General features: G+C 58.1%; 54 protein-coding genes and 1 pseudogene (1 of these 55 cut by a window edge). 26 read left to right on the forward strand and 29 right to left on the reverse strand.

Going from position 1 to position 47,187, the window contains the following annotated elements; translation table 11 throughout:
• The 6 genes in view from RSK20926_RS17975 to RSK20926_RS18000 are tightly spaced (at most 21 nt apart) and all read left to right on the forward strand, a layout consistent with a single transcriptional unit that may run on beyond the window.
• Positions 1–595, forward strand: partial view of an aspartate carbamoyltransferase catalytic subunit gene (locus RSK20926_RS17975; RefSeq protein ID WP_008208903.1) — the 3' portion only. 356 nt of this gene lie to the left of the window's left edge; only the last 595 of its 951 coding nucleotides appear in the window; its start codon lies off the left edge, out of view; it ends in the stop codon at positions 593–595.
• 4 nt (positions 596–599) lie between these two features.
• A complete protein-coding gene (locus RSK20926_RS17980) occupies positions 600–1,136 on the forward strand; it encodes a hypothetical protein (RefSeq protein ID WP_008208904.1) in 537 nt (178 codons plus the stop codon).
• A 21-nt stretch (positions 1,137–1,157) separates the two neighbouring features.
• A complete protein-coding gene (locus RSK20926_RS17985) occupies positions 1,158–1,568 on the forward strand; it encodes a hypothetical protein (RefSeq protein ID WP_008208905.1) in 411 nt (136 codons plus the stop codon).
• Positions 1,565–2,875, forward strand: a complete 1,311-nt coding sequence (gene pyrC, locus RSK20926_RS17990) for a dihydroorotase (protein ID WP_008208907.1) — start codon at positions 1,565–1,567, stop codon at positions 2,873–2,875. Before RSK20926_RS17985 ends, pyrC begins: the two co-directional genes overlap by 4 nt.
• Positions 2,875–3,480: a glycerol-3-phosphate 1-O-acyltransferase PlsY gene (gene plsY / locus RSK20926_RS17995; RefSeq protein ID WP_008208908.1), complete on the forward strand. Its 606-nt coding sequence runs from the start codon at positions 2,875–2,877 to the stop codon at positions 3,478–3,480. The genes pyrC and plsY overlap by 1 nt, the downstream gene beginning before the upstream one ends.
• The gene (locus tag RSK20926_RS18000) at positions 3,477–3,749 is read left to right on the forward strand and encodes a hypothetical protein (RefSeq protein WP_008208910.1); all 273 of its coding nucleotides are present in this window, start codon (positions 3,477–3,479) and stop codon (positions 3,747–3,749) included. The genes plsY and RSK20926_RS18000 overlap by 4 nt, the downstream gene beginning before the upstream one ends.
• A 30-nt stretch (positions 3,750–3,779) precedes the next feature.
• On the opposite strand, the gene lfb1 is transcribed toward RSK20926_RS18000, so the two are convergent.
• Positions 3,780–4,130 (reverse strand): LIC10280 family protein, encoded by a 351-nt coding sequence (lfb1, locus tag RSK20926_RS18005; RefSeq protein ID WP_008208911.1) that lies wholly within the window; start codon positions 4,128–4,130, stop codon positions 3,780–3,782.
• 288 nt (positions 4,131–4,418) lie between these two features.
• Here lfb1 and RSK20926_RS18010 point away from each other — a divergent pair, with 288 nt between their 5' ends.
• Positions 4,419–4,892: a YHS domain-containing (seleno)protein gene (locus RSK20926_RS18010; protein WP_008208913.1), complete on the forward strand. Its 474-nt coding sequence runs from the start codon at positions 4,419–4,421 to the stop codon at positions 4,890–4,892.
• A gap of 95 nt (positions 4,893–4,987) precedes the next feature.
• Here RSK20926_RS18010 and RSK20926_RS18015 read toward each other — a convergent pair whose 3' ends face one another.
• Entirely contained in the window at positions 4,988–5,245 is a 258-nt protein-coding gene (locus tag RSK20926_RS18015; RefSeq protein ID WP_008208914.1) for a hypothetical protein, read from the reverse strand.
• Positions 5,246–5,371: 126 nt separating this feature from the next.
• On the opposite strand from RSK20926_RS18015, the gene RSK20926_RS18020 reads away from it, so the two are divergent.
• The 3 genes from RSK20926_RS18020 (at position 5,372) to RSK20926_RS18035 (ending at position 7,688) form a co-directional block, all read left to right on the forward strand.
• Positions 5,372–5,905, forward strand: coding sequence for a GbsR/MarR family transcriptional regulator (locus tag RSK20926_RS18020; RefSeq protein WP_037255711.1), 534 nt, complete (start codon positions 5,372–5,374; stop codon positions 5,903–5,905).
• Between the two features lie 602 nt (positions 5,906–6,507).
• Positions 6,508–6,846: a hypothetical protein gene (locus tag RSK20926_RS18030; RefSeq protein ID WP_232281925.1), complete on the forward strand. Its 339-nt coding sequence runs from the start codon at positions 6,508–6,510 to the stop codon at positions 6,844–6,846.
• A 23-nt stretch (positions 6,847–6,869) separates the two neighbouring features.
• Complete coding sequence (locus RSK20926_RS18035; RefSeq protein WP_008208924.1) at positions 6,870–7,688, forward strand: fatty acid desaturase; 819 nt, start codon at positions 6,870–6,872, stop codon at positions 7,686–7,688.
• A gap of 110 nt (positions 7,689–7,798) precedes the next feature.
• On the opposite strand, the gene RSK20926_RS18040 is transcribed toward RSK20926_RS18035, so the two are convergent.
• The 4 genes from RSK20926_RS18040 to RSK20926_RS18055 all read right to left on the reverse strand — a co-directional run bounded on the left by RSK20926_RS18040 (position 7,799) and on the right by RSK20926_RS18055 (position 11,418).
• Positions 7,799–9,169, reverse strand: a complete 1,371-nt coding sequence (locus RSK20926_RS18040; protein ID WP_008208925.1) for a glutamate--cysteine ligase — start codon at positions 9,167–9,169, stop codon at positions 7,799–7,801.
• A 64-nt stretch (positions 9,170–9,233) separates the two neighbouring features.
• The gene (locus RSK20926_RS18045; protein WP_008208926.1) at positions 9,234–9,761 is read right to left on the reverse strand and encodes a hypothetical protein; all 528 of its coding nucleotides are present in this window, start codon (positions 9,759–9,761) and stop codon (positions 9,234–9,236) included.
• Complete coding sequence (locus RSK20926_RS18050; RefSeq protein WP_008208928.1) at positions 9,758–10,645, reverse strand: GNAT family N-acetyltransferase; 888 nt, start codon at positions 10,643–10,645, stop codon at positions 9,758–9,760. The genes RSK20926_RS18045 and RSK20926_RS18050 overlap by 4 nt, the downstream gene beginning before the upstream one ends.
• Positions 10,645–11,418, reverse strand: coding sequence for a 16S rRNA (uracil(1498)-N(3))-methyltransferase (locus tag RSK20926_RS18055; RefSeq protein ID WP_037255715.1), 774 nt, complete (start codon positions 11,416–11,418; stop codon positions 10,645–10,647). The genes RSK20926_RS18050 and RSK20926_RS18055 overlap by 1 nt, the downstream gene beginning before the upstream one ends.
• 12 nt (positions 11,419–11,430) lie before the next feature.
• Here RSK20926_RS18055 and ubiA point away from each other — a divergent pair, with 12 nt between their 5' ends.
• From ubiA to RSK20926_RS18070, 3 genes are all read left to right on the forward strand, one after another.
• The gene (ubiA, locus tag RSK20926_RS18060) at positions 11,431–12,393 is read left to right on the forward strand and encodes a 4-hydroxybenzoate octaprenyltransferase (protein ID WP_008208933.1); all 963 of its coding nucleotides are present in this window, start codon (positions 11,431–11,433) and stop codon (positions 12,391–12,393) included.
• A gap of 61 nt (positions 12,394–12,454) precedes the next feature.
• Positions 12,455–14,389: an OmpA family protein gene (locus tag RSK20926_RS18065; RefSeq protein WP_008208935.1), complete on the forward strand. Its 1,935-nt coding sequence runs from the start codon at positions 12,455–12,457 to the stop codon at positions 14,387–14,389.
• Positions 14,386–14,703: a hypothetical protein gene (locus RSK20926_RS18070; protein ID WP_008208936.1), complete on the forward strand. Its 318-nt coding sequence runs from the start codon at positions 14,386–14,388 to the stop codon at positions 14,701–14,703. Before RSK20926_RS18065 ends, RSK20926_RS18070 begins: the two co-directional genes overlap by 4 nt.
• Positions 14,704–14,937: 234 nt before the next feature.
• Here the strand turns inward: RSK20926_RS18070 and RSK20926_RS18075 are convergent, their stop codons facing one another.
• The 11 genes and pseudogenes from RSK20926_RS18075 to RSK20926_RS18130 form a co-directional block, all read right to left on the reverse strand.
• Positions 14,938–15,384, reverse strand: coding sequence for a molybdenum cofactor biosynthesis protein MoaE (locus RSK20926_RS18075; RefSeq protein ID WP_008208939.1), 447 nt, complete (start codon positions 15,382–15,384; stop codon positions 14,938–14,940).
• 5 nt (positions 15,385–15,389) lie between these two features.
• Positions 15,390–15,635: a molybdopterin converting factor subunit 1 gene (moaD, locus tag RSK20926_RS18080; protein WP_037255670.1), complete on the reverse strand. Its 246-nt coding sequence runs from the start codon at positions 15,633–15,635 to the stop codon at positions 15,390–15,392.
• Positions 15,635–16,306, reverse strand: coding sequence for a CDP-diacylglycerol--glycerol-3-phosphate 3-phosphatidyltransferase (pgsA, locus tag RSK20926_RS18085; protein WP_008208944.1), 672 nt, complete (start codon positions 16,304–16,306; stop codon positions 15,635–15,637). The genes moaD and pgsA overlap by 1 nt, the downstream gene beginning before the upstream one ends.
• Positions 16,307–16,554: 248 nt before the next feature.
• Positions 16,555–18,423, reverse strand: coding sequence for an excinuclease ABC subunit UvrC (gene uvrC / locus RSK20926_RS18090; RefSeq protein WP_008208948.1), 1,869 nt, complete (start codon positions 18,421–18,423; stop codon positions 16,555–16,557).
• A 315-nt stretch (positions 18,424–18,738) separates the two neighbouring features.
• Positions 18,739–19,509 (reverse strand): annotated as a pseudogene (locus RSK20926_RS18095) (SDR family oxidoreductase); the annotation flags it as partial.
• A gap of 21 nt (positions 19,510–19,530) precedes the next feature.
• Positions 19,531–20,496, reverse strand: coding sequence for a calcium/sodium antiporter (locus tag RSK20926_RS18100; RefSeq protein WP_008208951.1), 966 nt, complete (start codon positions 20,494–20,496; stop codon positions 19,531–19,533).
• Positions 20,497–20,667: 171 nt separating this feature from the next.
• Positions 20,668–21,465, reverse strand: coding sequence for a S49 family peptidase (locus tag RSK20926_RS18110; protein WP_008208955.1), 798 nt, complete (start codon positions 21,463–21,465; stop codon positions 20,668–20,670).
• Positions 21,466–21,681: 216 nt separating this feature from the next.
• Entirely contained in the window at positions 21,682–22,443 is a 762-nt protein-coding gene (locus tag RSK20926_RS18115; RefSeq protein WP_008208956.1) for an ABC transporter permease, read from the reverse strand.
• Positions 22,440–23,369 carry an ABC transporter ATP-binding protein gene (locus RSK20926_RS18120; RefSeq protein WP_008208958.1) on the reverse strand — a complete coding sequence of 310 codons (930 nt, stop codon included), beginning with the start codon at positions 23,367–23,369 and terminating at the stop codon, positions 22,440–22,442. The genes RSK20926_RS18115 and RSK20926_RS18120 overlap by 4 nt, the downstream gene beginning before the upstream one ends.
• 142 nt (positions 23,370–23,511) lie before the next feature.
• On the reverse strand, positions 23,512–24,024 hold the full coding sequence (locus RSK20926_RS18125) for a CoxG family protein (protein ID WP_037255673.1): 513 nt from the start codon (positions 24,022–24,024) through the stop codon (positions 23,512–23,514).
• 136 nt (positions 24,025–24,160) lie between these two features.
• Entirely contained in the window at positions 24,161–25,081 is a 921-nt protein-coding gene (locus RSK20926_RS18130; protein WP_008208962.1) for an alpha/beta hydrolase, read from the reverse strand.
• Positions 25,082–25,217: 136 nt separating this feature from the next.
• Between RSK20926_RS18130 and RSK20926_RS18135 the strand changes: the two genes are divergently transcribed.
• Positions 25,218–25,712, forward strand: a complete 495-nt coding sequence (locus RSK20926_RS18135) for a winged helix-turn-helix transcriptional regulator (protein WP_008208964.1) — start codon at positions 25,218–25,220, stop codon at positions 25,710–25,712.
• 47 nt (positions 25,713–25,759) lie between these two features.
• On the opposite strand, the gene RSK20926_RS18140 is transcribed toward RSK20926_RS18135, so the two are convergent.
• Together RSK20926_RS18140 and pobA are read right to left on the reverse strand one after the other, a co-directional pair.
• Positions 25,760–26,620, reverse strand: coding sequence for a crotonase/enoyl-CoA hydratase family protein (locus RSK20926_RS18140; RefSeq protein ID WP_037255719.1), 861 nt, complete (start codon positions 26,618–26,620; stop codon positions 25,760–25,762).
• A gap of 179 nt (positions 26,621–26,799) precedes the next feature.
• Positions 26,800–27,981 (reverse strand): 4-hydroxybenzoate 3-monooxygenase, encoded by a 1,182-nt coding sequence (gene pobA, locus RSK20926_RS18145; protein WP_008208969.1) that lies wholly within the window; start codon positions 27,979–27,981, stop codon positions 26,800–26,802.
• 118 nt (positions 27,982–28,099) lie between these two features.
• On the opposite strand from pobA, the gene RSK20926_RS18150 reads away from it, so the two are divergent.
• Entirely contained in the window at positions 28,100–28,972 is an 873-nt protein-coding gene (locus RSK20926_RS18150; protein WP_037255721.1) for a helix-turn-helix domain-containing protein, read from the forward strand.
• Between the two features lie 22 nt (positions 28,973–28,994).
• Here the strand turns inward: RSK20926_RS18150 and RSK20926_RS18155 are convergent, their stop codons facing one another.
• On the reverse strand, positions 28,995–29,624 hold the full coding sequence (locus tag RSK20926_RS18155; protein WP_157133173.1) for a TetR/AcrR family transcriptional regulator: 630 nt from the start codon (positions 29,622–29,624) through the stop codon (positions 28,995–28,997).
• A gap of 156 nt (positions 29,625–29,780) precedes the next feature.
• Here RSK20926_RS18155 and RSK20926_RS18160 point away from each other — a divergent pair, with 156 nt between their 5' ends.
• From RSK20926_RS18160 to RSK20926_RS18185, 6 genes are all read left to right on the forward strand, one after another.
• Entirely contained in the window at positions 29,781–30,965 is a 1,185-nt protein-coding gene (locus tag RSK20926_RS18160; protein WP_008208974.1) for a lipid-transfer protein, read from the forward strand.
• 11 nt (positions 30,966–30,976) lie between these two features.
• Positions 30,977–31,420: a MaoC family dehydratase N-terminal domain-containing protein gene (locus tag RSK20926_RS18165; RefSeq protein WP_008208976.1), complete on the forward strand. Its 444-nt coding sequence runs from the start codon at positions 30,977–30,979 to the stop codon at positions 31,418–31,420.
• Positions 31,420–31,830, forward strand: a complete 411-nt coding sequence (locus RSK20926_RS18170; RefSeq protein WP_037255723.1) for a MaoC family dehydratase — start codon at positions 31,420–31,422, stop codon at positions 31,828–31,830. The genes RSK20926_RS18165 and RSK20926_RS18170 overlap by 1 nt, the downstream gene beginning before the upstream one ends.
• A 116-nt stretch (positions 31,831–31,946) precedes the next feature.
• Positions 31,947–32,771 carry an SDR family NAD(P)-dependent oxidoreductase gene (locus RSK20926_RS18175; RefSeq protein WP_008208980.1) on the forward strand — a complete coding sequence of 275 codons (825 nt, stop codon included), beginning with the start codon at positions 31,947–31,949 and terminating at the stop codon, positions 32,769–32,771.
• Positions 32,772–32,885: 114 nt separating this feature from the next.
• Entirely contained in the window at positions 32,886–33,977 is a 1,092-nt protein-coding gene (locus RSK20926_RS18180; protein WP_008208981.1) for a CaiB/BaiF CoA transferase family protein, read from the forward strand.
• Between the two features lie 4 nt (positions 33,978–33,981).
• Positions 33,982–35,139, forward strand: coding sequence for an acyl-CoA dehydrogenase family protein (locus RSK20926_RS18185; protein WP_008208983.1), 1,158 nt, complete (start codon positions 33,982–33,984; stop codon positions 35,137–35,139).
• A 25-nt stretch (positions 35,140–35,164) separates the two neighbouring features.
• Here RSK20926_RS18185 and RSK20926_RS23060 read toward each other — a convergent pair whose 3' ends face one another.
• On the reverse strand, positions 35,165–35,326 hold the full coding sequence (locus tag RSK20926_RS23060) for a hypothetical protein (RefSeq protein ID WP_008208985.1): 162 nt from the start codon (positions 35,324–35,326) through the stop codon (positions 35,165–35,167).
• Positions 35,327–35,559: 233 nt separating this feature from the next.
• Positions 35,560–36,528 carry an alpha/beta hydrolase family protein gene (locus RSK20926_RS18195; protein WP_008208987.1) on the reverse strand — a complete coding sequence of 323 codons (969 nt, stop codon included), beginning with the start codon at positions 36,526–36,528 and terminating at the stop codon, positions 35,560–35,562.
• Between the two features lie 246 nt (positions 36,529–36,774).
• Here RSK20926_RS18195 and RSK20926_RS18200 point away from each other — a divergent pair, with 246 nt between their 5' ends.
• Entirely contained in the window at positions 36,775–37,722 is a 948-nt protein-coding gene (locus RSK20926_RS18200; RefSeq protein WP_232281926.1) for a helix-turn-helix domain-containing protein, read from the forward strand.
• A 53-nt stretch (positions 37,723–37,775) separates the two neighbouring features.
• Here the strand turns inward: RSK20926_RS18200 and RSK20926_RS18205 are convergent, their stop codons facing one another.
• Positions 37,776–38,318 carry a GNAT family N-acetyltransferase gene (locus RSK20926_RS18205; RefSeq protein WP_008208993.1) on the reverse strand — a complete coding sequence of 181 codons (543 nt, stop codon included), beginning with the start codon at positions 38,316–38,318 and terminating at the stop codon, positions 37,776–37,778.
• Positions 38,315–39,349: a uroporphyrinogen decarboxylase gene (gene hemE / locus RSK20926_RS18210; protein WP_008208994.1), complete on the reverse strand. Its 1,035-nt coding sequence runs from the start codon at positions 39,347–39,349 to the stop codon at positions 38,315–38,317. The genes RSK20926_RS18205 and hemE overlap by 4 nt, the downstream gene beginning before the upstream one ends.
• 110 nt (positions 39,350–39,459) lie before the next feature.
• On the opposite strand from hemE, the gene hemC reads away from it, so the two are divergent.
• Both hemC and RSK20926_RS18220 read left to right on the forward strand, forming a co-directional pair.
• Complete coding sequence (gene hemC, locus RSK20926_RS18215; protein WP_008208997.1) at positions 39,460–40,419, forward strand: hydroxymethylbilane synthase; 960 nt, start codon at positions 39,460–39,462, stop codon at positions 40,417–40,419.
• A gap of 109 nt (positions 40,420–40,528) precedes the next feature.
• A complete protein-coding gene (locus RSK20926_RS18220) occupies positions 40,529–41,473 on the forward strand; it encodes a fatty acid desaturase family protein (RefSeq protein WP_008208998.1) in 945 nt (314 codons plus the stop codon).
• Positions 41,474–41,525: 52 nt separating this feature from the next.
• On the opposite strand, the gene RSK20926_RS18225 is transcribed toward RSK20926_RS18220, so the two are convergent.
• The 5 genes from RSK20926_RS18225 to clpS all read right to left on the reverse strand — a co-directional run bounded on the left by RSK20926_RS18225 (position 41,526) and on the right by clpS (position 45,878).
• Positions 41,526–42,350, reverse strand: coding sequence for a glycoside hydrolase family 25 protein (locus RSK20926_RS18225; protein WP_008209001.1), 825 nt, complete (start codon positions 42,348–42,350; stop codon positions 41,526–41,528).
• 297 nt (positions 42,351–42,647) lie between these two features.
• Positions 42,648–43,529: an oxygen-dependent coproporphyrinogen oxidase gene (gene hemF / locus RSK20926_RS18230; RefSeq protein ID WP_442852527.1), complete on the reverse strand. Its 882-nt coding sequence runs from the start codon at positions 43,527–43,529 to the stop codon at positions 42,648–42,650.
• 38 nt (positions 43,530–43,567) lie between these two features.
• Complete coding sequence (locus RSK20926_RS18235; protein ID WP_008209005.1) at positions 43,568–44,371, reverse strand: SDR family NAD(P)-dependent oxidoreductase; 804 nt, start codon at positions 44,369–44,371, stop codon at positions 43,568–43,570.
• Between the two features lie 145 nt (positions 44,372–44,516).
• Positions 44,517–45,512 (reverse strand): class I SAM-dependent methyltransferase, encoded by a 996-nt coding sequence (locus RSK20926_RS18240; RefSeq protein ID WP_008209006.1) that lies wholly within the window; start codon positions 45,510–45,512, stop codon positions 44,517–44,519.
• A gap of 24 nt (positions 45,513–45,536) precedes the next feature.
• Positions 45,537–45,878: an ATP-dependent Clp protease adapter ClpS gene (clpS, locus tag RSK20926_RS18245; RefSeq protein WP_037255682.1), complete on the reverse strand. Its 342-nt coding sequence runs from the start codon at positions 45,876–45,878 to the stop codon at positions 45,537–45,539.
• Between the two features lie 87 nt (positions 45,879–45,965).
• On the opposite strand from clpS, the gene RSK20926_RS18250 reads away from it, so the two are divergent.
• Positions 45,966–46,679, forward strand: a complete 714-nt coding sequence (locus RSK20926_RS18250) for an HAD family hydrolase (protein WP_008209009.1) — start codon at positions 45,966–45,968, stop codon at positions 46,677–46,679.
• An 80-nt stretch (positions 46,680–46,759) separates the two neighbouring features.
• Entirely contained in the window at positions 46,760–47,092 is a 333-nt protein-coding gene (locus tag RSK20926_RS18255) for a hypothetical protein (protein WP_008209010.1), read from the forward strand.
• Positions 47,093–47,187 lie beyond the last annotated feature (95 nt).

Consider the following 47,187-nt stretch of genomic DNA (forward strand, 5'->3'; position numbering starts at 1 on the left):
GCAAAAGGTGAATTGCGCGGTGTTGAACGCGGGCGATGGTCGGCACGAACATCCAACACAGGCGCTGCTGGATGCCCTGACCATCCGCCGGGCCAAGGGGCGGCTACACCGCCTGAACATCGCGATTTGTGGCGATATCGCCCATTCCCGCGTCGCGCGCTCGAACCTAATCCTGCTGGGCAAGATGGAAAACCGCATCCGCCTGATAGGCCCACCAACCCTGGTGCCCGGACAGTTTGCCGAGTTTGGCGCCGAGATCTACGACGACATGCGCGAAGGCCTGAAAGACGTCGATGTGGTGATGATGCTGAGGCTGCAGAAAGAACGCATGGACGGCGGCTTTATCCCTTCCGAGCGCGAGTATTATCACCGCTTTGGCTTGGATGCTGAAAAGCTGGCCCAGGCCAAGCCCGATGCCATCGTCATGCACCCCGGTCCGATGAACCGCGGCGTGGAGATCGACGGCACCATCGCGGATGACATCAACCGCTCGGTCATCCAGGAGCAGGTTGAAATGGGTGTTGCCGTGCGCATGGCTGCGATGGATCTGCTTGCGCAGAACCTGCGTAAAAGCCGCATGGAAGCCACGGGTTAAGGCCATGTCGGGGGTGATCAGCATAGCTGCGGGAGAACGCGGTGTGATCCGGGTCTTCTCATTGGAGATGGGACCGGAACAGGTCAAGTTCCTGCAAGAGCCCGGCGCCCTTGATCAGGTTCTTGGAACCGAGGGGCTGGACCTGCAACATGTTGAGATCTTTGCCGTCAGCGACCTCGAAGAGATGGGCCTCCTTGGCTACCTGTCCGAGGGGTGCGGCGTGCCCATGTCAGAGCTTTTTCCCCATCGCCCCATGCTTGAGACCCTGCAGGGATATGTGATGCTGCTGCGCTCGCGCGCAACGGCCGGGCGCGCCATGCGCCTCACCCCGGCGGATGCCATCAAAATGGTGGTGACTGTCAAGGAAGACCCAACAGATTGGAGCGCCCCGCCGATGACCACCCCCGCCAGCAGCAAACCGCATTCCGCAGGCAAGCTCCCCCCCCGTGAGGCGCGCGCTGCCGCCCGCCGCATAGGTGCAACACTGTTTTCCATCGTGATGGCACTCATCGCTGTCGTGTTACTCGTTTTGATTTTCTAAGCCCAGGGACCCGTACCGCACATGTCCGGATCGCAAAATGAAGTGATAGAATTCAACCCCAGCCGCCAGGCCTATATCAGGGCCCATGCCTGGATGGCCGCCCTTGCCATGGCGGCGGGCATGGGCATTCTCTGGGCCATGGGAAATCCCCATGTCTGGACCGGGGCGATTGGAGGCCTGGCCGCTATCACCCTGCGGGGTTGGTACATGATGAGCGAAGAGATGGGCCATTGCTGGCGTGTTGAGGATGGCGTTCTGAACGGCCCTTTTGAACGTCACGTCCCGCTGGGCCAGATCGCGCAAGTCAAAACCATGGGCTCCTACGTGCAGGTGATCACCAAAGGTGGTGACAAGCACCTGATCAAGTATCAACCCAGCCCAGAATTCACCCAATCCGCGCTCAAATCCGTCGCTGAAAGGTCCCCTGAATGACCCTCCTTTTCACCAATGCCCGATTGATCAACCCCGAGGCCGGAACCGACCAGATGGGGGCCTTGCTGGTCAAGAACGGTCGGATTACCGAAGTCTTGTCAGAGGGGGCGCAGCCCGAGCAACTGTTTCGCGCGCGAAACATTGAGCCCGCAAGCGCCAGCGTGGTCGACTGCGGTGGTAAGTGCCTGGCGCCAGGTCTCATCGATATTGGCGTCAAGATCTGCGAACCTGGGGAGCGTCACAAGGAAAGCTATAAATCGGCTGGATTGGCGGCGGCGGCCGGGGGGGTTACCACCATCGTGACGCGGCCCGATACTACCCCGGCGATCGACAGTCCGGAGACGCTGGAATTTGTCACCCGTCGCGCCCAGGCGGATGCGCCCGTAAATGTCTTGCCCATGGCGGCCCTGACCAAGGGACGCGAGGGCCGTGAGATGACCGAGATCGGTTTCTTGCTGGATGCGGGTGCCGTGGCCTTTACCGATTGCGATCATGTCGTGACCAACACCAAGGTCTTCTCCCGCGCGCTCACCTATGCCAAGAGTTGTGGCGCACTGGTGATCGCGCATCCACAGGAACCCGGTCTCAGCGCCGGGGCAGCTGCAACCTCGGGCAAATTCGCAGCCCTGCGCGGCTTGCCTTCGGTTTCCCCGATGGCGGAGCGCATGGGATTGGACCGGGACATCGCCTTGCTGGAGATGACCGGGGCAAAGTATCACGCCGATCAAATCACCACCGCCCGTGCCCTGCCCGCGCTGGAACGCGCCAAGAACAATGGGCTCGACATCACTGCGGGCACCTCGATCCATCATTTGACCCTGAATGAACTTGACGTGGCGGACTACCGCACCTTCTTCAAGGTCAAACCGCCGCTGCGCTCGGAAGAGGATCGGCTGGCCGTTGTAGAGGCTGTGCGTACCGGCCTCATCGATATCATCAGCTCCATGCACACGCCCCAAGACGAAGAGAGCAAACGCCTGCCCTTTGAGGAGGCCGCCGCCGGGGCTGTTGCCCTGGAGACCCTGCTGCCAGCCGCATTGCGGCTCTATCATGCGGAGCTCCTGGATCTGCCCACCCTGTTTCGCGCCATGACATATAATCCGGCCCAACGATTGGGGCTGGCATCGGGACGCATTGCGGCAGGCGCGCCTGCGGATCTGGTGCTCTTTGATCCGGATGCGCCATTTGTGATGGATCGCTTCAAGCTGCATTCGAAATCGCAGAACACGCCCTTTGACACCCAGCGCATGCAGGGCAAGGTGCTGGCCACCTATGTCAGCGGCGAACCCGTATTTAGGAGAGACTGATGCCCCTGATCGAAAGCACCACCGCTGTTCTGCTCCTCTGGGCCGGGATTGGCTATCTCCTCGGCTCCATTCCCTTTGGTCTGGTGCTGACGCGTCTCATGGGGCTGGGCAACCTGCGCGAGATCGGTTCAGGCAATATCGGCACCACCAATGTGTTGCGCACAGGCAGCAAGGCAGCTGCGGCGCTGACCCTCCTTCTGGATGGCGGCAAGGGCGCAGCTGCAGTGTTGCTGGCGCGTTTTCTGGCCGCTGAAGACGCCGCGCAATTGGCTGGGCTCTTGGCCTTCTTGGGCCATTGTTTCCCGATCTGGCTAAAGTTCAAAGGCGGCAAGGGGGTAGCTACATTCCTGGGCCTGATGCTGGCGCTAGCCTGGCCCGTGGGCATCGCCTGCTGCCTGACCTGGCTGGCGGCTGCGGCGCTCAGCCGGATTTCCTCCATGGGAGCCCTCGTCTCCGCTCTGTCCGCTCCGCTTTGGTGCCTGCTTTTGGGCTTTTCCCAGAGCATAGCCCTCTCGGTCCTATTGGCTGCCGTCGTCTTCTGGCGCCATGGCGCCAATATCGCACGGCTGCGCACGGGCACCGAGCCACGGATTGGTCAAAAGTGAAGACAGGCGGCCTGACGCCTTTTCTGGCCGCCTTAGAAGCACTCCCACAGGGGAGTTTTACTGGCCATGCGCAGGGGCGCCGCTATCAGATCCTCCGTCAGAGCTTTGCGCGGGGAAAGGCCGAAAAACTAGTGGCCTATGAGTTAGGCGGGAGCGATTACATCAGCCTCAACCTCTATCACCTGGAGGCGGGCCCTATTCTGAAACCCTGCGAAATGCCCGTACAAAAGGTGATCGATTTCACTTGCGCTCTTACCCCTGACGGCTAGCCCAAAGCCGCACGGTCTCTATCCAAAAACTTAAGGAATGAGGCGTTCCAGCCCACGGCCATTGGCCCAGGTGCCGTGCAATTCACCACTGGGCATGCGCACATAGACCACCGGGTGAGTATCCCCCCAATTGACCCAGACAACATCGCCATTGCGGGTGCCGCTGCCTGCGTAGCTTTGGCTGCCAACCTGCCAATTCATGGAAATCTGTCCCTGGGCCTCGCGGATCTGAACCGTTCCACTATAGGCACTGCCATCGGGGTTACGCCCCTCAGCCCGGTAACTGCCAGAAACACTCTGTGCTGCGACAGGGGTCGATAGGCCAAGCAGCGCAACCGTAAGGCCAAGGGCCAGAGCACGTCGATTGAGGAGATTTTTCATCGGGAACACCTATCACTGCAAAAACTCGAACTCTTCCACCTTGCCCCTGCTGCACCTTCCTTGTCACCTGTTAATAGGCGCTCTCTTAAACGTGATTTCAGATCTCTGCGCATCTACGCACAGTCACTCTGATCCTCTGCTCAATCAAAAACAGTTTGATTGAACGTGAACGGGGGGCTCTCCACATCGGTGCTGTGACAGCCAAAGAGGCTTTTACGCATTACGGTGAAGCACCGGCCGACATGGGTCATTGATACACCCCGGCCGGTCATTGAAAGGAAGAGACCCATGAATAAATTCAAAACTCTGCTGGGCGGCGTGGCGCTTTCGGTTGCATTGGCAACCTCTGCAATGGCTGCGGGCGTTGAGCTCAACGCATCCTCCACCGGTCTGGCAATGCAGGGCTATGACCCTGTTGCATATTTCACCGACGGTGCCCCCACCAAGGGCAGCTATAAGATCACAAGTGTTTTTAATGACGCAACTTACCGCTTTGCCTCGGAAGAGCACAAAGCAGCATTCGAAAAGAACCCCGAAGCTTATCTGCCAGCCTATGGTGGCTACTGCGCCTTTGGCACCGCAATGGGCTTTAAGTTCGACGGCGATCCAAACCACTGGAAAATCGTCGACAACACACTGTACCTGAACCTCTCTGAGGATATTCAGCAGCGCTGGGAAGGTGACATCCCTGGCTTTATCCAGAACGCCAATGTGAACTGGACCGATATCGCCGACAAAGCACCAGCTGAGCTGCAGCAGTAAAACGAGGCAGGGATTACCCCATCTCGTTCAGCAGAACCGGAACCGGCGAAGGACATCCCTTCGCCGGTTTCATTTTGCCTATCTTTTGGGAATGCTCAGCGCTCTGCCAGCTTCTCGATCGCTTCAGCGGTGCGTTTTGTATTGTGATAGACGCCGAGGAACAGATACATCATCCCGCCCATCATCACCGCATAGATGGACCCAAGGACCAGTACCAGGATGGCTGGTATGATGCCGCCATTCGGGGCTGGGGCGACAAAGGCCCCAAAGGCTCCAGCGATGACACCAAGACACATCAGCACCACAAAAACAGTCACCAGTTTTTCAAATAGTCCGATGAATAGATCGCGCATTCTTTCAACTCCATTTTCGTAAACACTGACAGCATCTTATCCAGCAACGCGCCAGACAAGGGGAAAGTCTTGACATCGATGAGATTCCATGAATTTCTGTCTTTACAGAAATTTCAGGATTTAATGATGCAACTCACTCCCTCCATGCAGAACTTCATCCTCCACTGGGGCGAGATGGGCTCCAAATGGGGCGTCAATCGCTCGGTTGCCCAGATCCATGCGCTCTTGCATATCGTGCCGGACCCGATGACCGCGGATGAGATCTGTGAGGTTCTGAATCTGGCGCGTTCCAATGTTTCCAACGGGTTGAAAGAGCTGCAAGCCCAGGGCCTGGTCAAATCCTCGCGCCAGCTTGGTGATCGGCGTGATCACTTCACCTCGATCCGGGATATGTTTGATCTGGTCGATGCGGTGATTGCAGCCCGGCGCGAGCGCGAATTCGCACCCACCCTGCGCGCCTTGGATGAGGTGATGCGGGAAGCCGAACTGGATGAAACCCCCAAACGCATCAAGGACCGCATGGGAGAGACCCTGCGCGTGATGCGCATGTTTGACGACTGGTACATGGACTTCTCCCGCCTGCCCCGTTCGGTGCATCTGGCGGTACTGAAACTCGGCGCCAAAGTGGCGCGCTTCCTCCCTGGAAAATCAACTGACTAGATAGAGCCGCCTAGCGGGTGGCCCTGTAGCCCTAAAAATTTTGTGAGGCAATTTCTCTTATGACAGAAATAACTGACAAGACAGGCGGTTCTTCTCTTCATCCGTCAGGGCATGAACCTCCCAATGTGACCGACTTTCTTTTGGCTCTCTTTGGCACACCTTTTCTCTCCGTGGTTCTATTTGTATGGCTCCTTATGACCCCGCTTCTTTGGTTTATATTGATCCCGGTTTTTGCTGTTTGGTATGGGTACCTTCCCTGGCTCTTGTTCGGCGGTCCTGCCCTTTGGGTCACGCTCAAATACATGGGACCGAGTCCTTGGACTATTCTATCCAGCCTTGGCGCAAATGCCTTCGGGACGCCAATCTATTACACCGTCCATCACCATCTCGCTGACAAAAAGACGTTCCCATTCGGGAACTCAGCCAGCACCGTCGCGGACATAATGTTATGGGGCATTCCCTTCTCATTCATCTGGGGAACCATGTTCTGGCTTAGCTATCGCCACATGTCCCACCAACGGACCAACTGACCCGAAAAGGACATCCAAATTTTCCATGAAATCGCAATCTACCTTGGCCTGGGCGTGATGATGCTCCTGGCCATGACTGTGATGATCCTGCGCATCGGCTCCCTGCCCGGCGCTTGCCCGCAATCCGGGCGCGCTGCCAGGCCAGCGGCTGTCTCCATTGCCACCGGCTATACCATGGTTGGGTTAGGTGGCATCATCCTGATCGGCGCAGTCATTCCAATGCTAGAGGCAGGTTTTCTGCCCCTGCTGCCCGGGCTGGGACTGGTGGCGATTGGCCTCGGTCTTGGTTTCTCCCATGCGATTGCGACCCTACGCGCTGTGGTGCGCGAGGCTCTGCACGGCGAGCGCACCATTCAAAAGAAAGAGGCGGACAAAAGCCCTTCCTCTTCAGAGATCGCGCACCCCGCTTAACCCCAACTCAGACAGGAGAAAACATGTGCTTCCCAGCCCCTCGTGAACACGCGCCCCGCTATGTGCAGTGGCGAGATCTGCTGCCAGTCACCCGCCGCCAGCGTTGGGTCGAACTGACATTGCCACTGCCCTGGCTGGCGCTCTCTTGGGGGCTTTATGCATCTTCGCTTTGGCCCCAGGGCGCCGTGGCGAGTTTCATGTTCTTCCTCTGCGCTCTGCGCCTGAACCATGAGGCGATCCATGGCAATCTCGGCCTGGCGCGACGCTGGGATATCGCCCTTTTGCATCTGCTTAGCGCGCTGATGATGGGGTGCAATAGCTCTGTCGCCTGGAGCCACATGCAGCATCATCGCCATGCCATGGGTCCCGGAGACATCGAGGGGCATTGCGGCCATATGGGCGCTGGTGAAGTCCTGCTCTATGGTCCGCTCTTCCCCTTTGACCTGATCCGCGCCTGCTGGCGCCTAGGCCGGAACAAATGGCGCCACCGGATGCTACGGGACGGGATTTTTGTGGCCCTAACGGCTGGGCTCACTCTCTGGAGTGGCTCGGGCTTTCTCCAATTCCATATGGCGGCCATGCTGGTGGCGCAATGCCTGACCGCCTTCTTCGCGGTCTGGATCACCCATCAGGGCACGGAAGGCACAGGCCTGGCAGCGCGCAGCCAGCGCGGGGTGCTGGCCCGCATCGCCTATCTGATGTTCTACCACCGAGAGCATCACCTGTTTCCAAAAGTGCCGGTCAGCCGCCTGCCCGATCTTGCCGCCCGGCTCGATGCCCAGGTGCCGGGCTATGCCGCCTCCCGCCAGCCTGTGGTGCCTTGGCTGGATCCTACGCGCTAGTCGCAGGAGGCCTCTCCACCGGCACAGCGCCTGTAGGCGCCGCCAGTAGAACCGCGCCAGAAAAAGGGGCACCTCAGCGGCGCCCCCTTTCCGTCATTTCCACATGTAAATCAGTAGCTGTAATCGCCGTAGATTCGGGTCAGATCGCCGCCCCAATCCCCCTCAAAGCGCTCCAGCAGCTCATCAGCGGGCACTTTACCGCTGTCGATACTATCCTTCAGCGCGTTGAGGAAATGGGTCTCATCCGGGATCAGGCCATTGGCGCCTGGGCGGGCGCGATTTTTCAGGCCAGAGTGTGAAATCGCCACCACTTCACGGGCCAGGTCGTGCATCTTGATACCGTTCACTTCGGCCTGAAGCCCAGCGCGCGAGGCTTCCACACGCAGTGCTTCGCGGGTCTCCGCATCCCAGTTTTTGACCAGATCCCAGGCCGCATCCAAGGCGGATTGATCGTAGGTCAGACCAACCCAGAAGGCCGGCAGGGCACAAAGACGGCGCCAGGGGCCGCCATCGGCGCCGCGCATCTCCATGTACTTCTTGATCCGCGCCTCGGGGAAGGCGGTGGTCAGGTGATCTGCCCAATCCGACATGGTTGGGGTCTCACCGGGCAGTGCGGGCAGCTCACCCTTCAGGAAATCGCGAAAGGACATGCCCAGCGCATTGATGTATTCGCCATCGCGATAGACAAAATACATCGGCACATCGAGCGCATATTGCACGTAAGCCTCAAAGCCAAAGCCTTCGTCAAAGACAAAGGGCAGCATGCCTGTGCGCGCGTCATCCAGATGCCGCCAGATCTTGCTGCGCCAGCTTTTGTGGCCATTGGGTTTGCCCTCAAAGAAAGGCGAATTGGCAAACAGGGCTGTGGCCACGGGCTGCAATGCCAATGCCACGCGCAGTTTCTGCACCATATCGGCCTCGGAGGCGAAATCGATATTCACCTGCACGGTGGTGGTGCGGCGCATCATGGCGCGCCCCATGGTGCCAACCTTCTCCATGTAGTCGTTCATCAGCCGGTAACGCCCCTTGGGCATCAACGGCATTTCCTCATGTTCCCAGATCGGGGCCGCGCCAAGTCCGATGAAGCCAACGCCAATCTTGTCGGCAATCTCTTTGACTTCGCGCAGATGGGTGTTCACCTCATCACAGGTCTCATGGATGGTCTCCAATGGCGCGCCCGAGAGCTCCAGCGCCCCCCCTGGCTCCAGGCTGACATTGGCGCCATCTTTTTCCAGCCCGATCAGATTGCCGCCCTCGGTCACCGGGGACCAGCCAAACTTGTCGCGCAGCCCTTCCAGCACCGCCTGGATCGAGCGCTCCCCAGCATAGGGCAGCGGCTTCAGCGTATCCTTGCAATAGCCGAATTTCTCATGCTCGGTTCCGATGCGCCAGGCATCGCGGGGCTTGCAGCCGCTGGCGAGATATTCTGCCAGCTGTTCGTGGCGTTCGATGGGTCCGCCGCCGGACTGGGGAATGGACATGCCGGGCACTCCGTCCTGAAGGTTTGTCTTGGAGGATCAGTGGTGAGCGGAATCGCCACCAGTGTCAATGCAGCCTGTGCAGTGGCGGGCGCGAAGGAGTGCGCTCCCAGATCACGACCTGGTGAGCACCTCCGCGTCGCAACTCGGACAACATACGCTCGGTCTTTAGGCCCGGAAGGGCGGCAAAGACATCAAAGAGCACCTCATGGCCTTCGGCATTAACCGGAATTGCCAGGGGTGCCTGTCCGTCCTGCTCCAGAACCCAATGGGCAGGCTTAGCGGTGGGATCCAGGCGCAGCCGCTCCAACTCTGAGGTTGCAATGGCGCCACCTGTGAGCGGGCCGAAATAGGCGATTTGCCCCTCATCCACGCGCACCACCCCAGGGCCTCCGGCACCGAGGCGAAATCGCAGGCGTTGCGCGCCGATGACCGCAATGATCACGCCAATGACGATCAGCGCCCAGCCGGTCGCCTTGGTCACCCCAAAGGAGGTGAAGGCCCAATTCAGCCCGATCAACAGCATCAGCGCCGCTACGATCAGTTCCCGCCAGCGCCAAAGAGCAAGGCGGGCCTCAGGGCGAATGAAACTCATGACAGGTCTTCCTCCAGGATGGCAGGCAGGGTAACCGGCGGGTCAAAATTCACGATCCGGTAGTCCCCGATCCGGACAAAGCCGATCGCCTCATAGGCGCGGGCGGCAGCGGGGCTGGCAGCAAAGAGGATGGCCTCTTGCACGCCAGCCTCGCGGGCCTCCGCCAGATGCAGCGCGACCGCACGGCGCGCGTGCCCAATCCCGCGATACTCTGGCGGCGTGAAGACACCGCCCACCTGCACGATACTGGGTAGAGAGGCGTTGAAATTGGTCATGGCCACGGGTTGGCCTGCCTCTTCCAGGATGCGCAGTCGATCAGCCTTCAAAAGTTCTTGCAGGGTACTGCGGGCATAGGCGCGGTTGGCTTCGGCATCCTTGCCGCCCAAGATTTCAACCTCGGAGGCGATGCGCCAGTTGGTCAAAAGATCCAGATCCTCGACCAGAGCCGGACGCAGTTGAGTTGACCCGTCGGGCACCTCAAGATTTGCGGTTTTCAGCGCATAGTGGGGCTCCGCTTCGTCCATGACGGCACTTACCATGGGCAGATCCAGCGCTTCGACAATGGCCTTGGCCTGCGCATTGGAACCGTTGAGCCCGCGAAGCTCGCAACCTGATAAGGCCTGTCGCAGGGGCGCTATCAGTTCGGCGTTGAAATCTGGAGCCTCAAAGACAAAATACCCGGCATTTGCATAGCCAAAGACATTGCGTATCTCGCCAGCATCTTCGCTGAACCAGAGTGTCATGCTCTTGGGGTGATCGCCTGTGCTGCCCTTGCTAAGCCCGAAATCACTGAGGTTTCCTGAGAGAAACATAGAGGTCGCCACCCGAGGCGCGAGAAAGCCGCGCAGTCTTGGCAGATCTGCTTCACTTGCCCGCCACAGCATCACCAATCTCCCAGTGTCTGCTGCCAAACTGTCATGGCGGCCACAGCGGCGGTATCTGCCCGCAGGATGCGCGGGCCGAGGCTGACCACATGGGCCTGTTCCATGGCGTGCAGGCGCTTGCGCTCTTTGTCAGAAAAGCCGCCCTCGGGGCCGATCAGAATGGCCCAAGGTTGAGAAACCGCACCCGGAACCGGTTCGCTTGCGGACCGGTCAGCGCCCGTCCCACCCCCCTGGGTTAGGTCCAAGAACCGTTGCTGCCCCACCTCAGCCTCATCGCAGAACATCAACTGGCGTTTTGCGGGCCAATCATCCAACAAGCGAGAGAGTTTTTGCAGATCACAAACCTCAGGCACATAGGTGCCGCCGCATTGTTCCGCAGCCTCCACCGCATGGGCCTGCAAGCGGTCCTGCCTAATGCGTTCGGAATTGGTATATTCGGTGCCCACCGGCAGGATTTTCGCGGCGCCCATCTCCGCAGCTTTTTCAACAATGAAATCCGTGCGCGCCTTTTTGATTGGCGCAAAGATCAGCCACAGATCAGGCGGCATCTGCAACGGCTTGCTCTGTTCAATGCAGGTGAGCGTTCCGCCGCGCTTGCCCGCCTCAGAAATCTCTGCCTGCCATTCACCATCGCGCCCGTTGAACAGGGCCACATGCCCGCCCAGCGCCTGGCGCATAACCCCAAAGAGGTAATGCGCCTGGTCCTTCTCCAGAGGAATGGATTGCCCTACACCCAAAGGGTGCTCTACATACAGTCTGATTTTCGCACTCATGAGGCCATACATATGCAAGGTGACGCGCCAAAACCAGATGGTCAGGTCGCAGATGCGGTCAAAGGCAATTGGGTTGATGAAATCGCACCCGAATGGAGCCGCCCCTACCTGCGCCTCAGCCGTGCGGATCGTCCCATTGGCACCTGGCTTTTGCTAATCCCCTGCTGGTGGGGGTTGGCTCTGGCGATCCTCTGGGATGGGCAATGGGGCTGGCACGACGCCTGGATCGCCATTGCCTCTGGCCTCGGGGCCTGGCTGATGCGGGGCGCAGGATGCACCTGGAACGATATTACCGACCGCAAGTTTGACGGGGCCGTGGAACGCACGCGCTCACGTCCAATCCCTTCGGGTCAGGTCACCGTGCGCGGCGCGGTAATCTGGATGGTGCTACAGGCGCTGATTTCCTTTGGTATCCTTCTAACTTTCAATCGCATGGCCATATCGATGGGCATTCTGGCACTGCTGCCGGTTGCGATCTATCCCTTTGCCAAACGTTTCACCTGGTGGCCCCAGGTCTTTTTGGGGCTTGCCTTCAACTGGGGAGCGCTCTGGGCCTGGACCGCCCATACCGGCGCGCTGCATTGGCCTGCGGTCTTTCTCTACCTCGCTGGGATTTCCTGGACCCTGTTCTACGATACAATCTATGCACACCAGGACACAGAGGATGACGCCCTGATCGGGGTGAAATCCACCGCCCGCCTGTTTGGCGACAATACACCGGCCTGGCTTCGCCGCTTTATCGTGGGCACCGTTTCCCTGATGGCCTTTGCAGTCATCCTGGCCATGGATCTGGAAGGGAGCATGCTGGCGCTGGTGATTGCCCTAGCTGGCCCATGGGCCATGGGCTGGCATATGACCTGGCAATTGCGGGCCTTTGATGCCGAAAACAATCTGCGCCTGTTGCAACTCTTCCGACTCAACCGAGATACCGGCCTGATTCCGCTCATTTTCTTTGCGGCGGCCCTTTTCGCCTGATTGAAACAAGACGCGCTGACAGGTAGACAGAGGCAGAATTTTCTGGGGAATTGACTAAAGAATGCGCCTGTCATCGCTCTTGGTTCCGGTCCTTACCTTTTCAGCGGCCGCCGGTCTTAGCCTGGTTGCGGCCAGCTTTGCCGTGACAGCAGTTGAGCGCAACAGCGAAATCGCGCTGCGCCAGTCCCTGGATGTCAGCGGCATGCATTGGGCTGAGGTCACGGCCGATGGCCTGCAGGTCATCCTGCAGGGCACTGCCCCGGATGAGGCCTCTCGCTTTTCCGCGATCTCCCTCGCGGGTGGTGTGGTTGATGCGGCGCGGGTCATCGATGAAATGCATGTGCCGCCCTCCGAAGGTCTGGCCCCTCCGCGCTTCTCGGCTGAGATCCTGCGCAATAGCAGCGGCATTTCCATCATCGGGTTGGTCCCTGCAGCCTATTCGCGAGAGACCCTGGTTCAGGACCTGCGTCGTCTGACCCAAGCAGGTCCTGTTTCCGATCTCTTGGAGAGCGCCCGCTACCAGCCTCCCAAGGGTTGGGACACCGCGATGAGCTTTGCGGTAAAGGCCCTATCCGACCTGCCGCGGGCAAAGATCTCCGTAGACGCCACAAGCGTTGGCATTACAACCATGGCTGCGGATGATGCCGAGAGAGAGCTTCTATCTGCTCGGTTCAACAAGATGGCTCCTCCGGGGCTGCGCCTGGTCCTGGACATCAAGACAGCGCGCCCGGTCATCACGCCCTTTACCTTGCGGTTCCTCAAAAGCGCAGAGGGCGCCAGCTTTGACGCCTGCTCAGCAGATAGCGAAGAAAGCCGCGACCGCATCCTGGCCGCAGCGCATTCTGCGGGCCTGGAAGGAAAAGCAAGCTGCACCATCGGCATGGGGGTACCCTCTCCGAATTGGGCACGCGCGGCAGAGCTTTCCATTGCCAGCCTTGGCACTCTTGGCGCAGGTGCTGTCACCATTGCGAATGCAGATATCACTCTTATCGCCGCTGAAGGGACCGAACCGGCACTTTTTGACAAAGTCGTGGGAGAGCTGGAGAACACCCTGCCGGATGTCTTTGCCCTCCATGCCGTATTGCCCATCCCTGCCGAGGTGGGCGCCGAGGCAGTTCCAGAATTTACAGCCACGCTGAGCCCTGAAGGTCAGGTGCAACTGCGGGGCCGTATCAATGATGAACGCGCCCGCGATGCAACCTCTAGCTATGCGATGGCCCGTTTTGGCGCAGAAGCAGTTCACACCGCGACCCGCGTAGTTCCCGAACTGCCAGCGGATTGGCCCGTCCGCGTTCTGGCCGGGCTGGAGGCGCTGTCACACCTTGAACGTGGCTCTGTCTCCATCCAGCCAGACAACCTGCGTCTGCGCGGTATGAGCCACAGCAAAGAAACACCGGCCGAAGTATCCGGCTTTCTCTCCGCCCGCCTGGGCGAAGCTGAAAGCTATGATTTGAAAATCACCTATGAGGAACCTCCTGCCCCCAAGGATCAGCCGATGTCTTTGGAAGTCTGCGCGGAAAAACTCACCTCTCTACAGGACGTAACGGGCAAAATTCACTTTGAACCAGGCTCCGCCACGGTTGCCGCCGGAAGCAGCGCAACTTTGGACAAAGCGGCGGAAGTTCTGGAGCTCTGCGGACCTATTCGCCTTGAGATCCAGGGACACACCGATAGTCAGGGCCGCGAGGGGATGAACCAGTCTCTCAGCCAGGCCAGGGCCCAATCAATCCTGAATGAGCTACGCGCCCGCCGTATCCGCACCTCGACGATCTTGGCCAAAGGCTATGGCGAAAGCACCCCAATTGCGACCAATGACAGCGAAGAAGGGCGGGAGGCAAACCGGCGGATTGAATTCAAAGTGATCTTCCCAGAACAACCCGCTGAAACCCCCACCGCGCTCGAGGAGGCTGCTGCCGCTGACGCAGCAGCAGCGGCGACAGCTGAAACAGCAGGTGCAGGTGAAGGCACCAACGAACAGGAGACCGCCGGACAATGAATAGAGCCGAGTTTATTCTCACCACCGCGATCATTCTGTTTGTGGCCTTTGCCATGGGCTGGTTTGCGAACTGGCTGGTTCACCGTTTCACCCGCGTTCGGCAAAGTGATGTTGCCGATCTGGATCGGATGAGTCAGGAGTTGCACGAGGCAGAAGAGACGCGGGATCAGGCGATTACCTATCTGCAGCAACGTGAGGCCGAACTGACCAACCAGCTCACCCAGACAGAGGCCGAACTTCGTGCTGCCATGGACGGGCTGCGGGATGCGCGGCGCGAAACAGAAGAGCTGCGCGCCCATCTGCATCAGGGCTGAGCTCAGACCATGCAGAGCAGATCTGATACTAGCTTGGAAAACCCGGTCAGCTTGAAACGACACAGCGCCGCGCATTGCGCGGCGCCAGGCCCAACAGGCACAGCTCATCTTTGATGAGCGCAGGACTGGCGGGAGCATTTGCGCAATCTAAGGTCGTCCCCAACTCTATAGGCTCCAATCTGCAGTCAGATTGCATCTACAGCAGATGGGGACGGCAATTCTGCCCCCAAATGCTTACCAGCGGGTCAATGCCTCTTCATCAATCTCTTTTGCTTCAACCCAGGAAGCGCTGCCATTTTCCAGAATTTCCTTTTTCCAGAAAGGGGCGCGGGATTTGAGGTAGTCCATCAAAAACTCAGCCGCCTCAAAGGCCGCAACCCTATGGCGCGCCGCAGTCGCAACCATCATGATCTGCTCGCCAGGCTCCAGCCGCCCATGCCGGTGAATGACCAGAGCATCCGCCAGCGACCAGCGCGCCATGGCGTCTGCCGTGATCTTCTCCAGCGCCTTTTGCGTCATGCCCGGGTAGTGTTCGATCTCCATCGCGACCAACCCACCGGCATCCGCATCACGCACCACACCGGTAAAAGTGACAACCGCACCTGCCCCCGCGCATCCAGCCGCAAAGGCTTCGGCTTCGCGACCAAATTCAAAGCGCTCTTCCTGGACCTTCACATGCATGGATCTCAGCCTCCGGTCATTGGCGGGAAAAAAGCAACCTCTCGCACCCCCTCAAGTGACGCGTCGAAATCAGAGAGTTCCTGATCCAGCGCCACCCGCAGAGCAGACAGATCCGCAAAAGCAGCAGCATAGCGTTCTTCGCGCACGCTTAGTTCCGCCACAAGTTCCGACACCGTCGCAGCTGTGCTTTCTACCTTCTCCCGTGGCAGGCCGATACGCTCTCGCACCCATGCAAAATAAACCACATCCATCATCTGGTCTCCTTTAGATGGGGCAAAGCCTTGCGCATATAGTCTACGCCGGTGATCAGCGTCAGGGCAGCCGCGACCCAGAGCAGCACCAGCCCCAACAAGCCCGACCAACTGATTGCAGCCACTTTCCAGCGCAGGCCAACCTCATCGCTCACCAGCCCTTCCAGAACCTGCTGCCGCAGCAATTCGTCCATGCCAAGGGAAGACATCACCGCATGATGCTCAAAGATGCCCTGGGAAAACAACGTGGCGATTGCAATCATCTGCGTTGTGGTCTTCCACTTCGCCAGTTTCGTAACCTTAAGCGTTCCAGCCGTATCGCCGAGATATTCCCTTAGCCCTGAGACAAAGACTTCGCGGAAGAGGATCACGGTTGCAGGAAGCACCAACCAAGGTGTCCAATGCTCAGCAGCATAGCCAACCAGGATCATCAGCGCGATCACCACCATGGCCTTGTCGGCAATCGGGTCCAGCATCGCGCCGATTTTTGTCTCTTGCTTTAGGGTGCGCGCAAGATAGCCATCAAACCAATCCGTGACAGCAGCCCCGACAAAGAGGACCAACGCGAAATAGTCCGCCAAAGGGCGCGAAAAATAGAGGAACATGATGGCGAGACCAGGCGCAGCCAGCAGGCGAACCATGGTCAGAATATTGGGCAGTGTCCATTTCATGTCGCGGACCCTACAATGCAGCCCCGGAACATAAAAGAGACCCAAACCGTATTTTCCGCATTCTCAGATCAACCTCAGCATATTTTGAAGAATAGCCCTGCACATTCTCTTGCGCGTTCTATGCCTGGTAAAGACGCCAATGAGCTGGGTTTCCCCCCAATTCGAATGACCTTTGCCCCCGGCATAAGATCCATAGATCTGCTCATGGGCTTGGCCCATCCCGCAAAGCCGAAAACACTCCTGCTTTGTCAGCCCTTTTCGTGGAAAAAATCATAGATCGTTTCCGCCAGGGCGCTGGAAATTCCCTCAACCGCTTTCAGATCCGCCAGATCAGCCCTGCTCACGGCTTTGGCACTGCCAAAATGCGCCAGAAGCGCGCGTTTACGAGAGGCACCAACCCCAGGCACCTCATCCAGTGGCGTTGCACCAATCGCCTTGGCACGTTTGGCACGGTGGGTGCCGATCGCAAAACGGTGCGCTTCATCCCGCATGCGCTGGATAAAGTACAAAACCGGGTCATTGCGCTGCAGCGCAAAGGCATTTTCACCGGGCCGGTAGAATTCCTCCTTGCCGTGGTCCCGGTCGACACCCTTGGCAACGCCCACCATTGGAATGTCCTCAACCCCGTGCTCCTGCATGATTTCGGCCACGGCAGAGACCTGCCCTGCCCCACCATCAATCAACAAGAGATCAGGCCAATGGCCTTTGTCGCGATCCGGGTCTTCCTTTTTCAAACGTGAGAACCGGCGGTGCAGAACCTCTTTCATCATGCCAAAGTCATCCCCCGGCACCAGGTCATCCCCCTTGATATTGAACTTGCGATAGGCGTTTTTCATAAAGCCTTCGGGGCCTGCTACGATCATCGCACCAACGGCATTGGTGCCCTGAATATGAGAGTTGTCGTAGACTTCGATGCGCTGGGGAGAGGCTTCCAGCCCAAAGGCCTCGGCGATGCCGCGCAATAGCTTGGCCTGGGTAGCGCTCTCCGCCATGCGCCGTGCCAGGCTTTCTCGCGCATTGCGCACCGCACCGGCCACCAGCTCTGTCTTCTCCCCCCTGAGCGGCACCAGGATCTCCACCCGGCGTCCGGCCTTGCCCGACAGGGCCTCTGCCATCAGGTCGGCGTTCTCGATCGCATCGGAAAGGATCAACTGACGCGGGGGTTCCTTGTTGTCGTAGAACTGGCCCAGAAAGGCTTCCATCACCTCTGCCGGGTTCATATCCGCGTCAACTCGTGGGTAGAAATCCTGATTGCCCCAGTTCTGATTGGCGCGGATAAAGAAGACCTGCACGCAGGCCTGCCCCCGTTCCATGTGCAAACCGACGATATCCGCCTCGGCAACGCCACGCGGATTGATCCCCTGGCTGGACTGCACCTGGGTGAGTGCCTTGATCCGGTCCCGCAATGCCGCCGCGCGTTCAAATTCCATAGCCTCGGAGGCTGCCATCATCTCTTCGGCCAGCTCCTCCTGAATTTTGGTGGAGCGCCCGGACAGGAACCGCTCTGCATCACGGACCGAAAGCAGATAGTCACTTTCAGAGATTTCCCCGGTGCAGGGGGCAGTGCAGCGTTTGATCTGATATTGCAGACAGGGCCGGGTCCGGCTTTCAAACATCGCATCCGAGCAATTACGCAACAAAAACGCCTTTTGCAGCTGGCTCAGCGTCCGGTTCACTGCCCCAGCGCTAGCGAAAGGCCCAAAGTAGCTGCCCTTCTCCTTTCGCGCACCGCGATGTTTTTTGATCTGCGGAAAGCGGTGGTTCTTGGCCACCAGAATATTTGGAAAGCTCTTATCATCGCGCAACAGCACATTGTACTTTGGCTTGAGCTGCTTGATCAGGTTCTGTTCCAGCAACAGCGCCTCAGTCTCTGTCCTAGTGGTCAGAAACATCATGGAGGCGGTCAAAGCAATCATGCGCTCGATGCGGGGACTATTGCCGGGGCGCGTGTAATTCGACACCCGCGCCTTCAGATTGCGCGCTTTCCCAACGTAGAGCACCCTGCTCTCGCTATCGAGCATACGATAAACCCCAGGTGAAGCATCCAATGTCTTCACATAGTCTTGGATCACGGCATAACCGGTTCTGTCTGGGTGCGGAGCGGTCTCATCAGTCATGGGGTAAGTGATATGATTCTCCGCCCTCGGCTGCAATGTCTCTGGGTCTGTTTCAAGGGGGCAACAAATCCACCAACCTTGTGGATAAGTTTGGAGATATCTTCGGGCTATCCCGTGTTTCCCCTTATTTTAAGCTACAAAATCTCAAATGCCTAAAAAATAGGCAATCCTGTAAGTTGTTGTTTTTAAAGTAAAGAAAAAGGTGCGCCTATCAAGTTTTTGAAAACAAAGACTCTTTTGTAACAAGCCTGTGAAGTCAAAGACCAAGGTGCACAACTTTCCCCTGGGGCAGGCTATGCTGTCCAGGTTCGGCGCCTAAGCGCCTCGATTTTCCCACACCAGATGTTGGCCCCCATCGACGCAAATCAGTTGCCCTGTCACTGCGGAGGCGCCCAGCAGATAGCTGAGCGCCGCAGTAACATCCCCTGCGTTTGCGCCACGCTTTAAGATAGTGCCTGCACGTTGCTTGGCAAATTCTTCCGGGCTCTGATGGACATTGGCCAGAACCGGCCCCGGCCCAATGGCGTTGACCCGGATATGCGGGGCCAATGTCTGGGCCGCAGTCTGCGTCAATGTCCAAAGGGCCGATTTCGCCAGCGTATATGTCATGAAGTCGGGAGAGAGGTTTTGCACCTTCTGATCAACCATATTGACCACAAGACCCGCCGCTCCAGGTTCTCCATGTTCATCCGAAACAGCTTGAATTCCTTGCGCGGCCATTGCCTGGATCAGCAAGAAAGGCGCCTGGAGATTGCTGCCGAAATGCCGTCTCCAACTTTCCTCTGTCGCATCCAACACACTGTCAGGTTCAAAAATCGAAGCGTTATTCACCAGGCAAGTGATCTCTCCACCCAGTGCCTGCGCAGCCTGAGGCAACAGCGCCCGAGTTTGCGCGGGATCCAGCAGATCAGCCTGAAGGCCCACCGCCTGACGGCCCAAAGCGCGGATTTCGGCAACCACAGCCGCAGCCTCGGTACCAGAGCTGCAGTAGTGTACCGCAACATCGTAGCCTTCTTTTGCCAGATGCAGGGCCAAGGCCCGTCCCAGTCGTTTGCCAGCCCCAGTTACCAATGCTCGCATTCTTGCCTCCGCACTCGCTGCAAGCCGTCAGAACAATATTGCAAGATAGACTAGGTAAAGTCCGGTCAAAAGAAAGCCCCAAAGCCGCGTGATGTCTTTCTTTAGGAAGACAAAGGGCACGATCAGAAGCGTCGCTCCCAACATGACCCATAGGTCAAAATACAAGAACTCTGGATCAACCGAGATTGGCCCCACCATGGTGGCAACGCCGATGATGGCCAAGAGGTTGAACATATTGGAGCCGATGACATTGCCAAGAGCCACGTCAGCCTGACGACGCAGGGTTGCCATGACCGTGGTTGCAAGTTCAGGCAGAGAGGTGCCGATTGCAACCAGCGTCAGACCGATCACCGTCTCGCTCACATGATACATCCGCGCGATAATGGTGGCATTGTCGACCAGCAGATCCGCGCCCAATGGCAGACCAATGAGACCAAGCAGCAAATAGGTTGCGATCTTCCACCAGGGAAGATCCGGGTCGGCCTCTTCCAGGCCGTCCAGAGCTTCCATGTCGCCCTCTTCACCATCTTCACAGGCACAACTGCGGTGATAGCGCGCTTCGCGAAAGGCGCCCAGTAAGAACAGGCTGAGAGCCGCCAATAGGATCAGTCCAGACCAGATTGTAAGCGTGCCGCAGAAGGCCAGAACGATGAACAGCACGGTTGCAGCCAGCATCTGCAGATAGCTTTTGCGGGTATTGCACTGGCTGGTATGCAAAGTCGCCAGTATCGCGGGAATTCCCAAAACCAATAGGATATTGGCCGTGTTCGACCCAACAACATTGCCCAGAGCAATACCGTCAGCATTGTCGTGAACCGCATTGATTGCGATCAGCAGCTCAGGTGCTGAGGTGCCAAATGCCACAATCGTCAAGCTGACAATCAGGGCCGGAACACCAAGGCGCAAAGACATGTTCACCGCGCCACGAACCAAAGCATCCCCTGCCAAAAGCAGGATCACCAATCCCAAAGCACATAGCAGCCAAGGCATCATGACCGGGGTCCTTTGATCTTACAGGCACAGGGCCCTTTACCGATTTTAAAGCGCCCGCAGGAGGGGCAACGCGCAGCATCCAATCGTTTCTTCCCCGGGAAAGTAAACTTGCCGAACATGGCCAGAACCGCCATGACAACCAGGAAAATGGTAACGATCTTGAAAATCACCTCAGAGACCAAAACGCGCAAATTCCGCGCGCTCCTCAATCCCTGTCAGCGCATCCTGCGCCAGTCGCATGCCAAATCGGCTGAGGAAGGGTTTTTTCATTCCATAGCGGCGGATCTGCACCTTATCACCAAACCGCTGTTTTAAGGCGGGCTGCAGGTGCCCGATCCCATCGATCAGCCCCAGATCAACCGCACGGCGCGCCAACCAGACCTCACCGGTGAACAGCTTGTGGCTACCATCCAGCTTATCCCCCCGGCGCTCGGTCACATGGTCGATAAAATTCTGATGGATATCTTCCAACAACCCTTTAAGGCGGGTGACATCTTCGGGGTTCTCGGCCCGGAACGGGTCCAGCATGGATTTGCTCTCACCTGCGGTATAGACTCGGCGTTCGATCCCGTGACGGTTCAGCAACTCATGCGCGCCAAATCCCGCAGAGATCACCCCGATGGAGCCCACAACAGAGCTGGCATCAGCCCAGATCTCATCGGCAGAAGCGGCCAGCCAGTATCCACCCGAAGCAGCGACATCTTCAACAAAGGCTATAACGGGGACGTTCTTTTCCTTTGCCAGACGCTGGATCCGCGCCCCGATCAAGGAACTCTGCACAGGTGAGCCGCCCGGAGAATTGATTTCCAGCGCAACGGCAGCGGGTTTGCCTTTGGAAAAGGCACGCTCAAGAACCGGCGCCAGAGCAGCATCGCTCAGCGATCCGCGACCGGGCATTCCGATCGCGCCATTCAGGCGTACAACAGAGACAAGGGGCGGTTTTTTCAGAAAGGGCAAGCGCAGCATCATTGCGCCGATGTAGAATGCCGCAGGGGCCGAAACAAGGGAGGCCGCCGCGGAAAGCGCGGCTTTGGCAAAATGTGATGAGGCACATGCATTATTGCAACGCTCCCTAGGCGCAATGCACGCATAGCGCGCACCCCTGCCAGATGGGGCGCTAAAGAAGACAGTTCGGGTCAGGCCGGAAGAAATCTCACTTTAGAATCAGGGTGCTACAGATCCGGCCTAGGCGCGGATGCGCCAACCGGTTTTGAAAATCCACCAGATGATGCCAAGGCACAACGCCGTAAACCCCGTGATTGCCATTAAGCTGACCGCGACAGGCACATCGGACGAGCCAAAGAAAGACCAGCGAAAACCAGAGATCAGATAGACCACCGGATTAAAGAGGGTAATTTTCTGCCAGATCGGGGGAAGCATCGAAATCGAATAGAAAGATCCCCCCAGAAACACCAAGGGCGTCACCACCAGAAGCGGCACCAGCTGCAGCTGTTCAAAATTCTTGGCCCAGATCCCGATAATAAAGCCCATCAGCGCGAAACTGAGGCAGGTCAACACCAAGAACAGTAACATCGCCAAGGGGTGCTGAATTGTCAGATCCACAAAGAGGGAAGCCGTGGCCAGGATCACCACGCCGATGAACAGGGCCTTGGTTGCTGCTGCGCCAACATAGCCGATGACAATCTCCAGAAAACTGACCGGAGCGGAGAGCAACTCATAGACCGTTCCGATGAACTTTGGGAAATAAATCCCAAAAGACGCATTGGAAATGCTCTGGGTCATGACACTCAGCATGATCAGCCCTGGGACAATAAAGGCGCCGTAGTCGATGCCCTCCACCTGGTCGATCCGGCTGCCGATGGCGGCCCCAAAGACCACAAAATACAGCGAGGTTGAGAGAACAGGCGACAGGAAGCTTTGAAACAGGGTGCGAAAAAAGCGATGCATCTCAAAGCGATAGATCGACCAGATTGCTGTCCAGTTCATGACTGCCCTCCTGAAACAAGCCCAACAAAAATATCTTCCAGGCTGGATTGCCGGGTGGAGACATCCCGCAACTGCAGCCCGGCAGCCGCTACATCGTTGAGCAAGGCCGTGATGCCGGTCCTCTCTCCCTTGGTGTCATAGGTGTAGATCAACGTGTCACCCTCTGTTGAAAGCTCCAGCTGATGGTCCGCCAGCGCTTTCGGGATCTCCGGGATCGGCCCTGCCAATTGAACGCAGAGTTGCTTTTGACCCAATTGAGTCATCAGCTCATCCTTGTCTTTGACCAGAAGGATCTGCCCACCGGTTATGACACCTACCCGATCCGCGATGGCTTCCGCTTCTTCGATGTAATGCGTGGTCAGGATGATGGTCACACCATTGTCCTTTAGCTCCTGGACCACTTCCCACATGTCTTTGCGCAGCTCCACATCCACGCCTGCGGTCGGCTCATCCAGAAACAGCACCCGCGGCTCATGTGACAGCGCCTTTGCAATCAGAACCCGGCGCTTCATGCCGCCGGACAGCTCCTTGATCTGGCTGTCGCGTTTATCCCAGAGCGAGAGCTTTTTGAGAATCTCCTCGATCAGCGCATCATTGCGGGTTTTGCCAAAAAGCCCGCGTGAGAACCGCACCGAGTTGATCACCTTTTCAAAGGGTTCCAGATTGATCTCCTGCGGAACCAGCCCGATCAGAGAGCGCGCCGCGCGAAAATCCTTCTCGATGCAATAGCCCCCGACCAGCACCTGACCGGAGGTGGCATTGATGATCCCGCAAATCGCTGAAATCAAAGTGGTCTTTCCCGCTCCATTGGGGCCAAGAAGGGCCAGGATCTCCCCCTCTTCGATCTCAAGTGAGACGCCTTTCAGGGCTTCAAAGCCGCCCTCATAGGACTTGCGCAGATCGGATATGGACAGGATCGCAGCCATGATGTCTCCGTAGCAAAATGAATGAGCGGAAAGCTAACCAGTCCGTTGTGGCAAAACCAGTAAGCACGGCGCGCATATCTATGTGCAGCAGCGCAGAGTTGAACTGACAGGATTGGGGTCGCCAGCTGTGCGGTTGATTCCGTCAGGCGCCGCCCGTGATCTTCTTCAGCCAACCCTTTTTCTCTTCAGAGGATTCGGGCTCTGCCTCTTCTGCTTCCGGTGCCAGGTGGGTCTGAAGATTGACAAAGAACTGGTCCGCCATCTTCTTGGCAAAGCCATCAATGATGCGACTGCCAAGCTGCGCCAGCTTGCCGCCAACCTTGGCCTCGACCTCATAGCTGAGCATGGTGCCCCCATCAGAAGCAGTAAGACTGACCTGCGCCCCGCCTTTGGCAAAACCAGCCGCGCCGCCTTTGCCCTCGCCAGAGATCGTCAGTTTTTCGCCCTCAACCAGATCCGAGAGCGTCACCTGCCCTTTGAAGGTTGCCTTTACTGGTCCAACCTTCTGGGTCACTTTGGCCTCAAAACCCTCTTCGACGCTGCCGGTGACTTCCTGTGCTCCGGGCACGCAGGCCAGCAGTACCTCAGGTGAGAGCAGCGCTGCATAGACCTCGGCTGGGGTGGCGGCGATTTCCTTTTGGTCACTCATCTGCATGGGCGTCTCCTCTGGCGGCAACTGGGTGGCAGGCAATTGGGCTGGGTGCCCTTGCGCTAACATCCAATAGACCTAGCCGAGGTGGCCGCCCCCTGCCAAGGTCGCAAAGCAGATATTGCCGCGGAGCAGCCTCAGGTTAACGTAGCGTCGGGTCGCCGAAAAAGGCGGTGGCCTTGGCGATTGTACTGCTGTCTTGCAAGATACGCGCATGCCCCAGACCTGCGCTTAACTCCAGTGTTGCACTGGGCCAGGCCTCTGTCAGGGCTTCAACTTCGCTCAAAGGTGCCATCTGGTCAGCGCTATCCTGCAGGATCAATGCCGGGAGACTGAGACCCTGCACCAATCGCTGGGCTTTCAACTTGGAGAATTCGATCCCATGGCGGGCCTCAATGCGACGCTGGGCCAGCTTTGCAACCCGTTCGGTAAAGCCCAGCTGAGCCGCAAGACGCTGCATAAAGCTCTCCAGGTCCGGCATGGGTGCCACCAGGACAACGCGCTCTGCCCGAAGCCCCCGATGCAGCGCAGCGATCACAGCCGAGGCCCCGGCTGAATGTCCGATGATGCCCTCCAAGGGCCCGACCCTACCGGCGACCTCCAGCAAGGTTTCGATCATTTCCGGCAGAGAGCTACGGCTGCCTGCAGCGGCGCCATGGGCTGGCATGTCGAATGAGATAACCCGATACCCCGCCGCGATGAGAGGCGCCGCAAAGCCCCCCATTTGCCCGGCACTGCCGCCAAAGCCATGTACCAGCAAGATGGTTGGCACCGGCGCCTCATCCAACACCCCGTATTTGCTGGGCAATGCGCGCCATTCATAAAGCGGCACCTCCTGCCCCGAAGGCAGTGAGAGCGGCCGTGCCGCGCTGGACAGCAACCAGTTACGCTCCTGTCGTTGCAGTTTTCGCGCCGCTGGCCGCGTGAACAAGAAGGCAAACAGCTTTGACGCCAAGCTGGGGCTCAACTTGCTGAAACCAGAAACCGCATGGGGCAGCCATCCAGGCTGCAGGCGGGTATTTCTGCGCCGGTCTTGCGCGGAGACCATGGAAAGATTGACCATCGTGCACATTCCTCCTCTGGGGCTCAGCAACGCGACCAAGACAGGTGGATTGGTTGTGAGCAATAATTGAGTTCTATTTTGGAACTCATTATCAGTTCTATTTGAGAACTATGTCAATCCGTGTTAATACTGGGGTATGAAGTGGCATGATTTGAGCGAAGAGGCCTGCCCATTGGCGCGGGCAATGGGAGTGGTCGGTGACCGCTGGACGCTGCTAATTCTGCGGGAGTGTTTCCTGGGGGTCAGGCGTTTTGATCACTATCAGAAACGCCTGGGCATCACCCGGCACCTCTTGGCCGAACGGCTAAAGCGGTTGGAGAGCATGGGTTTGCTGGAAAAGCGCCCCTACCAGGAACGCCCTCTGCGCCATGAATATCGGCTCACAATGTCTGGCAAAGAATTTGCGCCCGTTCTGCTGGCCATGCAGCATTGGGCGCAGCGCAATCTGCCCAGCGAAGAGCCAATGCCCTTTGCCTTTGTCTCTCGCGAGAGCGAAAAGGTGGTGGAACCTGTCGTCACGGATCGCGACAGTGGAGAGGAGTTGAACCATCGGACCGTGCTTATGGTGCCAGCAGATCCAGAGGCCGCAAAAGCAATCGCCAAGCACCTGCCTCAGCTGGGTTGGAAGTAGAAAACCCAGGCCTAGCGCGGCTTATGCACCAGTGCGGCCAGACCAGCTTACCGGTTGCGCTTTGGGAGTTCCTCATTGTTGGTCCAGTCAAAGGTGCCTGCGTCACGCTCTTGAACCGCCTGTTTCCAACCCACAGCTTCTGAACGGTGCTTAAAGTTCATCCCTTCGGGAGAATGCCGCGTGATCCCATCAAAGATCGTCGCCAGGCGCTGTGTCTGCATCATTCCGGTTTGCTCAATGGCCTGATTGATCACCATTTTCTGCATCGCCAGTTGATTGATCGGGACTGTCGCCATGCGCGCGGCCATTTCCTCAACCGCATCTTCCAACTGCTCCTCTGGCACCGCCTTTAGCACCAGCCCCATGTCAGCGGCCTCCCGGCCAGTGATCTTATCGCCGGTAAAGAGCATCCGTTTTGCCCGCTCGGCCCCCAGCCGATAGACCCACATCGCGGTTGTTGGGCAACCCCAAACCCGTGCGGGCATGTAGCCGATCTGCGCCTCTTCGGCCATGATGGTCATATCCGCACAAAGTGCGATATCGGACCCGCCGGCAACAGCAAAGCCATGAACTTTGCAGACAACCGGTTTGAACGCCCGCCAGAGAGACATGAAATGCTGCGTGTTCTCCCACATGAAGCGGTAGTCTTTGATCGGATCCCAGGGCATTTCCTGAGTGGCCTCCCCGTTGCCGTTTCCTTCGGCATAGAAGGTCAGATCATAGCCCGCGCAAAAGGCCTCCCCCGCGCCGGAAAGAACCATGACGTGAACGCCAGGATCCGCATCCGCCTCTGCCACCGCGGCGGCCAACTGACGCGGCAACGTATCATTGATGGCATTCATGACCTCTGGCCGGTTCAGGATGATCCTGCCTATGCGGCCTGTTTTCTCAAAGATGACATCTTGCATATGGGGTCCTGTCTCTAGTTTGGCGATCCCGGGGCTGGCACGGATCGGGCGCTGGCCTGGATGTTTCGCCCAAACTAGAGAACCATGGCCACCCTGCTCCGCCAAGCCCCACCGACGCAGCGTCAAATGGGCCTGAGACATCTCAGAACAGTGGGTTTTCAGCCTGCCGGTGCTGATCTCTAGTAGGGCAGACCCACGTAGTTTTCCGCCAAGGAGGCCTGAGCAGCCTCGGAGGAAAACAGATAGTCGAGATCAGCGCATTGCAGCCTCAAATCGGTTTTGCTCATCTCTGGGAAACGATGCAAAAGATTGGTCATCCACCAGCTGAACCGCTCTGCCTTCCAGACCCGCGCCAGCGCCTTTTGAGAATAGTTCTCCAGCCCGGCACTATCGCCCTTCTGATAATGCGCAAGAAACCCCTGATAGAGATAGTGGATATCGGAGGCCGCGGAATTGAGCCCCTTTGCCCCTGTCGGCGGCACAATGTGAGCGGCGTCGCCGGCAAGGAACAGGTTCCCATAGCGCATGGGTTCTGCCACAAAACTGCGCAGAGGTGCGATGCTCTTTTCTATAGACGGTCCGGTCTCCAGCCCGTCGGCTACCTGTTGTGGCAAACGTTTTTTCAGCTCAGACCAAAAGGCTTCATCGCTCCAATCTTCGGCCCGGTCCGTAAGAGGGACCTGAATGTAATAACGGCTGAGAACCTGGCTTCGCAGCGAACAGAGTGCAAACCCACGTTCGTGCCTTGCATAGATCAACTCTGAAGCGGCCGGGGGTGTATTGGACAAAACGCCCAGCCAGCCAAAGGGATAGATCTTTTCATATTCGCACAGCACATCGGACGGAATGCTCTTGCGGCTCACCCCATGGAAACCATCCGCGCCCACGACAAAATCGCAATCCACCCGATGCGTGCCGCCGTCCTTTTCATATGTCACATAAGGGTGCTGTGAGGTCAGCTCATGCAGGCGGACATTTTCCGCCAGATGCACAACTTCGCCACCCATTTCATCCCGCGCATCATAGAGGTCGCGCGTAACCTCGGTTTGGCCATAGACCATGACCGATGCACCATTGGCTGATCCTTGCAGATCCACGCGGTCCATACGCCCTTGGTGTGCAATCATAAAACCATGATGCTGTTCGCCCTCAGCCTCCATGCGCGTGGCACAGCCCGCTTCCCGCATCAGCTGGACAAAGCCCTGCTCCAGCACGCCCGCTCGGATGCGACCCAGAACATAGTCCCTTGATTGTCGTTCCAGCACCACGGTGTCGATCCCCTGCCGGTGCAGGAGCTGCGACAGGAGTAGCCCGGATGGACCACCGCCAATGATAGCAACCTGTGTTCGCGTGATCGTCATGGGCAGCTCTCCTGAATGTGGCACCCCACTGCTGAGCGCCTAATTTCGGACTACAATATGCACCGTTCAACAGCCATTGCGAATGGACCCAGCGCGCAGCATCTTGTACAATTCAAACATGAATTCCAGTTCCCGCATCCACAACTACAACCTCTTTGGTGAAACCGCCGAGCTGGCGGATGTGCTGCATGTTGAAACCATCAGGGCCCGTTCGGAACTGCATGACTGGCAGCTGAAGCCCCATCGGCATGCGGGCCTGCATCAACTGCTGTTTCTCACCCATGGCGGCGGAACTGCGGAATTCGACGGCATCAGCTATCCCCTGCAAGAGCCCTGTCTAGCGAATATCCCACGCCGAGTGGTCCACGGGTATCAATTCCGGCCGGGCAGCAATGGCTGGGTTGTGACCCTCACCTGCGAGCTGCTGGATCACTGCCTGCAAGAGGGAGAGGGCGTACGCAGCCCCTTGGAGACCGCCGGTGTGGTCCCTCTCCACCCCGCGATGCTAGAGCTCGCACGGAGCCTTTTTGAGGAGTATCACCGCCAGGACTTTGCCCGGGCCCAGGTTTTGCGATCTCTTGCCGGGGCCTTGTCCGGCCTGACCGCGCGCGCCATGCAGGAAGCTGCGGATGCGGAGCAATCCAGTTCCACCAATCCACTCTTTGCGCATTTCGAACAGCAGGTGGAGCGGGATTTCCGCAGCCGCAAACCCCTGTCGGACTACGCCAGGGATCTGGCCATTTCGCCAACTCACCTGAACCGGGTTGTGCGTCAGGCCACAGGCCAACCCGCCTCTACTTTGATTAATGAGCGCATGCTCCGTGAGGCGCGCCGTCTATTGATCTATACAAACCTGACAGCAGCCCAAATTGCCTATGAGCTGGGCTTTTCCGATCCCGCCCATTTTAGCAGGGTCTTTGCCAAAGGCAGCGGGGTCGCCCCTGTCAAGTTTCGTCAGCGTCAGTCAAAGGAAGGCCGTGGCGATCCGTAACGACCCTCCCCATCTGGGAGGGCTAGGCTTGCTGACTGTCCGGCATCAAACCCTGCATCATCAGCGAGAGGTATTGCTCTGCGATTTCCTCTTGCGGAACCGGGGAGGCGACCCTGTTCCAATGCGGGATCCAGTTCAAGGCTCCAAAAATGGCAGCGGTGACCAGCCGTGGATCACAGGGGCGCAAAACACCCTCTTCAATCCCCTGAGCAATCAGCGCACGCAGCTGATGATCCACCCGCCCCTTGCTCTCACGCAACTCGGCTTGACGTTCCGGCGAGAGACTGTGCTCTCGTACCATGGCGATGGTCGCCCCTAAATCTCCGGAAACCCAAGCACAATACCCGCGTATCAACAGCTGAACTCGGTCGAGCACCGGCAGGGTCTCATCCTGGGCTTGTTGCATGGTTTCGCCTAAAAACTCCAACCCCAGCTGGTGACAACCAAAGAGGATGTCCTCCTTGCTGTCGACATAGTAGTAGATGGTGCGTTTTGTGATGCTGAGCGCCGCCGCGATTTCCTCAAGCGAGGTCTGCTCATAGCCCTGATCATTGAACAGCCGCGCGCCGGCCTCCAGCACGGCACGGCGTTTTGCCGCGCGCTGGTTCGGCGGCTGATCACCGCTGCCCTGCCCCCAACCCTGCTTGCTCATCTGCCTTGACCCCTGCTGCATTCGGGCGCTGAGACTGGACCGTTCTCAGTGACGTCCGGTAATTACACTCATGAGTTACATCATTCTTGACGCAAAGCCCAGCCCCCGGCGAAGGTAACCCAAGAGTGTAATTTGCGTTCCATTGGGGAGTGAACAATGACAGGAAATGCAAGGGTCGCAGGCGTCGGCATGACCAAATTCGCCAAACCGGGCCAAAATGCTCCCTATACGGAAATGGGGGCGTCGGCGGTGCGCGCAGCATTGGAGGATGCGGGTCTCCCTTATGACGCGGTGCAACAGGCCTATGCCGGCTATGTCTATGGCGACAGCACCTGCGGGCAAGCTGCCCTCTATCCGGTTGGCATGACAGGCATCCCGGTGATCAATGTGAACAACAATTGCTCCACCGGCTCAACCGCCCTGTTCATGGCCCGCCAGGCGGTGCAGTCCGGCGCGGTGGATGTGGCGCTCGCCCTGGGCTTTGAGCACATGCAACCCGGGGCGCTAACGTCGCACTGGGATGACCGCCCCAGCCCCTTTGCCGCCTTTGATGCGGAAACCGACGATCTGGTTGGACATCCGGAAATCCCGCTGGCGCTGCGTTATTTCGGTGGTGCGGGCAAAGCTCATATGGAGAAACACGGTTCCTCGATGCAGGATCTGGCCCGCATTCGCGCCAAGGCCAGCCGTCATGCGGTGAACAACCCGCTGGCGCTGTTCCGTCAGGAGGTCACCCCCCAGGATGTGCTCGACAGTCCCACGATCTGGGAGGGCGTGATGACCCGGTTGATGGCCTGCCCGCCCACCTGTGGCGCGGCCGCAGCCATTCTCGTCAGTGAAGCCTATGCTCAAAAACACGGCCTCAGCCAGGCGGTGAAAATCAAAGGTCAGGCGATGACCACCGATTACGCCTCCACCTTTGAGGCGCATGACATGATGCAGGTGGTTGGCTACGATATGACTGCCGCAGCCACCAAACAGGTGCAGGAGCAGACCGGCATTGGCATCGAGGATGTCGATGTGGTCGAGCTGCACGACTGTTTTGCCCATAACGAGATGATCACCTACGAGGGGCTGGGACTCTGCCCCGAGGGGGGGGCCAGCCAGTTCATTGCCGATGGTGCCAATACCTATGGCGGCAAGTTTGTGACCAACCCCTCGGGCGGGCTGTTGTCAAAGGGGCACCCACTGGGCGCCACCGGTCTGGCACAGTGTTACGAGCTGACGCGGCAATTGCGCGGCACCGCAGGCGCCACCCAGGTCGAAGGCGCGCGCACGGCACTTCAGCACAATCTTGGCCTGGGCGGCGCCTGCGTGGTCACGCTCTATCAAGCGGCCTGAGGGAGAGCGCGATGATTGACCGCACATTCATCGGGCGGAGCTTTGCCCCCCTAACCGTTGCTGTGGAGGCAGGCCGACTGCGCGCCTTTGCCAGCGCCACCAATCAGCGCGACCCGATCTACCGGGATCGCATAGCGGCACAGGCGGCGGGCTATCGCGACATCCCCGCGCCGCTGACATTTCTGTTCACGCTCGATCTGGAACGGGAGGATCCGTTCTATTTCATCAATGAGATGAAGATCGAGCTGGCTCGTGTATTGCATGGGGAACAGGCATTCACCTATGGCGCGCCGATCTGCGCCGGGGATGAGGTGACACTGACCAGCACCGTCGAGGATATCTTTGATAAAAAAGGCGGCGCGCTGGAGTTTGTCACCCTCAAGACGCATGCAACCAACCAATTGGGTAAGGATCTGGGCACCATGACCCGCAGCATCGTGGTGAGGAACGCATGATGAGCGACGTGACTTTTGACAGTATCGAAGTGGGCGACAGCCTGCCCGCGCTCACCCAGCGCGAGATCAGCCGCACCACGCTGGCGCTTTTTGCCGGAGCCTCGGGCGACCACAATCCGATCCATATCGACATTGATTTTGCCAAAGCCGCAGGCATGCCGGATGTCTTTGCCCATGGCATGTTGAACATGACTTATCTGGGCCATCTGCTGACCGCCTGGGTGCCGCAAAGCGCCGTGCGCGAATTCTCCACCCGTTTTGTCGCCATCACCCAGATCCATGCGGAGGTGACCTGCACTGGTCGCGTGGTGGAGAAACGCGAAGGAAATCTGGTGGCGCTGGAAATTGAGGCCACCGATCAGAATGGAGAGGTGAAACTGGCAGGCAAGGCGCTGGTCGAGCTGCCTTAGCGACAAAAGCAGCCCGTCCGCGGGCGGAAGCAAAGTGCCCTTCCCTGGGGGGGTCGGGCGCTGCCCGGCCAAGGCCCGGGTGGACCTTCAACTGAGAACAAACTGGAACGCAAACCATGACAAAACTCGCAGGCAAGACCGCCTATATCACCGGTGCCGGGCGCGGCATTGGCCGCTCCATTGCGCTGAAACTGGCCGGTGATGGCGCCAATGTGGTGCTCAACGATCTGGATGTGGAGCCCGCACAGGCCGTTGTGGGAGAAATCGAGGCCATGGGCGGCAAAGCTCTGGCCATTCCCGGCTCCGTCACCGCGCCCGGCTTTGCCAATGATTTCATCCAGGCGGGCATCGACAAATTCGGTGGCGTGGACATCATCGTCAACAATGCCGGCTACACTTGGGACAGCTTCATCAGCAAGATGACCGACCAGCAGTTTGACGCCATGATCGACGTGCATCTGAAGGCGCCGTTCCAGATTCTGCGCGCAGCGGCGCCTTTCATTGCTGAGCAAGCGGCCGTTGAGGCCGCAGAAGGGCGGGAGGTCTTCCGCAAGGTGGTGAATATCTCGTCTATTGCTGGCACCGGCGGCAACGCGGGCCAGGCGAATTACTCCTCGGCCAAGGCGGGGATTGTTGGCATGACCAAGACCATGGCCAAGGAATGGGGCCGCTACAAGGTCAACGTCAACGCTGTGGCCTTTGGCATGATCTCCACCCGCCTGACCGAAGCGACTGATGAGAAGAAAGCCATCGAGGTCGAGGGCAATACCATCGGTATCGGCATTCCGAAAAAGGTGGTCAAAGGCTTTGAGATGATGATCCCCATTGGCCGTGCCGGCACACCCGAGGAAGCTGCAGGCGGTGTCTATCTATTCTGCATCCCCGAAAGCAATTACGTTTCCGGCCAGACCCTTATCGTTGGCGGTGGCTTGACCGCGTAAAGGAAAGGACCGCGCCCGACCCTGGGTGGGTGCAAAGCGCCCTCCCGCGGGGAGGGTCGGGCGCAGTCCGGCCTATCGACCGGACCAGACATCAATTTTCCCAGGGAGTTCGCAATGCTCAAAGGCATCCGCATCATCGAAGTAGAGGGCCTTGGCCCCGGCCCCTTTGCCGCCATGTGGCTGGCCGATATGGGCGCCGATGTGATCTGTGTGCACCGCAAAGGCGGCGGCGTCACGCCGGGCATGCCCGAACGATCGCTGCTGGATCGCGGCAAACGCTCGATCGCTCTGGACCTGAAGGATCCTGATGACATCAAAACCTTCCTTGCGCTGGTCGCCACTGCGGACGGGCTGATCGAGGGCTTTCGCCCCGGCGTGATGGAACGCCTTGGGATCGGCCCCGAGCAGTGCCAGGCAGTGAACCCGGCTCTGGTCTTTGGCCGCATGACCGGCTGGGGACAGGATAGCGCCCTGTCACAAAGCGCAGGCCATGACCTGAACTATATCTCCATGTCCGGCGCACTTTGGTATGCCTCCAGCCCCGGCGACGCACCGCTGACACCCGCCACTCTGGTGGGCGATATCGGCGGGGGCGCCATGTATCTGGTAGCGGGCATTCTGGCGGGCCTCTTGCGCGCCAAGACCAGCGGTGAGGGCACCGTGGTTGACGCCGCCATCTATGACGGCTCAGCTCATATGATGAATCTCTTGATGAGCATCCGCCAGGCGGGAGGTTTTGAAGATGCACGGGGCCAAAACCTGCTGGATGGCCCCCATTGGAGCCGCTCTTATGCCTGCGCCGATGGCGACTATATGACCGTGCAATGCCTGGAGCCCAAATTCTACACATTGTTCCTGACTCTGATGGATCTGGACCAGGACCCGGAATTCAAACGCCAATTCGACAAAAGCCTCTGGCCTGCTCTTACAGGTCGGCTCGCCGGGATCTTTGCCAGCAAGCCCCGCGACCACTGGGCCGCATTGTTCGCAGGAACTGACGCCTGCGTTGCCCCGGTGCTGAGCCCAAGCGAAGCCCAGCGACACCCGATGAACGCACGCGCCACCTGGATCGAAGCCGAAGGCGTGCTGCAGGCAGCCCCTGCGCCACGGTTTTCGAGTGCAACCGGCTGGCAACCGACCCAGAGCCCCGACCGCGGGCAGCACACATCTGAAATTCTGGCCGAACTCGGCCTTTGCAAGGACTGATCCGATGACCCAGCATATCTCTCCCTGGATGGATGACGAATTGATCATGCTGCAGGATTCCTTACGCGAATTCTTTGCCAAGGAAATGGTCCCGCATGAGGAGCGCTGGCAGAAGCAGGGCCATATCGACCGGGACTTCTGGAACAAGGCGGGCGAGATCGGCATTCTCTGCGCCTCGGTGCCAGAAGAATATGGCGGCATGGGTGGCGATTTTCGCCATGAGGCGGTGATCGCCACCGAACAGTTCCGCGCCGCCGGCTTTTCCGGTTTTGGCAACTCGGTGCACAGCCAGATCTGCGCGGGATATATCCTCGACTATGGCTCGGAAGAGCAGAAAAAACGCTGGCTGCCCAAGATGGCCACCGGAGAGATGGTCTGCGCCATTGCCATGACGGAACCCGGCACCGGATCGGATCTGCAAAACATCAAAACCACCGCACGGCTGGAGGGCAATGAATATGTCCTCAACGGCTCCAAGACCTTTATCACCAATGGTCAACAGGCCGGCCTGATCATCGTGGTGGCCAAGACCGACCCCAGCCAGGGGGCCAAGGGGGTCTCTTTGATGATGGTGGAAACCGCCGAAGCCGAGGGCTTTGCCCGGGGGCGCAATCTGGAGAAACTCGGCCTCAAGAGTCAGGACACATCCGAGTTGTTTTTCGACAACGTACGCCTGCCACCGGAGAACCTCTTGGGCGGTGTCGAGGGCCAGGGCTTTTATCAGCTAATGAAATCACTGCCGCAGGAGCGCCTGGTGGTGGCTCTGGGCGGGGCAGCCGCCATGAACAAGGCGCTGGAAGAAACCGTCGCCTATACCTCGGAGCGCCGGGCCTTTGGCAAGCCGCTATTGGAGATGCAGAACACAAGGTTCAAACTGGCCGAAGTAAAAACCATCGCCCATATCGCGCGGGTGTTTCTGGATGATTGCGTCGCCAAACATCTGCGCGGTGAACTGGATGCAACCACCGCATCCATGGCGAAATGGTGGGTGACGCAGATGCAATGCGAAACCATTGATGAATGCCTGCAACTCTTTGGCGGCTATGGCTATATGTCGGAATACCCCATCGCCAATATGTATGCTGATGCCCGCGTCCAGAAAATCTATGGTGGATCAAATGAAATTATGAAGGAGCTGATCGCGCGGAGTTTGACCAGTTAAAGCGGAACGCGGAGCGTGAAAGGGCTTAGCTTTCTTGCTTCTTTGCCGCCGCTTTCATGCGCTCCAAGAGGGCAGCTTTGTCCGCCTTCTTATCGTAGGGGTTCTTGGCTGTGCCCTTGGCGTTATGCTCGGCGTGGCGGGGTTTGTTAGAGCCCTGGCGTGCGCCGCCCTGTTTGCTGTAATCCATAGTGTCGAACCTTGGTTCCAATGAGGGGTAAAAGCGGTCATGACCCATTTCCCCAGGCGACGCAAGGCCGCGCCCCGAATGATGGAGGCGTCACCCGCCCCCACCGGATGCCCTCCTATTTCCCGGAACGCGAACAGATTCCCCGAGGAAAACCTGTTCGAGTGTCATTAGAAAACCCTGCCACCCGTCATATCTGTCAGGTCATCCATGCAGGAGGATATACCTTCGCTACGCTAGAGGTTCAGCCCCGATGCAATGGCATCGATCAGTTGATCGTGGACCGTTGCACGATCCGTTCCTTCGGGGTCTGTACAGATTGGGTCATCCCCTTCTTCTGCAAGTAGCTCAACTGCACCTTGCTTACAGGTACCCAGGAATGTGAAGTGATTTGCGGGTGCAATCTCAACATAGCGCGCATCCGGAAGACGTCTCGCCAGATTGTTGCCGCTCGACCCGACATCAACCGCCCTCAGACGGTCTGTACCCCCAAGATTGATGAGCGTTACCCCTGCAAGGGCGTCACCAAGTGTTTCCGCACTAACGGCACCGCCAAAACCTGGATCGATAATCGCGGCTTCGGTGATGCGTATGTCGCGCGTATTGGCGCCAAATCCAGGATGATCGGCAAACCTGACACCTCCAAGGTGGAAGAAGATGCAATCGGCCGCCTCTGGTCCTTTTGTACAGTTCGCATCTTGAACTGCGCCATCGAACCGCAGACCTACCATTCCAAGGGCCGTTGTACCCCCCAAAGAGAAACCAACCACTCCGATCCGTTCTTGATCAATGAAAGATGCGAAGACGGGGTCCGAGAGCACCATATCAAGCGCCGCCGACAAATCATTTGCGCGGGATTTCAGGTCGACAGAGCGACGCGGAGAACTGTCTCCGCTGGTTGATCCGGGGTGGTTGACCGCGAGCACAATCGCGCCTTCTGCCACCAGTCCACTTGCCAGCCAGCCCAGGCTCTCCGCATTGCCACCTGATCCATGTGACAAAAGCACAAGCGGATGCTCACCCGACGCGACAGCTGGGCCAATAAAGGCAAAGGTCGGATCAAAGATAGGCCCATCCCCGACCGGGGCACGATAGGTCGGCTTCGCCGCCGGATACCAAATCGAAGCAGCGATCGGCCGTGCACGATGATCAGCCAAGAGATCGAACCGGTCGTAACCCGGAAGCATATCAGCTGTGGCGGGCATGGCGGATGACAAAGCCAAACTGCAAAGAAGTGCAAAACGTTTCATGGAAGCCTCCGTTTTGAACGTTGCCCCACGAGTGAAGAAAAATGTACGCCTCCGCGTCCTGTTTTCGGGATTCAGGTCGCCGCGATCCGGTTTTCGGACAATAGTAGCCAGATGCCTATGCTTCCGATCCCTGCCTTTGTCGCCCTTGTTCTTGGCTACCTTGCCCTGCGGACCTACCTGTCTGGAGGAAGGCCACCTCTGGTGATATTTCTTGCCATCTGCGCCCTGCAATCCTGCCTCGTCACGCTGGTCGTCGGCTATGAAATAGAATGGTTGCGACCGATACTTCCGGTTAGTGCAACAATTGTCCCCGTCTTGGCCTGGGTTACTTTTCAAGACGCGCTTGTCAGCCGTATGGCTTTGCGTAGCATGGCAGCCCATGTAGCGGCCCCGGTGTTTGCCCTGTTCTGTCGCCTCTTTGCGCCAGAAACCCTCGATTTTGTCGTACCACTGATCTTTGCGGGCTATGGCGGTGCGATCCTTCTCCGACTGCAAAGTGCATCCGACATGCCCTTAGCCCGACTTGAAGCTGGCCCTATCCCAGCAGTTATATGGCAGGTTCTCGGATGGGCCTTGATTGCATCTGCGATTAGCGATGTGCTGATTGCCATGGCCTTTGCGACAGGGAATGAGAACTGGACCGGCTGGATGATCACGCTCTCCTCATCGCTGGTTCTACTCTTTGTTGGACTGCTGAGCGGCAGCCCCTCTGCATCAGGCAGCCCAGGCGACGAGCGGCAGATCCCGCACTCTCCTCCCCGTCAAACCAGAGCGGAAGACATCAAGATTGTCGCGAACCTGCAAGCATTCCTGTCGCGGGAGCCAATGCATCTTGATCCAAATCTGACGCTGGCCCGCCTCTCCCGCCGAATGCACTTGCCAGAGAAACGGCTATCTACTGCGGTCAATCGGGCAACTGGTGCAAATGTTTCGCGATACATCAATTCATGGCGCATAAGACATGCCTGTGGCTTGATCGAAGAAGGGGCAAGCATCACCGAGGCGATGCTTGCCAGCGGCTTCAACACCAAGTCCAATTTCAATCGGGAATTCCTGCGAGAAACAGGCATCGCACCGAGCAAATGGCAGAGGAAACCACTCGTCACTTCGAAGGTGACCTCACTTGCGAAGGCAAGTGGCTCACCATGAGCTGGTGATACTCTGGTAAAGTTCCCCTTTAGGGGTCACGCGCAACCCACAGTTCAGCATTCAGGACGATAGGTCAGGACTTCGTTTGGATAGGCTTGATCACCGATGCAGAAATGCGTGCGCCCGGTGATGGAAAAACCCTGACGTTGATAAAAACCGATAGCCGAGGTGTTTTCGACATTAGTGGTGAGCCAGGGATGCGGCGCGCCCAGATCTGACGCCTGTCGCAAGCCCGCCTGCAACAGTGCTTGCCCAACGCCGCGACCATGGTGCCGGGGCTGAACATAGAGCGTGGTGATCTCCAGTGGGGACCCCTGCCCTGCCGGAGGAAGCGCATCTTTCGTGAGACGGATAAACCCATCGATCCCATCACGGTTCTGAGAGACTATAAAAATCTCGCTCTCGCGCTGTAGATGCTCTTCCATGCGCTGCGGCGTCAGTTCCGCAAAGACATAATCAGCGAAAAACCCGTTCACCCCTTGGCGCAGATAGGTGCCCAGCCAGACTTCAATCGAGAGAGCCGCCAGGCTGGAAGCATCCCCTACCTCCGCTGGGCGCAGGTGGATCTTGGGCGCAGTGTCCGCCGCTGCGCTCATGCCTCTCGAACGGTGTCGATCATCAGTTTCACATTATCCGGATTGGCATCCGGCGTGATCCCATGCCCCAGATTGAAGATATGGGGACCGTTCTGGAAGGCCTGCACGATCGCGCGGGTCTCTTTCACCAGCTCCTCGCCGCCGGTGACCATGTGACGCGAAGCCAAATTGCCCTGGACACAGCCGTCGACCTGAAGATTCTGCGCGGCCCAAAGCGGATCTACCGAGTTATCCAAGGCCAGACAGTCAATGCCGGTCTCCTTGGCAAAGCCAAGATAGGCGTCACCAGCCTCGCGCGGGAAGCCGATGACCGGGATACCCGGATGGCGTTCTTTCAGGGCAGCCGTGATCTGGCGGCAGGGCTCCAGTGCATATTTGCGGAAATCCTCCCCCTTGAGCGAACCGGCCCAGCTATCAAAGATCTTGACCACCTCGGCCCCGGCCTCGATCTGTTTCGACAGATAGTCAATGGTGGCCTCGGTGATGCGCGCCAGCAGGGCTTCGAACAGGGGGCGATTTTCCTGTTTCAAAGCATGGGCGGGGCCTTGATCCGGAGTGCCGCGACCGGCGATCATATAGGTGGCCACAGTCCAGGGCGCGCCCGCAAAGCCGATAAGCGTGGTCTCGGCAGGCAGTTCACGCGACAGGATTTTAACCGTCTCATAGATCGGGTTCAGGGTCTCGTGAATATCGCTTGCTGGGCCAAGTTTGGCGAAATCCGCCTCACTGGTGATGGTCGAAAGGCGTGGCCCCTCACCGGTTACAAACCACAGATCTGCGCCCAGCGCCTGGGGAATCAGTAGAATATCGGCAAACAGAATGGCCGCATCAAACCCATAGCGCCGGATCGGTTGCAGAGTGACCTCGGCCGCCAGTTCGGAATTGTAGCAGAGCGACAGGAAATCACCGGCCTGCGCACGCGTTGCGCGATACTCTGGCAGGTAGCGACCCGCCTGACGCATCATCCAGATCGGCGGGACAGATTGCTTCTCACCAGCCAATGCGCGCAGGATTTTCTTCTGTTCAGCCATGTCACCCTCGAAATTTGCCTCGCCCCTGAGGTCGGCTCTTGGCGGCAAATTGTCAAGGCCCGCATGCAGGACGCTTGCAACGGCATTATGCCGCTACTAAAGCTGAGCGCATGACACAGAACCTGCCATCCCCCGCTTCGCCCTTGAAAATTGGCACCCGTGGCTCTCCGCTTGCCCTGGCGCAGGCCTATGAGACACGCGCGCGCCTGGCCAAGGCATTCGACCTGCCGCAAGAGGCCTTTGAGATCGTTGTGATCAAGACAACAGGCGACAATCAGGCACTGATCGCGGCAGATAAGCCCCTGAAGGAACTGGGTGGCAAGGGGCTCTTTACCAAGGAGATCGAAGAGGACCTCTTGTCCGGTGCGATTGATATTGCGGTCCATTCGATGAAGGACATGCCGGTTCTGCAGCCAGAGGGCTTGCTGCTGGATTGCTACCTGCCCCGCGAAGATGTGCGTGATGCCTTTGTTTCACCCAAGTTTTCACGGCTGCAGGATCTGGCGGCGGGTGCTGTAGTTGGCACCTCTTCGCTGCGCCGTCGTGCACAGCTGATGAATCGCCGTCCGGACCTGAAGGTGGTTGAGTTCCGTGGCAATGTGCAAACACGCCTGAAAAAGCTGGAAGATGGTGTTGCGGAATGCACCTTCCTGGCCATGGCTGGCCTGAACCGGCTGGCGATGGAGAGTGTGCCTGCCACCGCGATTGAGACAACGGATATGCTGCCTGCCGTAGCGCAGGGCGCGATCGGCATTGAGCGACGCAGCGATGATAGCCGCGTGGCCGCGATGCTGGAAGCGATCCATGACAAGGCCACCGGCCAGCGGCTGGCAGCGGAACGCGCCTTTCTGGCGGCATTGGATGGATCCTGTGAGACGCCTATTGCCGGTCTGGCGGAACTGGATGGCGGCACCCTGCGGATGCGCGGCGAAGTGCTGCGCCCGGATGGCTCTGAGGCCATTGCCGAGGATCAGAGCTGCGCCATTGAAGATGGTGCCGCACTTGGGCGCGATATGGCAGCCAAACTGCTGGACCAGGCAGGCCCAAGCTTCTTTGATTGGCGTCAGTAGCACACCGTTCTTGCCAAAGTGCCGCCACGACATACGCCAGAGTATGACGTGGCGACTCATTTGACCGCTCCGCGGATGCCGGCGAGCCTTCCATCAGGAGGAGCGCAACATGACACCGGGAAAATCCTATCTAAGTTCGGATGAAATCCGTCCCTTGGCCGAGCGATCCGATGTGATGGGATTTTGGCTGGTAGTTCATTGCTGGGGCACTATCGCGCTGGCAATAGGCCTCTTTGCTCTCTGGCCAAACCCGTTGAGTTTTCTTGTCGCGGTTATGGTCATTGGGTCGCGTCAGCTGGGTTTGGCGATTCTCATGCATGAGGCCGCGCATAATGCTCTGTTCAAGAACCGGAAATGGAATGACACCGTGGGAGAGTGGCTCTGCGGGCGGCCCATTCTGGCAGAACTGGCAGCCTATCGCCATTACCACCTCACCCATCATCGCTTTACCCAGACCGACAAGGACCCGGATCTCAAGCTCAGCTCGAAATTCCCGACCTCCAAGGCCTCACTCAAGCGCAAATTCACCCGCGACCTGACCGGCCAGACAGGCGCCAAACAGTTGATCGGCCAGATCCTGATGAGCTTCCGCTTGGCCGGGGATGAGGATGCGATTGAGGCCGCAGCTTCCGATTTCGCCCAGAGTTTCAAGGCACCACATCTGTGGAAATCCCTTCCAGTCTTTGTCTCAATCGCGGTGCTGATGAGCCTGATTGGAGACTGGTGGTGGGGGCTGGCCTTTTGGTTGCTGCCCTACCTGACCTGGTTTCAGTTCGTGTTGCGCGTGCGCAATATCGCTGAACATGGGGCAGTGGAACAGTCGCAAAACCCGCTGCAGAACGTGCGCACAACCAAGGCAGGTCCGATTGCCCGGCTTTTTGTCGCCCCCTATTGGGTCAACTTCCATCTCGAGCATCACATGGTCATGCATGTGCCCTGCTGGCAGTTGAAGCACATGCACAAAGCGCTGATTGCCAAAGGTCTGGGTCCCGATATGCGCATTGCACGGGGCTACGGCCAGGCCCTGGCAGAGGCAGGGTGGAAGCGGGCCTAGGCCGCTTCTCCTGTGCTTCTTTAGAACAGCGCTTGGACGGTTCGTCGGAGCGCTACAATTGTCCCGACCAAGCCAGCCAGCTCTCTGGACTTCCTCGGAAGACATTCAGATCGACATCCCCCGCGATGCCAGGCACCTGCCCGGTGCCCGAGTATTGCCAAAACTGCCATGCGGCACCGGGATAGATCTTTCGCGGATGACCCGCGACCGAGCGAAGCCAGAACTCCGTTCCTGCGATCTGGCCAATCTCGGTCTCTTGGTAGAAATCCACCGTTGTGTAGATTACAGGGCGGCGACCGTAATGCGCTTCGAGAATACGTAGAAATTTTCGCGCTTCTGCGCGCACGACTTTACCATCCGGACGTTTGGTGCAGGTTTTGGAAAAGGGGTTCCACTCCATGTCCAGAACCGGCGGGAGTGCCCCGGGATCTTTGGGAACATGACGGATGAACCAACGGGCCTGCTCCGCAGCCGGGCGACAAAAATAGAAATAGTGATAGGCGCCACGCGCTACCCCGGCGGCACCTGCTCCGCGCCAGTATTCCTTAAATCTGGGGTCAGCTAAATCGCCACCTTCGGTGGCCTTGAGATAGGCAAAAGAGATCCCAGCCTTTCGGGCCTGTCGCCAGTCGATTTCACCCTGCCAGCGCGACGCATCAATACCATGTATCGCATAGGCGCCAGGGCCACGCCCCTGCCAGTCAAAGGGGTCACTATCGCCAAATCTGGGGAAGGTCGAGAGCCGCGACAGCTGTGCTGATGATGCCGGGGCCGAAGGGGAGGTAACCACGCTTCTGTCAGGGGTAACAACCTGCGAATGTTGTGGCGTTCGGGCGCAGGAGGCTAGCAACACCCCAGCCAGCAAAGAGACACACATCAAGCAAGTGCTGGTAAGTTTCGCCCGTAACCAGGCCATGAATCACTCCTACTCGAACCAAAAACACAGGGGCCCAGAGGACCAGGGCGAGCCCTTGCAACTATCCTCTCTCTAGAATGCAGCTTTTCCTAGACTTGAAATCAAGCCCCAGAAAACCAGCGGGGCCTTTGGGTAAGTTTTTGCGATACCTTGGCGAGGGAGCTATAAGAAAATCCAACCCACAGGCGGAGCGCCAGAAACCAGCGACCACCTCAGGCTGGACCCTCATGGAAAAAACCGATCCGAGCTTTTGATAGCTCAGACCCACTTCGCCAGAGGCGGCAGGCTCATCAGAACGGCATTGGCATCATGGCCGGTCTCCAAGCCAAACTTTGTTCCCCGGTCATAGACCAGATTATATTCAGCATAGAGGCCACGGTGTACCAATTGGGCCTCTCTATCGGCCTCCGAAAACCCCTGCTGCCGCCGCTTTTCGACCAGAGGAACATAGGCTGGAAGGAAGGCTCGTCCGATATCCTGGGTCAGTGCAAAATCCGCCTGCCAATCACCGGAATTGCGATCATCCATAAAGATGCCGCCGACACCACGGGCCCGGCCCCGATGCGGAATGTAGAAATACTCATCCGCCCAATCTTTCAGCTGCGAATAGAGATCCTCTCCATGCGGGTCGAGATGGCGCTTTTGTGTCTGATGAAAATGAGCGGTGTCCTCATCGTATTCGATACATGGATTGAGATCCGATCCACCGCCGAACCACCAGCCATGCGGCGTCCAGAACATACGGGTATTCATATGAACCGCAGGCACACGGGGGTTGCGCATATGCGCCACTAACGAAATACCCGAAGCCCAGAACCTTGGGTCATCCTTCATGCCCGGCAGCCCCTTGCGCGCTGCCATGGCCATCTGCGCCCTCTCTCCCAATGTGCCATAGACTTCGGAGATATTGACGCCGACCTTCTCGAAAACCCGGCCACCGCGCATCACACTCATCAGGCCGCCACCGGCATCCGCCCCCTCATCAGAGCCACGTTTTGTCTCTGTCACCTCAAAGGATCCAGGCTCCAGTTCAGCAAATGGCCCCGTTGTGTGGCTCTGCTCCAGCTCTTCAAAAGCTGCAACGATCTGGTTTCGCAATTCGCGGAACCAAGCTGCTGCCAGAGCTTTTTGCTCTTTCATTTCTGCATTCATCTGAGGTCTGTCTTCCTGCAAATCTGTTAGTGCACCGGTGCTGCGACCGGATCCAGCAAAGTACGTCCACCATCCAGGGTCATGATTTGTCCGGTCATGAAACCCGCCGCATCCGAGGCCAGGAACTGTGCGGCTTCCGTCAGTTCCGTAGGCGAAGCAATTCGGCCAAGTGGCGTATGCTGCTCGATGTCCTCGCGGTAGCTGCGATTGCCCTTGAGTGTGGCTTGCATCGACGCACTCATGACTGAACCAAAGGCGATTGAGTTTACCCGGATCCGATGTGGTGCAAGCGAGACGGAAAGGGAACGAGTCAGCTGATCCAGGGCGGCGGAGGCCACCGAATAGGCCATCAGCTCAGGGTGCGTTCGACGCGCGGCAATGGAGGACAAGTTAATGATGGCCCCCAGCGGTACATCGCTATCGCGCGTTTCCCCCTGCTTGATCATTCGCTTGGCAACTTGCTGCGACAGACGCAGCCCCGGCAGTAGATTCTCTGTCAGCAGCTGATCAAGAGAATCATCATTGGGATCCAGCGGGTCGCTTTGAACAACCTGCCGGGCCCCATTGACCAGAATATCGACATCATCAAAGGCATCAATCGTCGCCGAGAGCAGGTTCGCAATGGTCAGCCGTTCACGCAGATCGCCGGCAAAATAGCGAATATTCCCATCCTCGGCCTCGGTCCCCAATTCCTTCAACAAAGCTGGCTCATGGGTGTCAGCAAACATGACATTTGCCCCAGCGGCCGCAAACTGTCGGCCTATAGCCAAGCCGATCCCGCTAGAGGCACCGGTGACAATGGCGGTCTTGCCAGAAATTGAAAAAGACATAGAGGCAAACTCCCTAGTGGTTGACCCTAATGGTTGCGCAGGCAGATCGCCGCAAAGACGGATTAGACTGGTGCGAGATTAAACCGATCGTTCAGAATTGGAAACGGGCTTTGCCGCGCCCAGCAGGTTCCAGCCAGAATGCGGATCAGGATCGATTGCGACGTGGCTTTTGCGCGTGCAGGATCTTGAAACGCGTGTCGCCCCCGACTTCCTTTACCTGTGCAAAACTGGCGGCAAGGCTTTCTTCATAGGGAAGATGTCTGTTTGCCACCATCCAGAGCTGGCCAGACGGAGCAAGCTGGCGCGCTGCGGAGAGGATAAAGGCTTTGCCGAGTTCAGGCTCTGCACTGCGGCCTGTGTGAAACGGTGGGTTCATGACCACTGCATCAAGCCGCGCGGGCGCCTTCCAGTGACGCGCATCCTGCCAGAAGAACTGCGGCCGTGGATCATCCAGGTTTCGGCGAGCACAGTCCAGAGCGCGGCTATCCGCTTCGACCAGGTAAAGCTCTTCCACATCCGCGCGCGTAAGGATCTCTCTGGACAGATAACCCCAGCCCGCACCTAGGTCTGCGACGGACCGCCCCAGTTTGGCGGGCAGGCTGGCGGCCAAGAGTGCCGAAGCCGGGTCCACCCCGTCTGCGGAAAAAACTCCGGGAGCGGTCACAAACCCCTCTGGCAAGGCGCGCAGATCAGAGATCCAATCCTGCAGCACATCGTTTCCACCTGAGAACCAGAAGATCTTCCCATGAGCCTTTGAAACAGGAGCGGAGACATCAAGACGCGCTTTCAGCGCCTTCAAAGCCGAATCAACCCCATCCGTCTTGGCCCCGTCTACCAGCACCGGCCCGCCTGAACAGCACTCTGCTGCGAGCGCTAGCTGCATGCGCGCCTCTGCCTTGGCGCGTGGCAGGAAGACAATCGCAGCGGCAAAAACCTCATCCTTGGGCAGTTCAGCTGCACAGTCAAAGCCTTTAGCCTGAAAGGCCTCATAGTCCGGACGCAGCGGCTGCAACAGCAAAAGGCGCTCTTTTGGAAGCGCCGAAAGATCCAGCCCTGCACGGGGACCAAAGACTGCAATGCGTCCTTCGTCCGGAACAGGAAAACCGCCCGGCGCAAGAGCCAGGGACAGGCGTAGGGACATGTGGCGCCCTCTTTCTTTTTGAATTTATTCTTCTTTTTCCATGGTGCATTGCAATGGATGCTGATGCCGTCCGGCAAAATCCATCACCTGTGCAACCTTGGTTTCCGCGATCTCATGGGTAAAGACCCCCACAACTGCCAACCCCTTTTTATGCACGGTCAGCATGATATCAAACGCCTCCGCATGGGTCATGCTGAAGAAACGCTCAAGCACCATGACAACAAACTCCATCGGAGTGTAATCGTCGTTCAGCAGCAAGACCTTGTAGCGCGGTGGGCGCTTGGTCTTGGGGCGTGTTTTGGTCAGGACACCGGTATCGGCATCATCATCCGGGTACTGAGACATCATCACAGGTTGAAGCGGCATGGGCTTTGGGTTCCGGTCATGCATGGAAATCTACCAATTGCTTATATAGCCTAAAGAGTGATTAGGAAAAGACATTGCGGAGGCAGCGTGCGCAGCAAAATTGATACAATCGGCTTTGATGCTGATGATACTCTTTGGCACAATGAGCGTTTTTTTCGCATTACGCAGGCAAGATTTGCCGAACTCCTGCAGGACCATACGCCGCTGGAGATGGATCCTGCCGCGCTCGATCGCAGCTTGTTGGCCGCTGAGAGACGCAACCTGGGACGCTATGGCTACGGCGTAAAGGGTTTCACGCTTTCGATGATTGAAACCGCGATTGAGGTAACAGAGCAGAAAGTGCCCGCCAGAGTGATCCAAGACCTGATCGAGGCCGGTCAGATGATGCTCTCTTATCCAATCGAATTGCTACCCTCGGCCAAGGAAGCTGTCACTGCACTGGCAAAGAGCCACCGGGTTATCCTGATCACCAAGGGGGATCTGTTGGATCAGGAGCGGAAACTGGCCCAATCCGGGTTGGGTGAACTTTTTGATGGCGTGGAAATCGTTTCAGAGAAAACTCCCGCGGTCTATGAGGAGATTTTTCACCGCCACGGCAGCAGCGCCGAACAAGCCATGATGGTCGGCAACTCCATGCGGTCAGATGTTGTGCCCATCATTGATGCCGGAGGCTGGGGAACCTATGTGCCCCATGGGCTCAGCTGGGAATTGGAACATGCTGAACCACCGGAACATAGCCCACGCTACAACGTTCTCGCCGATCTCAGCGGGCTAGCGGAATTGGTCACCAAAATTGGCTAATCCGCCTGCGTCGGACCACAGGTACGGGTACATGTGTACTAACCGTCTCTGAAAAAGAGAAACATCAAAGGACAATCTGAATGCCCCACGCCGAGATCAAATTCTCCAGCGACTTAGACTTGGATACCCAGGCTATGCTGACTGAAATTGAAGCCCTTATTCTGCGCCATGACGACGGTGCCGGTGCCTGCAAAGGGCGCGCCTATCCAACTGATCTCTTTCATCATAGCCATGTGAATATCTCGGTCAGCCTCCTGGTGAAGCCGCACCGGGACCATTCATTCTCTCAAGCCTTGCTCGCAGATCTCGACAAGGCTCTGAGTGAGATGCTGCCCTGCTCTTGCGAATTTTCCCTAGGGCTGCAGTACTCGACCGAGTTTTACGTCACCCGGCGCCATGACATTGCGAAATAGTCCAGAGGTGTGCGGGTTTGTTGCAAAAAGGCTGCAAGCCCCCTCCCGCATCCCTTAGCCAATCAAGACCAAGGCGCCAAAATCAGGCAAAATGG

It is taken from the genome of Roseobacter sp. SK209-2-6, assembly GCF_000169455.1.
Lineage (GTDB): Bacteria > Pseudomonadota > Alphaproteobacteria > Rhodobacterales > Rhodobacteraceae > Pseudophaeobacter.

What these genes read in the sequence shown, in the direction of transcription:
- RSK20926_RS18185 (WP_008208983.1), top strand. Translation starts at nt 33,982, where the DNA reads ATGACCCAGCATATCTCTCCCTGGATGGATGACGAATTGATCATGCTG.
- RSK20926_RS18045 (WP_008208926.1), bottom strand. Translation starts at nt 9,761, where the DNA reads ATGAGTTTCATTCGCCCTGAGGCCCGCCTTGCTCTTTGGCGCTGGCGG.
- RSK20926_RS18195 (WP_008208987.1), bottom strand. Translation starts at nt 36,528, where the DNA reads ATGCCCGCCACAGCTGATATGCTTCCGGGTTACGACCGGTTCGATCTC.
- RSK20926_RS23060 (WP_008208985.1), bottom strand. Translation starts at nt 35,326, where the DNA reads ATGGATTACAGCAAACAGGGCGGCGCACGCCAGGGCTCTAACAAACCC.
- RSK20926_RS18030 (WP_232281925.1), top strand. Translation starts at nt 6,508, where the DNA reads ATGACTGTGATGATCCTGCGCATCGGCTCCCTGCCCGGCGCTTGCCCG.
- RSK20926_RS18120 (WP_008208958.1), bottom strand. Translation starts at nt 23,369, where the DNA reads ATGGCTGCGATCCTGTCCATATCCGATCTGCGCAAGTCCTATGAGGGC.
- pobA (WP_008208969.1), bottom strand. Translation starts at nt 27,981, where the DNA reads ATGACGATCACGCGAACACAGGTTGCTATCATTGGCGGTGGTCCATCC.
- RSK20926_RS18115 (WP_008208956.1), bottom strand. Translation starts at nt 22,443, where the DNA reads ATGAACTGGACAGCAATCTGGTCGATCTATCGCTTTGAGATGCATCGC.
- RSK20926_RS18035 (WP_008208924.1), top strand. Translation starts at nt 6,870, where the DNA reads ATGTGCTTCCCAGCCCCTCGTGAACACGCGCCCCGCTATGTGCAGTGG.
- RSK20926_RS18110 (WP_008208955.1), bottom strand. Translation starts at nt 21,465, where the DNA reads ATGATGCTGCGCTTGCCCTTTCTGAAAAAACCGCCCCTTGTCTCTGTT.
- RSK20926_RS18125 (WP_037255673.1), bottom strand. Translation starts at nt 24,024, where the DNA reads ATGCAGATGAGTGACCAAAAGGAAATCGCCGCCACCCCAGCCGAGGTC.
- uvrC (WP_008208948.1), bottom strand. Translation starts at nt 18,423, where the DNA reads ATGACTGATGAGACCGCTCCGCACCCAGACAGAACCGGTTATGCCGTG.
- RSK20926_RS18235 (WP_008209005.1), bottom strand. Translation starts at nt 44,371, where the DNA reads ATGTCTTTTTCAATTTCTGGCAAGACCGCCATTGTCACCGGTGCCTCT.
- hemE (WP_008208994.1), bottom strand. Translation starts at nt 39,349, where the DNA reads ATGGCTGAACAGAAGAAAATCCTGCGCGCATTGGCTGGTGAGAAGCAA.
- RSK20926_RS18010 (WP_008208913.1), top strand. Translation starts at nt 4,419, where the DNA reads ATGAATAAATTCAAAACTCTGCTGGGCGGCGTGGCGCTTTCGGTTGCA.
- RSK20926_RS17985 (WP_008208905.1), top strand. Translation starts at nt 1,158, where the DNA reads ATGTCCGGATCGCAAAATGAAGTGATAGAATTCAACCCCAGCCGCCAG.
- RSK20926_RS18165 (WP_008208976.1), top strand. Translation starts at nt 30,977, where the DNA reads ATGATTGACCGCACATTCATCGGGCGGAGCTTTGCCCCCCTAACCGTT.
- RSK20926_RS18225 (WP_008209001.1), bottom strand. Translation starts at nt 42,350, where the DNA reads ATGTGTGTCTCTTTGCTGGCTGGGGTGTTGCTAGCCTCCTGCGCCCGA.
- RSK20926_RS18155 (WP_157133173.1), bottom strand. Translation starts at nt 29,624, where the DNA reads ATGAGCAAGCAGGGTTGGGGGCAGGGCAGCGGTGATCAGCCGCCGAAC.
- RSK20926_RS18150 (WP_037255721.1), top strand. Translation starts at nt 28,100, where the DNA reads ATGAATTCCAGTTCCCGCATCCACAACTACAACCTCTTTGGTGAAACC.
- hemC (WP_008208997.1), top strand. Translation starts at nt 39,460, where the DNA reads ATGACACAGAACCTGCCATCCCCCGCTTCGCCCTTGAAAATTGGCACC.
- RSK20926_RS18175 (WP_008208980.1), top strand. Translation starts at nt 31,947, where the DNA reads ATGACAAAACTCGCAGGCAAGACCGCCTATATCACCGGTGCCGGGCGC.
- RSK20926_RS18040 (WP_008208925.1), bottom strand. Translation starts at nt 9,169, where the DNA reads ATGTCCATTCCCCAGTCCGGCGGCGGACCCATCGAACGCCACGAACAG.
- RSK20926_RS18050 (WP_008208928.1), bottom strand. Translation starts at nt 10,645, where the DNA reads ATGCTGTGGCGGGCAAGTGAAGCAGATCTGCCAAGACTGCGCGGCTTT.
- RSK20926_RS18220 (WP_008208998.1), top strand. Translation starts at nt 40,529, where the DNA reads ATGACACCGGGAAAATCCTATCTAAGTTCGGATGAAATCCGTCCCTTG.
- RSK20926_RS18135 (WP_008208964.1), top strand. Translation starts at nt 25,218, where the DNA reads ATGAAGTGGCATGATTTGAGCGAAGAGGCCTGCCCATTGGCGCGGGCA.
- RSK20926_RS18070 (WP_008208936.1), top strand. Translation starts at nt 14,386, where the DNA reads ATGAATAGAGCCGAGTTTATTCTCACCACCGCGATCATTCTGTTTGTG.
- RSK20926_RS18100 (WP_008208951.1), bottom strand. Translation starts at nt 20,496, where the DNA reads ATGATGCCTTGGCTGCTATGTGCTTTGGGATTGGTGATCCTGCTTTTG.
- lfb1 (WP_008208911.1), bottom strand. Translation starts at nt 4,130, where the DNA reads ATGAAAAATCTCCTCAATCGACGTGCTCTGGCCCTTGGCCTTACGGTT.
- RSK20926_RS18205 (WP_008208993.1), bottom strand. Translation starts at nt 38,318, where the DNA reads ATGAGCGCAGCGGCGGACACTGCGCCCAAGATCCACCTGCGCCCAGCG.
- RSK20926_RS18055 (WP_037255715.1), bottom strand. Translation starts at nt 11,418, where the DNA reads ATGAGTGCGAAAATCAGACTGTATGTAGAGCACCCTTTGGGTGTAGGG.
- RSK20926_RS18065 (WP_008208935.1), top strand. Translation starts at nt 12,455, where the DNA reads ATGCGCCTGTCATCGCTCTTGGTTCCGGTCCTTACCTTTTCAGCGGCC.
- RSK20926_RS18015 (WP_008208914.1), bottom strand. Translation starts at nt 5,245, where the DNA reads ATGCGCGATCTATTCATCGGACTATTTGAAAAACTGGTGACTGTTTTT.
- RSK20926_RS17980 (WP_008208904.1), top strand. Translation starts at nt 600, where the DNA reads ATGTCGGGGGTGATCAGCATAGCTGCGGGAGAACGCGGTGTGATCCGG.
- RSK20926_RS18255 (WP_008209010.1), top strand. Translation starts at nt 46,760, where the DNA reads ATGCCCCACGCCGAGATCAAATTCTCCAGCGACTTAGACTTGGATACC.
- pgsA (WP_008208944.1), bottom strand. Translation starts at nt 16,306, where the DNA reads ATGAAATGGACACTGCCCAATATTCTGACCATGGTTCGCCTGCTGGCT.
- RSK20926_RS18160 (WP_008208974.1), top strand. Translation starts at nt 29,781, where the DNA reads ATGACAGGAAATGCAAGGGTCGCAGGCGTCGGCATGACCAAATTCGCC.
- moaD (WP_037255670.1), bottom strand. Translation starts at nt 15,635, where the DNA reads ATGGATGTGGTTTATTTTGCATGGGTGCGAGAGCGTATCGGCCTGCCA.
- RSK20926_RS18130 (WP_008208962.1), bottom strand. Translation starts at nt 25,081, where the DNA reads ATGGTCAATCTTTCCATGGTCTCCGCGCAAGACCGGCGCAGAAATACC.
- ubiA (WP_008208933.1), top strand. Translation starts at nt 11,431, where the DNA reads ATGCAAGGTGACGCGCCAAAACCAGATGGTCAGGTCGCAGATGCGGTC.
- RSK20926_RS18075 (WP_008208939.1), bottom strand. Translation starts at nt 15,384, where the DNA reads ATGCATGTGAAGGTCCAGGAAGAGCGCTTTGAATTTGGTCGCGAAGCC.
- pyrC (WP_008208907.1), top strand. Translation starts at nt 1,565, where the DNA reads ATGACCCTCCTTTTCACCAATGCCCGATTGATCAACCCCGAGGCCGGA.
- RSK20926_RS18170 (WP_037255723.1), top strand. Translation starts at nt 31,420, where the DNA reads ATGAGCGACGTGACTTTTGACAGTATCGAAGTGGGCGACAGCCTGCCC.
- plsY (WP_008208908.1), top strand. Translation starts at nt 2,875, where the DNA reads ATGCCCCTGATCGAAAGCACCACCGCTGTTCTGCTCCTCTGGGCCGGG.
- RSK20926_RS18020 (WP_037255711.1), top strand. Translation starts at nt 5,372, where the DNA reads ATGCAACTCACTCCCTCCATGCAGAACTTCATCCTCCACTGGGGCGAG.
- RSK20926_RS18180 (WP_008208981.1), top strand. Translation starts at nt 32,886, where the DNA reads ATGCTCAAAGGCATCCGCATCATCGAAGTAGAGGGCCTTGGCCCCGGC.
- RSK20926_RS18140 (WP_037255719.1), bottom strand. Translation starts at nt 26,620, where the DNA reads ATGCAAGATGTCATCTTTGAGAAAACAGGCCGCATAGGCAGGATCATC.
- clpS (WP_037255682.1), bottom strand. Translation starts at nt 45,878, where the DNA reads ATGCCGCTTCAACCTGTGATGATGTCTCAGTACCCGGATGATGATGCC.
- RSK20926_RS18240 (WP_008209006.1), bottom strand. Translation starts at nt 45,512, where the DNA reads ATGTCCCTACGCCTGTCCCTGGCTCTTGCGCCGGGCGGTTTTCCTGTT.
- hemF (WP_442852527.1), bottom strand. Translation starts at nt 43,529, where the DNA reads ATGAAAGAGCAAAAAGCTCTGGCAGCAGCTTGGTTCCGCGAATTGCGA.